The following is a 57,671-nucleotide window of genomic DNA, read 5'->3' as shown; positions in this document are numbered from 1 at the left end:
CCGATTTACCCCAATCGATAATTTCGGCTGCCATTTCAGGCGCTTCTAAGTCGTATTCACCAAACTCATTAGGCAAGCCCGCATTAGGGTGTACCGACGTAAAGGTTTCGCACACGCGCGAAAGCTCTTCTACATATTGGCGCAGTAAATCAGGGCCAAGCGCGCAGTTTAAACCAATCGAAATAGGCTTAATATGGCGAATAGAGTTATAAAATGCTTCGGTTGTTTGCCCAGAAAGCGTACGCCCTGAAGCGTCGGTAATAGTGCCCGAGATCATAACTGGTAATGTGCGCCCTGCTTGCTCAAAGGCTTCTTCTACACCAAACGAGGCGGCTTTTGCATTAAGCGTGTCGAATATAGTTTCGATTAGTATTAAATCGGCGCCGCCTTCCATTAATGCAAGGGTAGACTCTACATACGCAGTAACTAGCTTATCAAAGGTGACATTTCGGTAACCCGGATCGTTTACGTCTGGCGAAATTGAACACGTTTTAGATGTCGGCCCTAAAACACCGGCTACATAGCGTGGTTTTTCTGGCGTTTTAGCCGTAAATTCATCGCAAATTGCGCGTGCTAATTTAGCCGACTCTAGGTTTATTTCACGGCTTAGGTTTGCCATGTCGTAATCTTCCATCGAAATAGTGGTCGAGTTAAACGTGTTGGTTTCGATAATATCGGCGCCCGCTGATAAAAAGCCACGATGAATATCAGTGATTAAGTCGGGCTTGGTTAGGCTTAATAAATCGTTATTGCCTTTAATTAATACATGCCAGTCTTTAAAACGCTCTCCGCGATAGTCTTCTTCTTCTAGCTTATGATCTTGGATCATGGTGCCCATAGCGCCATCTAAAATTAAAATGCGTTCTTTTAATGCGGCACTTATTTCGGCTTGCTTATTATTTGTAGGCGCGTTATTCGGCATAGTTGTTAGTCCTCACGTCTTGGCTAACTAAATTAATATCATACGGTGTGGTTTGGTACACGTAGTAATTTAACCAGTTCGAAAAAAGTAAAAAAGCATGGCTTTGCCACGTTTTTGAAGGTTGTTTGGTTGCATCGTCATCCGGAAAGTAATTTTCGGGTTTTGGTGCATTAGGGCTCTTTTTACAATCGCGCTCGTATTCTGCTTTTAGCGAGTCGGCGTCGTACTCTGGGTGGCCGGTTATAAACACTTGGCTACCTGATTTATTTTTAAGTAAGTAAGCCCCTACTCGCTCAGAACCAGCCAGTACAACGAGTTCTTCACAGGCGTTTATTTTATTTATATCAATATGGCCGTAGCGTGAGTGCGGTACTAAAAAGGTATCGTCGAATCCGCGAGTCAGTGCACCGTGATCAAAATAACACTGGTGAGTAAATACGCCACACAGTTTATCGTCTTTTAAATCGCGTTTTAAATTGTAACGGTGATATAACGCTGCATGCGCTGCCCAACACGAAAATAACGTAGAGGTAACGTGTTGCTCAGCCCAATCAATAATGACCTTTAGCTCATCCCAATACGCTACATCGTCGTATTCTAAATGGGCAAGTGGCGCACCAGTTACTATTAATGCATCGTAATTGTTGTCTTTAACCTCAGAAAAATAACGGTAAAAGGTATCAAGGTGCTCTTCTGAGTTGCTGCTACTGCGGTGAGTGTCGAGGCGCAGTAGTTCTACGTTTACTTGCAAAGGCGAATTGGCAAGTAAGCGAATAAACTGAACTTCGGTTTCTACTTTATTAGGCATTAAGTTTAAAATAGCCAAACGCATTGGGCGTATTTCTTGCGTTTTTGCACGACTTTTTGGCATTACAAATACGTTTTCTTGACGTAAACGTGCAATTGCCGGCAACTCGTCTTTTACTGTAATTGGCATACTTTACTCCTGCTCATAAAAACCGAGGCTTAATTATGAACTGAAAGTAAAAAATATCAACCTCTAGATGTATAGATGTCCAAATGAAATTTATTCATGATTTTATATTTTACTTACAAGCATGCTTTGGTGCTTTAAAACCCGCCATTCGTTGACTGTTTCACCCGTCAGCCACTACAATACAACATTGAAATTTTTATTATTATTTGAAGGCTTTCCTCCATGGTTTTACCTGATAAATTTATATTCTCGATGAGTCGAGTATCTAAGGTTGTGCCACCTAAGCGCACTATCTTAAAAGATATTTCGTTGCACTTTTTTCCTGGCGCTAAAATTGGTGTGCTTGGTTTAAACGGTTCTGGTAAATCTACGTTACTACGTATTATGGCCGGTGTTGACCAAGATTTTGAAGGTGATGCACATCCTCAGCCTGGTACTAAAATTGGTTATTTACCGCAAGAACCTATTTTAGACGAAAGTAAAACAGTACGTGAAACTGTTGAAGAAGCTGTTGGCGAAGTTAAACATGCACTTAAACGTCTTGACGAAGTGTATAACGAATACGCCATGGAAGACGCTGACTTTGACGCACTTGCAAAAGAGCAAGGCGAGCTTGAAGCTGTTATTCAAGCACACGATGGTCATAACATCGACAACGTTTTAGAACGCGCAGCTGATGCACTTCGCCTGCCAGAGTGGGATGCTAAAATTGAGCACCTTTCAGGTGGTGAGCGTCGCCGTGTTGCTATATGTCGATTATTACTTGAAAAACCAGACATGCTTATTCTTGATGAGCCTACTAACCACTTAGATGCTGAGTCGGTTGCATGGTTAGAGCGCTTCTTACACGATTACGAAGGCACTGTTGTGGCAGTAACGCATGACCGTTACTTCCTTGATAATGTAGCTGGCTGGATATTAGAGCTTGACCGTGGTGAAGGTATTCCATGGGAAGGTAACTACTCTTCTTGGCTTGAACAAAAAGATGCGCGCTTACAGCAAGAACAAAAATCTGAAAAAGCACGTCAAAAATCAATTGCGCAAGAACTTGAATGGGTTCGTTCAAACCCTAAAGGTCGTCAAGCTAAGTCAAAAGCACGTATGGCTCAGTTTACTGAAATGCAGCAGTCTGATTACCAAAAACGTAACGAAACTAACGAGATGTTTATTCCACCTGGCCCGCGTTTAGGTGACCAAGTACTTGAAGTAACTAATCTTCGTAAGAGTTTTGGCGATCGTGTTTTAATTGATGACTTAAGCTTTAGCATGCCAAAAGGTGCCATTGTGGGCATTATTGGTGCGAATGGCGCGGGTAAATCAACACTGTTTAAAATGATAAGCGGTGAGCAAACGCAAGACAGCGGTAGCATCAGCGTTGGCGAAACAGTACACCTTGCGACTGTTGATCAGTTCCGCGACGGTATGGACGAAAGCAAAACTGTTTTTCAAGAAATATCAGACGGACAAGACGTACTGAAAATTGGTAACTTTGAGTTCCCAAGCCGAGCATATGTAAGTCGCTTTAACTTTAAAGGTAACGATCAGCAAAAGTTTGTTAAAGACCTATCAGGTGGTGAGCGTAACCGCTTACACCTTGCTAAGTTATTAAAAGCTGGCGGCAATGTGTTACTACTCGATGAGCCAACCAATGACTTGGACGTTGAAACACTACGTGCACTGGAGAACGCTATTTTAGAGTTCCCAGGTTGTGTAATGTGTATCTCGCATGACCGTTGGTTCCTTGACCGTATTGCTACACATATTTTAGATTACCGCGATGAAGGTCAAATTAACTTCTTTGATGGTAACTACACTGAATATGAAGAGTGGCTTAAAAAGACCCTAGGCGCTGAGGCAACTCAACCTAAACGTATTAAATACAAAAAAATTGGCTAAAAATATTGGTTAATTTTATGTTTGTATAACTTAAGCCCTGCACTTTGCAGGGCTTTTTTATGCCACCAGCATTACAGGAGCATATCCTGCTAGCATGTAGAGAATTACCCGCTATGCTTAATTTATTATAAAAACAGTAAGGCTAAATTAGGTTATGCAAAATCGTCGACAGTTTTCTCGTGTGCTATTTTCAACTAACGCTCTGTTATGTTTTGATAGCCAACAGTATCCGTGTAAATTACTCGATCTATCGTTACATGGCGCGTTGGTTACTAATTGTGATGCATTTATTGGCAGCCACAATACGCAAGCAATACTGCGCTTTACATTGCCTCAAAGCGATATAGAAATAAAAATGGAAGTAGTGATTTGCCATATTGAAGCCGATCATATTGGTTTAAAATGCCATCACATTGATATAGACAGTATTACTTATTTAAAGCGTTTAATAGAGCTAAACTTAGCCGATGATGAGCTACTGCATCGCGAATTAGCGTCACTTATTAATGACTCGCAATAGACTCATTCTCTTAAGTTGATTACCATAGCGCAAACTTTATAAAGCTTGTAAATATGCGCTTAAATCCTCATTTGCCTTTGGTATACCATCCTAACTACTCGTTTAGCTTTGATCCTAAGCATCGCTTTGTAATGAGTAAATTTGCACATTTATATCAACATATTGCAGAGCTTGGTTTAATCGGCAGTAACCTAGTTGAGCCAATATTAGGCACGCCAGAGCCGCTTGAGCTTGTGCATTGCGATAATTATATCCAAGATTTATGGCACAACCGCTTAGATGAAAAAGCAATGCGTCGCATTGGTCTACCTTGGTCAAAAGAGCTTATGGCACGTACATTTACAGCCCCTCAAGGAACGCTACAGACAGCCCGCTTAGCACTTGAACACGGTATAGCGTGTCATCTTGCCGGTGGTACACATCACGCACATAATGACTTTGGTTCAGGTTTTTGTATGGTTAACGATTTGGCCTTTACCACGCAAACTTTAATTGAATCGGGTGAGGTAACTAACGTACTTATTTTTGATTTAGACGTGCACCAAGGTGATGGCACAGCCGCAATGTTACAGCATCAACCCTATGCGTATACCTGCTCTATCCATTGCGAAAAAAACTTCCCCTTTAGAAAGTCCGCTAGCGATTTAGACATTGGCCTGGCAAATAATATGAAGGACGACGAATACCTTGCCATAGTTGACGAAACACTAAGTTATTTACTTAAAGAGCTAAACCCAAGTTTAGTACTTTACGATGCTGGCGTTGATATTTGGCAAGGTGATGGCTTGGGTAAGTTAGATATTAGCTGGGATGGCATAGCTAAACGTGACCATTTAGTGCTAAAACGCTGCCTTGAACACAATACACCTGTAGCTACTGTGATAGGCGGAGGTTACGATAGAGATCACCTACGCCTCGCTAAACGCCACGCTATTGTTGTTGAACAAGCTGCTGGCTTTTAGTTTGAAAGAAAAATGTTAAATTATCGTTCTTGTTTAATATGTAAAATAAAAAAGAGCATATTATGAAACAGCTATTTATTACCATCACGCTAATTTTATTAAGCTTTACAGCTTACGCACAAGATACAAGCTCAGAAGCAACATATCCTAAATTGCCTACATTAAATTTACAAATGGCTGATGGGTCGCCGCTCAACACTCAAGATTTATTAGGTCAACCTTACGTTTTACACTTTTGGGCAACGTGGTGTCCGTACTGTAAAAAGCTACAGCCAGCACTTCAAAAAATTGATGATATGGGCTTAAAAGTTATTGCCGTGAGCTTTAAAGAAGATGACGATGCTACTCCCGCTAAAGCGCTTAGCGATAGAGGTTATACTTTTAAAACAGCCGTAAAAGCCGATGCAATAGCACAGCAATTAGGTATACGAGGCACTCCTACTACATTGTTTGTAAATAAAAAAGGCAATGTAATTTGGCTAACTAATACGTCAAACCCAGAAGATCCAAATCTTCATTTATATGCACGAACATTGTTGCACTCCATCGACATGGCAACTGAGTAACTTATTGCGCTTTTAACTGATTAGGTGTTAAGCCTGTCCAGCGCTTAAAGGCGCGCCGAAAGTTAGGTATATCGTAAAAAGCTAAATGCTCAGCGACTTGTTCGTTATGTTTAGCGCACAGAGTAAGTAGGTAAATAGCTTTGTGCTTATTTTGCTCATCTATTAACGCTGAAAAGCGTACCCCATTGAGTTTGAGTCTGCGCTTAAATGTAGCTGAGCTCATAGCAAAGTGCTTTGCGGTACACTCTAAATTAGCACTTGGATGAGAGTATAAGTATCTGCAGACGGCTTCAATAAAAGTCATGCTAACTACGCTTTTATTATGTAGCTGCGACTGCGCTTGCATAAATCGTAATTGACTCGCATGCGGGTTTTTAGCCCTTAACATGGTTTTATTTAATACCCAGCGAGTACATGGCTTATCAAAACTTACCTTTAGCCCTAAATTTTGCTCGTATTCTTGAATATGCCGAGGGCGTTTAAAAGCAAAGTCGAACTGACAATGCGGGTAACTTTCGCTCACTCGTTTAAGTAAACTATAAAATGCAGTGCTGTATATCTCTAGCACATAGTGGTAAAAGCTTTCATCAAGCCCATGTGCTGGCTGAATGTAAATATAAACATTATCGTTTTTAATATACGTTTGGCTAAACAGCAAAGGCGCTAATTGCATTCTTAAAAGTGATAATTGCTTTAATACTTGAGCTAAATTATCGCTATATATCAATGCCTGAGCTTCGGCTCGAGTGTCGTTAATAAGTTGGCTACCGAGTAAAAAACTACTGTCAGTACTTTTCATCAACAACTTAAATTGAGCTAATAAACGCACCTGCTGAGACACACTAAATGTATGCTGAAAATTAAGTAAGTCTTGTTCAAAAATACCGGTACCGCGTAGCAGCTTATGTAAATTTATGTTTCGGCTTTGAGCAAGCTCTACAGCTGACGTAATAAGCCCTTGAGCGCTTAAATATTTGTCGTCTTGGCTAACAAACGTGTGCACGGTGCGCTACTTTTTGTTGATGCTTTTTTTGTTGTAATTGACTATGCAGTTGGCTTGTTAGTTTATCTGTACTGCTATGCTTATTACCTTGTATTAAGGCGGTAGTGACATATTGAAACTTTGCTTTTTTAGATGCTTCAACTTTAAATGCACAATGCTTTAGAGCTCCTTTAATTTGTGCCATTAGCTCTTTAGCTTGCTGCTCTGTAGTAGCTGGCATTAGTACCATAAAGCAATCTCCTGCGTAGCGGCACACTACATCACTTAGTCGGCAATTCATTAACAATAGCTCGCTAATTTCACGCAGTAACCGGTCGCCCTCACTAAAGCCAAACTCACTATTAAAATGCGAAAAATCACGAATATCAATCGCGCCAAGCCAGAGTGGTTGTTTGCTCGTAAGTTGCTCTTTAATTGCAGAATCTAGGTACTGCGCCTTATAAAGACCTGTAACTGAGCACACCTTATCGTGCTCACGTAAATGCGCTTCACGGCGGCGTAGCTGACGATTTAATACGTACTGCTCTTGATGCCAATAATACAAACCCACACTCGTTAACAACATGCCTAAAGGGGCTGGCAGAGATTCAATCCAACTGAGCCATTGATGGGCGGGATGCATTAGCCATTCATCAAGTAAATCTAGGGTTGCCGAGAACATAAATAGCCCAACACCTATCACTAAGTAAGTGGTTACTTTACTCGGTGGTCTTGAAATTAATAACGCGGCAATCCATACAAGGGTCATAAATACAATACCGCCCTCCCCCATAATATCGAGCCACTGAATACTGGCGTAAGTTTTTAATACACCTAAATAACTACTTAAAAACACAGCACTAAAAAACATCGCAATAATAGCGTTTATTAATAATCGGTGGCTGATAAAGGGGTTAAATCGCATGTGCGGTATCTCGTTTATAAATGAGTTTTAAAGTTAGTTCATACAAGTTTGTGTTAGCAGGGTCATATTAGCTCAGCTATATGACAACGAGATGATACCTACTTTAAAAACAGCCCTGCACGGTACATAACACCTGACTTTACGAGGAGTGATAAAAGCTCAATACACTCTACATATTGCTCAAATACCTCTAAATACATGTATTAAACCTAAACCCTGTCACATTTACGTAATCAAATATCTTTAGCTTGCTCGCCATACCAAGAAGCAACCCAGCAATAACCAAGAGCAAATACAATGAAAGACTTTAAAATAAAAGCACTGGTAGCCGCATTAGCCTTATGTAATTTGACGGCTTATGCAGAAGATGATGCAAAAGAAACCACAAAAAAAGATATCGAAGTTTCTGACAAAATTGTTGTATATGGTGAAATTGGCTACAGAAACCGCTCAGACGAACTCGCACCAACCTTGGAGTATTCACAAGAGTACTTTCAACGTTTTGAACCTTTAACCGCAGGCGATGCATTAAAACGAGTACCCAGTGTTACATTTTTATCGGATGTACTTGAATCGGATGGTGCACGTATGCGGGGGTTAAGCCCTGCTTATACAAAGGTGCTTATAAACGGTGAAGAAGTACCTGGCGCTGGTGCCGACCGTTCATTTTTTGTTGACCGAATTCCGGCTGAGTTAATTGAACGCGTTGAAATTATTCGCTCATCAAGTGCTAACCGCTCAGCCGATGCTATTGCAGGCACATTAAATATTGTATTACGCGATGGTTACAGTTTAGATGGCGGTTACTTACGCGCTGGTGGCTTGCTTTATGACGATGGTGAATTTAAAGAAAGCTTAGCTGCTGTGTACGGTACTGAATTTGCGGGTGGACGTTTATTACTTGGTGCAAATTTACAAGGCAGATATAACCCAAAACAAAAAACTAGTTTGCGCTACGGCGATAGCCCTGAAAACAATATAAATTTTCAAACAGAAGAATTTGATAACCGCGAAGACCAATCTGACACTCGCGATGGTGACGATACGTCACTTAACTCCAGCTACGAAATTGTTTTTGACGACGATAGTCAGTTTAATATTAGCGCTATGTGGGTTGATACCGAGCGTACTGAGGATGAACGTTCATTTGAATACAACGACCCAACTGCAGCCAATAACGACATTATAAGTGGCGGTAACTTAGAAACAGATAATGCCAATGTTAAGTATATTGACCAAACTAATTACAACATCAATACCGCTTATGAATTTCCACTACTAAGTGGCACAAGTAAGTTTAAATTTGGTATGGCCAAGTTTGAAGAGTCGGTATATGAGCAAGAAGTCGAATTAGATACGTCTGAGCTACCAATGATATTTGAAGAAGAACAAGCTCGCAGCAACATAGACGATAAAGAATGGACTCTGCAATGGCAGCACAGTCAACCTTGGGGTGACAGTAAAGAAATTCAGTTTGGTGCATTTTTGCAAAATAAAAAACGCGATAGCAATATTTTTGAAGCCGAAGACGAGCTTGAATTAGCACTTACCAGTTGGGATCAATATGCTGCAACACCTTTAACGCTTGCTGCATTTAATAGCGAGTACGAAGCGGTTACTGGTGGTGTAAATACTTTAGAAGAAGATCGCTTTGACTTATTTGCCCTTGTTAAGCACAAAGATGATTTATTTGCTTGGGAGCTAGGCGTTCGCTGGGAGTCTACCGATTCTAAAATTAATGATAAAACAATTGGCGTGACCGAAAATAATAGTTACGACTTTATCCTCCCATCGGCACACTTTCGTTATAACGTTAGCGAAAATGGACGCGTTAGCGCCTCTGTTGCGCGTAGTTTACGACGCCCCGAGTTTGATTTTTTAACACCGGCACTTATCGAAAAAGAACTTGGCGATAACGACCAACTAGGTAACCCTGAATTAAAACCAGAATCTGCTTGGGGTATGGACTTAGGCTACGAGTATCGTTTAGGGAAAAGCGGTGTTGTCGGTATTAATTTATTTTATCGCAAAGTAAATGACCTAATAGAAATAGCAAATACAGGACAAGAAGGCTCTGAGGGCGAAGGTACATTTGTACTGCAACCACGCAACACCGGCGATGGTAATGTTAAAGGAGTTGAGCTTGATTTATCTACTCCACTTGGCGCATTTAGCATGCCTAATACGGGTGTATTTTTAAACTACTCATGGCTTGATAGTGAAGTAACCGATTTTTTTGGAACTCGCAAATTTAACGACCAATCAGACTACGTTTATAACGTTGGGTTTATTCAAGACCTACCCGAACTCAAAGCTGCATTTGGCGTAACTTACCGTAAGCAAGGTGATGCCTATGGACGCATTGTAGGTGAAGAAATAACTACATCTTACAGTGCCGACTTTGAAGTGTTTTTAGAAAAACGTTGGGAAGATGTAACGCTACGCTTGGTGGGTTCAAACCTACTTGATGCAAGTAAAGACGAAACCTTTAATAAATTTGATACCGTTGAAGATCAGTTTAGTAGAAGCTTTGATGAGTACGAAATTGAATCTGAAGAAGCGGGACCGGTTTATCAACTTATGCTGCGTTACGCGTTTTAAATAAGTTTATGAGGTAGTGCTAATCACTTTATTTAGCGCTGCCAAACATGAGAGAACTATAATGATAAAAAAAACATTACTGCTAATAACACTTGGCTTATGCAGTATACAAAGCGTATTGGCAAACGTAACGTACACCGACGCATTATACGAGCAACAAAAAATTGCCAACTTGACGGTGCTGCCTAAGAGCTTAAATTTTACGGTTATTGGTGATTGGGGTCATAACGGGCATTTTTATCAAAAAGGCGTAGCACACCAGTTAGAAATAGCGATGTTTCAAACGGATGGTGATTTTACTATTTCAACTGGCGATAACTTTTATCCCAATGGCGTGGCAAGTGTTAATGACCCGCTTTGGCAAAGTGCCTATGAAGATATTTACCATGGTCCACATACATTCGAGCCTTGGTATGTAGTACTGGGTAATCATGATTATTTAGGTAATGCGCAAGCACAACTTGATTACAGTAAAAAAAGTCAGCGCTGGAATTTACCTGCACGCTATTACAGCAAAACCTTTACTTTAAAAGGTGGCGAGCAGATATTAATGGTGTTTTTAGACACTAATACTTTAAACCCTGAATACAAAACACGCGAAAAATACAAAGCAACTCAAGGGCAAAACAGCCAAGCGCAATTAACATGGTTAAATAGCCAACTCTCAAATAGCCAAGCTCGATGGAAGATAGTGGTTGGTCATCACCCACTTTATAGCAGTGGAAAACGTTATGGACTTACTGAAGGTTTACGTAATTTACTCGAGCCCATATTTGAGCAAAATGGTGTGCAAGCATACATAGCAGGACACGAACATGACCTGCAACATAACCAAATAGATGGCAGTAAACTCGACCACTTTGTATCTGGTGGTGGTAGCGAAGCGCGTTACGTAAAACAACGTGAATTTACGCGTTTTGCAGAAGCTACTCCAGGATTTTTGAGCTTTTCGATTAACAATGAAGCACTAAAAGCAACGGCTATTAACTATAAAGGCGAAGTGCGTTACAGCACTCAAAAGCGCTTTGACCAATAAAAGGTTACAACATGAAATTTAAATTAAAAACATCTCTTAGCTTAATTGTAAGTAGCTTAGTGCTTAGCACATTAAGTGCATGTAGCAATAGTAACGTGGCTACAAATACGGCAGTAAAAAACACACCTGATAAAGTAGTCATTAATAGTACTAAATTTGGTCCAACAGATAACATGCAAGGCTCACAAGCGGCATGGTTAAATAATAACAATTGGTTGCTAGCAAGCGAAAGCAAAGGCTTAGTGTTAGTTGAAAGTGAAACGCAACAAAGCCGCATTATAAAAAAAGGTAACTTTGAAGCGCTTGCTGTCACTAAGCTAACAGCACACTCATTTTTGGTTGCAACTATTGATAACAATCAAGATAACGTTGTTATATTTAAGCTTGAGCACACTCAAAGTGGCTGGAATACAATTGAACTAACCCGCATTAACCCACCACAAGCACAACCCGATACGGTGTGTTTATTTGCTAATAAAGCGAGTGAATCAATATCGGTATTTGTACCTGATGTACGCGGGCTAATTACCGAAACTATTATTTTTGATACAGCGAATAATAAAGCGGTTAACGTAAATGTACGTGAATTTTCTGGCGTTAGTGAGGCGTCGGGTTGTGCTGTAAGTACAACAACAAATACCTTATATGTAAGTGAAAGCGAAGTAGGCATTTGGGCAATAAACGCGAATGCGGAATCGCAAGCAGATAAAAAACCGATTGCTTTAGTCGCCCCCTTTGGAAAGTTACACAGTGAACTAGGAGCTATTTCAGCTTCGCAAGATGGTATTATCTGGTTTACTAGTACCAAAAACAATACTGTGTATGCTTATGATCCAATTAGTAAAATGCTTAATAACTGGATGTTAAATGGTGACTTGAGCTTGGAATCGGTAGCGGTAAATTACACAAGTAACAACGCGGCAACGGCAGTGCTGTATAACGACGAAACAGGCGCTTATATTAAAAGTACATTACCTGTAACACCTATCAAAAAACCATTAAAAACCAACACTCAATCAATCACTCAAATAAAGGCAAGTGCACAAACGGCCCCCGTTCAAGCATTTGGTGATGCAGCAGACGATCCGGCAATTTGGGTTAACCCTAAAGATGCAGCAAACAGCTTAATTTTAGGCACCGATAAACGCCGTGGACTAATGGTATACAGCCTAAATGGCAAGCTTGAACAGTCACTTGAAGTTGGTCGTTTAAATAACGTAGACCTGCGACAAAATAGCACGATTAAAAACAGTACCAATACATTAATAACTGCTAGTAACCGAACGCTTAACGGTATTAGTCTATTTACAGTACAAGCTAATAATAGTGTGAAGTACATTGCTGATATTCCTACCAATCTTGATGAAATTTATGGCTTATGTATGTACTCGTCAAATACGGGGAACTATGTATTTGTAAATGATAAATCGGGGCTGTATCAGCAATATAAAATCAGTGAGGATAACGAAAAAATAACAGGCAAACTTGTTCGCGAGTTTAACCTACCAAGCCAACCAGAAGGCTGTAGTGCAGATGATGAACTGGGACAATTATTTGTAGGCGAAGAAGATGCCGGTATTTGGTTTATAGGTGCAGAGCCAACGGCAGGCAGTACACCGGTTATGCTGCAAGGTATAAATGAGCAACTTGTTGATGATGTTGAAGGTATGGAAATTTACCACAGCGACAAAACACGTTATTTAGTTGTTTCCAGCCAAGGTGATAACAGCTACGTACTGTATAAAATAAATAATGATACTGCGGGCATTAAAACACCTAGCTTAGAGTTTACGGGTAAGTTTAATGTAATAAGTGATTTGGTTAATGGTATTGATGGCTCATCAGAAACCGACGGGTTAACAGTAACATCTAAGTCCCTACCGGGTTATCCTGAAGGTATTTTAGTTGTACAAGATGGTTATAATCGTATGCCACAGCAACCTCAAAACTTTAAAATAATAGATTGGCGAGAAGTAAAAAAAGCAATTAAATAGTGCTTATTTTAATGTCGCTTTAAGATTACCTGAAATTGTATAAAAGGCTCATTTGAGCCTTTTATACAATGCTTGGCATTTAAGTATTAAGTGTAATTAACTCAATGTAATATATATTTTATACTACAATTTAAGCTCATAAATTAATTGAGATTATAATGCGCCTACTACTTACTTTATTACTAGTTACTTTAAGTGGCTTTGCCGCAGCTGAAGAAGAAAAAGTAGAACTTCCACCGGTAGACCCCGCTTACAATGCTGAGCATCCTATGGCTTTGGTTAATCAAGGCTCATCTATAATTGCGATTAACTTACCTAGTTATAATTCTCCAGATGATGTGCAAGTTGTTTATAAAATAGGAAACCCCGATGTCGCACTCTTAAACTTTGTTAGAAATGCTGAACTAATCACGGTTAAGCCACAAGCGTTTAATATTCAACATTTAATGCGTGGTGAAGAAATTACGATTATTGCCGACATTTACGAGGGTGATTATCAACAAGGTGGTAGTTTAATTTACTCAAAAAAAGAGCTTGAACTGAGTAAGCAACTGTATGCCAGAGATCTAAAAGATTTAAGTGAATCATCGCAATGGCAAGACTACGACATGATTAATCTGGGCGGGAGTGAGCGTATTTATATTCATAAAATTCAACAAGCGCCGAGCTATAACCATCTTATTTTTGTTGATTTAGTTAATGCATGTATGCAAAAGCTTCGTACCTCAAAACGTGTCCCAGCTGAAAATGAGCTTACCTATAAATTTATTAACTGCGGCACCCTTAAACCACTTTATTACAATGCTGATGATTTTAGAAAGTAAAAGGGCGAGAGTACTGATGTTCAATTATTTTAATATTTAGGCATAAAAAAAGGCCCTTTCGAGCCTTTGGATTAACTTTGGAATAGTTAAAAATTTTTAAATTAGGTAAGCGTTAATAGCTGTGGAGCAACACTATGATAATCAACAGCCATAGCAATACTTAACGCTGTAATATTAATAATTGAAAATGCGAACACTTTACGTGCCCAGCTACTCATATCAATATTACGACGATAACCACGTAGCGCCATTAGCAACCACCAAAAGCTGGTAATACAAGCAACAGCCATAAAAGCAGCACCTGTGTAGCCAGTAATTGGCAGTAACATCACAACTAGGGCATATACAGCAATGTAAAGTACGATATGGCGTTTTGCTTTGTCGATACCTTGCGCTACTGGTAATACAGGAATACCTGCAGCTTGATAATCTTTAAAGCGAAAAATAGCAATAGCGTAAGAGTGCGGCATTTGCCACAAGCTAAACATGACTAGCAGTATTAATGCGCCCATATCGAACTGCCCTGTTACGGCGCAGTAACCTACTACTGGCGGTACAGCGCCAGAAAGGCTGCCTACAAAAGTGCCATATACTGAGTTGCGTTTCATGTAGAGGCTATAAACCCCTACATAAATTACGTAGCCAAAGGCTGCAAAAAATACCGCGGCTTGAGTGGTGTAGGCGATAAGTAAACCAAAGCCCACAACACCCAATAAAATACCGTGACTAAGTGCAGCAAAGGCCGACATTTCGCCCGTTACTGTAACCCGCGTACGAGTACGCGCCATGGCCACATCTATGTCTCTATCTATAACATTATTGATAGCGCAACCTGATGCAACCACTAGCGACAAACCAATTAATGTGGCAATCATTAACCATGGGTCTATATCACCGCGCGAAGCAAGTAAAAACCCGCCCGCTACGCTGATCAAATTGCCCATAATAATACCCGGCTTTGTCACTGATAAATAACGACGAAACATCTTCAACTCCTAGTACATCATCATTGCGTTAGATTCATAAATGATCCAAACAGATAACCCAACAACCATTACGATGATCAGAGCACTGAATAGGAATGTGAAAGTACTTGCACGGCCATCTTCGGTGGTAAAATTAAGGTGTAAAAAGTATTTTAAATGCACCCAAATTTGTACGATTGCTAAAGTAACAATGCTCCAAAGCGTTGTTGCTTTTGAAAAGTCACCTTCCATTACCATGTAAAACGGTATAGCAGTTAAAATTACCGATAGCACAAAGCCAATTAAGTAAGTTTTAACACTGCCATGAGATTCATCATGATGATCACTTTGCGTTTGCTTTAACGCATGCGTTTCGCTGTGGCTCATTACATTGCTCCCATTAAATAAACAACGGTAAATACACAAATCCAAACAATGTCTAAGAAGTGCCAAAATAGGCTTAAGCAGCTTAAACGCGTTACGGTTGCTTTACCTAAGCCGCGTTTAGCAACTTCAATCATCATTATGGTCATCCAAATTAGACCCGCTGTTACATGTAAACCATGTAAGCCAACTAATGAGAAAAACGATGTTAAAAAGGCACTTTGTTGTGGACCATTGCCATGCTCAATTAGGTGATGAAATTCGTATACTTCCATACTAATAAACACAGCACCTAAACAAAACGTAACAAATAACCAAGTCAGTGTTAGTGCCTTTTTTTGCCCTTGAGCGGCAATCATGGCAAAACCAAAAGTAATACTACTAATCAGTAGTGCTGCAGTTTCTACTGCTACAAAGTCGAGTTCAAAAATATCTTTACCCGATACACCACCGGCTGTGTTCATAAATAACACAGCGTAAGTGGCAAAAAACGAGGCAAACAGTAGGCAATCGGTCATTAGGTATAACCAAAAACCAAATATCGTGTCACCCGAAGTATCGTGGTGATCATGCGCGTGGGCATGATCATCGTGTGATACAGAGTCTAAATTTGCTGATTCTAAATTTGCAGAAAGTGTACTCACGCTTTTAGCTCCTTAATGCCACTTGAATTATATGCAGCTTCAGTGCGTGCAATTTCATCAGGTTGTATATAGTAATCTACATCGCTGGTGTAACAACGTTTGATAAATATGGCAATTCCGCCTACTAGCCCAACAACAGCTAACCACCAAATATGCCAAATCATTGCAAAACAAAATACTGTTAAGCTTGCTGCCATTAACACGCCAGCTGATGTGTTTTTAGGCATATGAATAGGGCTGTAGTTTGCCTTATCTTGATATGCTTGACCTTTTTCTTTCATGTCGGTCCATGCATCAATATCATCAATATGTGGAATTGTTGCAAAGTTATAAATTTGCGGAGGTGAACTTGTAGCCCACTCAAGTGTGTGGCCGTTCCACGGATCGCCTGTTGTATCGTCAAGCGCTTCACGGTCTCTAAAGCTCACATATAATTGAATTACTTGGCTGATAATACCAAACATAATAATCACAGCACCGCCTGCGGCAATGTATAACCATATGTTCCAATCTGGGTTGTTAGTGTGGTTTAAGCGACGTGTCATACCTAAGAAACCAAGTACGTACAGCGGCATAAATGCTACGAAGAAACCAATAATCCAACACCAAAATGATGCTTTGCCCCATTTTTCATTAAGTTTAAAGCCCATTGCTTTAGGGAACCAAAATACAAAACCGGCCAGGTAACCAAACACAGCACCACCAATAATTGTGTTATGAAAATGTGCAATTAAGAATAAGCTGTTATGCAGTACATAATCGGCGCCAGGAATAGCAAGTAATACACCGGTCATACCGCCTACGGTAAAGGTAACCATAAAGCCAAGTGTCCAAAGTACCGGTACGCTAATACGTAAACGACCTCGGTAAATGGTAAATAACCAGTTAAATAACTTAACCCCAGTTGGTACGGCAATAACCATGGTCATTACCCCAAAAAACGCATTAACGTTAGCACTCGAGCCCATCGTAAAGAAGTGATGTAGCCAAACAATAAAGCCTAAAATTGAGATTGCACCGCTGGCGTAAACCATCGACTTGTAACCAAATAAACGTTTACCGGCAAAGGTCGAAATAATTTCAGAAAAAATACCAAACGCTGGTAATACTAATATGTATACCTCAGGATGACCCCATGCCCAAAACAGGTTGATGTACATCATGGCGTTACCGCCCAATTCATTGGTAAAGAAGTGGAAGTCGAGATAACGGTCAAGCGTTAGCATTGCAAGTACAGCAGTTAAAATTGGGAATGATGCTGCAATTAATATGTTTGCCCATGTACATGCCCATGTGAAAATTGGCATTTTCATTAGGGTCATACCTGGTGCACGCATTTTAAACACGGTTGCTAAAAAGTTTACGGCTGTTAGAAGTGTACCGAGCCCGGATATTTGCAAGGCCCAAATATAATAATCAACCCCCACCCCAGGGCTAAAGGTCAGCTCCGAAAGCGGCGGATATGCCACCCAACCTGTTTTTGCAAACTCACCAAACACAAGTGATAAGTTAATTAAAATTGCACCACTGGCTGTAAACCAAAAACTTAAATTATTTAAAAATGGGAAAGCAACATCGCGAGCACCAATTTGAAGTGGTAATACAATGTTCATTAGACCAATCATAAATGGCATTGCCATAAATATGATCATGATTACGCCGTGGGCAGTAAATATTTGGTCGTAGTGTTCTGGTGGTAAATAACCTGGCGCACCACTGGTAGCAAGTGCCAACTGCGCACGCATCATTATTGCATCTGAAAAACCACGAAACAGCATTATTAGTGCTAAAAGAATATACATTACGCCTAAGCGTTTGTGATCAACAGACGTGATCCAGTCGCGCCAAAGCACGCCCCATTTTTTATACTTTGTAATAAGCCCGGCAATAATAAGCCCAGCTATCGCAATAACCGACATCGTGAACACAAGAATTGGCTCATGAAACGGAATTGCGTCGAGTGAAAGATTACCTAATAACGACATTATTATTCCTCGCCTTGGCTGTGAGATGAAGGCATTGAGTGCTCACTCATTTCATGATGCTTTTTACTCATTTGCCCATGTTCGCCCATTGCATGGTGTTTTTTGTTCATATCGCCATGCGCCTGCATATACTTCATAACAATGGTATGAAATAAGCCGTCATCAACTTTTCCGTAATAGGCTACAGGGTTATTTTCACTTGCTTTTGCAAGCTCAACATAATTTGCATGAGTCAGGTTGTTAGCGCTTGAATTCGCTTTCACATCACTCACCCACTTATCAAAACCAGCTTGGGTAGGTGTAGCAATGGCATTAAATTTCATGCCAGTAAAACCTGCGCCGCTGTAATTTGCAGAAAAGCCTTTAAACGTACCTGGCTCATTTGCAATTAAGTGAAGCTTGGTTTCCATCCCAGCCATTGAGTATATTTGACTACCCAATTGCGGAATAAAAAAGGAGTTCATTGTGCTCTCTGAAGTGATTTTATATTCAACAGGTACATTTGCTGGGAACACTAATTCATTAACCGTAGCAATACCTTGCTCAGGATATATAAACAGCCACTTCCAGTTTAATGAAACCACTTCAACAGTAAGATGCTTACCTTTACCTTCAATGGGTTTATAGGGGTCTAAGTCTTGGGTAGACTGCCAGGTAATAACACCTAAAATGATTACAATAACAATAGGAACAGCCCAAACAACGGCTTCAATTTTATTTGAATGAGCCCATTTTGGAGCATAAATTTCTTGGTTTTGAGTGTCTCTATATTTCCAAGCGAAATACAAAGTCATCACAATAACGGGAACGACTACAAGCAACATAAGCACGGTTGCGATGATGATTAAATTTTTCTCATCAATGCCTATCTGCCCTTTTGGATCGAGTATCCCGCCTTTACAGCCTGACAACGCCAGCACTGTACTAGCTAAAGCAATATTACAAAGGTTACGAATTAACAAGGGAGTATCCTACAAACCTAGAGTTTCAATTTGCTGCTTAAAATAAAAACCAAAGCAACGATTTTTCAATAAAAACCCAAGTTAACTAGAATTAAATTATAAAAATAAGGGGGCTATTCAAAACCTAAAGCTCATGCCATTAATGACCTAGCAACAAACCCAGCTTTCTAAACGCATTTATATAACGTAATAAAAGTTAACTTGGGTGAGTGGTGGTTGACTGAAATGTGTTTAAAAAACACGGAGCTACTTTGTTGTAGCTAACCTTAATTATTTACAGCAAGAACAAATAATTAAAACCAGCAACAAGATGCAGCGTTACAGGCAACCTGTAAAGCTAGGTGGAGCACGACAACCGTGTGAAGAGATCACAGGCTGAAGAACTTTAGCCTCGCTAAAAGCAAAGGCTGCTTTACGGAGGATTATGCCAGCACGACGCGCTGGACAAATATGGAACAATAACCAACAAAGGCCAATAAGTAACTGACTTGATATGATCGGATGAGCTAAAAATTGCGCAAGATTAAGTAACAGTGGCTCTACAATAAACCCATCACTTAATAGCGCTTCAAGCTTGAAGGCATCCTCTAATGCACCGCTTAGCAACATTACAGTATTAAACACTAATAAAGTTATAGCTACACACACGCCCTTGCCTGCTTTATTCAAGCGCTCACACGTCTGCGGCTCGCCAGAGGCAAGTTCCGTAGCTGTATGATGCAAAGAAAGTGTGTTCAAAGACATTAACCTACTAAAATGACTATAACAAAATTAGAGTAATACAGTTCGCAATGGAAAAATTTAAAAAACATTGCTGTTGTAAGCCCTAAAACCAGGTGCTAAATACAATCAAATCCAGCTAGCACATATTTATCTAGCGAAAATTGATCCGTATCAACCAAACTTTCAAAACTTACTGAAAGTTCGAACTTGAGTATAACAAAGAGAATTTTCTGTTCAACTAAAAATCAATTAATTTGAGTTAAGCTTTCGAAGCTATTTTGTTAATAAAAAATAACACGATAAAAAACATTCGGTTAGTTCAAATAAAAAACGATTTAAAGAGAAATATTTAATAGGATTATAGGTTTTTAGGAGGGAGTAATAATTGTATGGCACAAATAAAAACAGCCCAAATTCAGTCACCACCGAACTTGAGCCGCCTTTCACACTGACAACATCTTCACACACAATATAAAGATTTTTGGTTTACACTGCATGGCAATTGTAGGGAATAAAAACAACTCAAACTCGTTCTTTATGGAAGTGAATCCACCGAATTTGAGTTGCCTTTCACACTGACAACATCTTCACACACAATATAAAGATTCTTGGTTTACACTACGTGGCAATTGTAGGGAATAAAAACAACTCAAACTCGTTCTTTATGGAAGTGAATCCACCGAACTTGAGTTGCCTTTCACACTGACAACATCTTCACACACAATATAAAGATTCTTGGTTTACACTACGTGGCAATTGTAGGGAATAAAAACAACTCAAGCTCGTTCTTTATGGAAATGAATCCACCGAACTTGAGTTGCCTTTCACACTGACAACATCTTCACACACAATATAAAGATTTTTGGTTTACACTACGTGGCAATTGTAGGGAATAAAAACAACTCAAACTCGTTCTTTATGGAAGTGAATCCACCGAACTTGAGTTGCCTTTCACACTGACAACATCTTCACACACAATATAAAGATTTTTGGTTTACACTACGTGGCAATTGTAGGGAATAAAAACAACTCAAACTCGTTCTTTATGGAAGTGAATCCACCGAACTTGAGTTGCCTTTCACACTGACAACATCTTCACACACAATATAAAGATTATTGGCTTACACTGCGTGGCAATTGTAGGGAATAAAAACAACTCAAACTCAGTCACCACTGAACTTGAGTTGCCTTTCACACTGACAACATCTTCACACACAATATAAAGATTTTTGGTTTACACTGCGTGGCAATTGTAGGGAATAAAAACAACTCAAACTCGTTCTTTATGGAAGTGAATCCACCGAACTTGAGTTGCCTTTCACACTGACAACATCTTCACACACAATATAAAGATTCTTTTAAGCGAGGCTAACTTATGCCTCAAGCTTATGACGAGAGCCTTGCTCTTTGTCTATGGTTAAACTTTAGAGTGTTAGCTCCAATTTGACAAACGAGAAAAATAAACCTAATAGGTGAAAAAAACTAAACTATATACCTTTGTCTAATACATTTAGATTGGATTGCTTTGGAAGCTATGATGCGAAGGCGTTTTACAGGCACAAAAAAAGCGCTATAAAGCGCTTTTTAATATTTAAGACAGGCTTAAATAATTTGGTTTTCTTTCCAGGCTTGCTCTTTTGCTAAACGGTTTTTGCGTTTATCACATGGATCATCGCAATCACAGGCTTTATCAATACCAACCGAACCTAAACCACCACAGCTGCTTGCCATAGATTTTTTTTGCACGATCATACCAACGGCCATAGCCGAAACTATCAAAATTAGTAAGCCAAAAGTAAGAAGAAAAAGTGACATTGCTTAGCCCCTATTGATCAGCAATAAATTAAACTCAAATATTTTTGAGCGACTGCTATTATATACCCAAATAACACGGAAATAAACAAGTCAGCACCATACTATAAATAAGACTTAAATGCTGGGCTTGAGTAGGTAATTAAACCCTCTTTTGATTTACCTATTAAATAAACCGGTAAATCATGTTGCTCAGCATAAGCTTGCGCTTTTTGCATCCCCATTACAGTAAGTGCCGTCGCTAAACCATCTGCCGTCATAGCGCTTGGATGAAGCACAGTTACCGACACTAAGTCGTGCTTAATAGGCATACCTGTTGCTGGATCAATTAAGTGGGTATAGATCTCGCCATCCATTTTATAAAAAATACGGTAATCACCCGATGTCGCTATACCACTTGTACCTGGCGATAAAACACGGTGTACCTTACGCTCTCCAGGTTGCGCATCTGGTTGCTCAATCGCGATTTTCCAATCCTGATTATTTGGCTTTTCACCTGCTATACGCAGCTCACCACCAATCTCAACCATGTAATTAGTAATGTCGTGGCTTTCTAATAACTGGGCAACTTTATCAATACCATAGCCCTTAGCTGTTGCCGAAAAAGAAAGCTCCAGTCCATTAACTATTTTAGCCAGTCCTTGCTCATTTAAGATAAGTTTATCAATGCCTATTTTTTCAACCATACTTGCAAGCTCTTCATCACTTGGGCGATTAGTTGGTTTTTTATCAGGCCCAAAGCCCCATAAATCAATTAAAGGCCCCATTGTTACGTCGAGTGTTTTAGTTGATTCACCCAAGCGAATAGACTCGCTTATAACAGCCCTAAAATCTTCGCTAATTGGCATGACTTGATTTGCAGGTAATCTGTTAAATGTATTTATTTCAGAGTCTTCTATGTAAGTAGACATAGATTGGTTCACATCTTTTAAAACAGCGTCTATTTGCAGCTGTAGTTGTGAAGCCGATAGCTGGGCTTGCTCATCATAATATTTAATATGATAAGTGGTACCCATAGTCTTACCTTCTAAAAAGGTTTCTTTTAACTCTGGCTTTTCACCACACCCAGACAATAATAAAGTCAGTGTAATTAGTAAAAAGGCCATTATGCCCTGTGAAGTACTTACTCGATTCATAACAGCTCTACTTAATAGATTGATAAAATTAAAGAATAAAAAAAGCCTCGTAACACAAGTGTTACAAGGCTGGTATTTTAACCAAAACTAAACTGTTTTGGTATTAGTGTTAGCCACCGAAGTCATCTAGTAAGATATTTTCGTCTTCAACACCTAAATCTTTAAGCATAGTAATAACTGCCGCATTCATCATTGGAGGACCACACATGTAGTACTCACAATCTTCAGGCGCTTCGTGATCTTTAAGATAGTTCTCAAATAACACGTTATGGATAAAGCCAGTATAGCCTTCCCAGTTATCTTCAGGCTGTGGATCTGAAAGTGCTGTATGCCATACGAAGTTAGGATTTTCAGCGGCTAGGCCGTCAAAATCTTCTACGTAGAACATTTCACGCTCAGAACGTGCACCATACCAAAAGCTCATCTTACGTTTAGAGTTCAAACGTTTAAGTTGGTCAAAGATATGAGAACGCATTGGCGCCATACCAGCACCACCACCAACAAATACCATTTCTGCGTCAGTGTCTTTAGCAAAGAACTCACCAAATGGACCCGAAATAGTTACCTTGTCGCCTTCTTTAAGTGACCAAATGTACGAAGACATTTTACCACATGGCAAGCTAAGGTTTCTTGGAGGTGGAGCAGCAATACGCACGTTAAGCATAATGATGCCTTCTTCTTCTGGGTAGTTAGCCATTGAGTAAGCACGAATTGTTTCTTCGTCTACTTTTGACTCCAGATCGAAGAAACCAAAATGGTTCCAGTCGCCACGATACTCTTCAGGAACATCGAAATCTGCATATTTAACATGGTGAGGTGGAGCTTCGATTTGGATGTAACCACCCGCACGAAACGGCACTGACTCGCCATCTGGAATTTGCAGCTTAAGTTCTTTGATGAACGTTGCTTTGTTATCATTAGAGATAACTTCACAATCCCACTTCTTAACACCGAAAATTGACTCTTCAAGTTCAATTTCCATGTCATTTTTAACATTTACCTGACACGCTAAACGACAGCCTTCACGGGCTTCACCTTTAGATATGTGATCAAGCTCAGTTGGCAGAATATCACCACCACCTTCTTTAATGTGTACACGACACTGACCACAAGAGCCACCGCCACCACAAGCAGATGATACAAATATACCTGACTCAGATAGTGCGCCTAAAAGCTTACTACCTGCTGATGTTTTAATGGCTTTATCTGGGTCGCCATTAATGCCGATGATAATATCGCCACTTGCAACTAACTGAGATTTAGCACCAATGATGACTAAAACCAGTAGTACAACGATAGCGATAAAAACACCAACGCCTAAGAAAATCTGATAATCCATGATTTATCCTCGCTACCTTTACAGTGAAATACCAGAGAATGACATAAAGCCAAGTCCCATTAAACCAACAGTGATGAAGGTAATACCTAAACCACGTAAGCCGTCAGGTACGTCTGAGTATTTCAGTTTCTCACGGATACCTGCAAGTAATGTAATTGCAAGTGCCCAACCAACACCAGCGCCAATACCATAAACAACAGACTCGCCGAAGTTATAGTTACGCTCAACCATGAATGATACCGCACCAAATATTGCACAGTTAACTGTGATAAGTGGTAAGAAGATACCTAACGCGTTGTATAGTGCAGGGAAAAACTTATCTAATGCCATTTCAAGAATTTGCACAAGTGCTGCAATAACACCAATGAAAGTTAAGAAACGTAAAAAGCTAAGATCTGCATCTGGGTAACCTAACCAAGTTAGTGAACCAGGTGCAAGTACCGCATGATAAACCAAGTTGTTTACAGGTACAGAAATACCCAATACAACTATAACCGCTATGCCTAGGCCAATTGATGTAGTTACTTTTTTAGATACCGCTAAAAAAGTACACATGCCTAAGAAGAATGACAACGCTAGGTTCTCAATAAAAACGGCTTTTACAAATAAACTAATATAATGTTCCACTATTTGCCCCTTACGCTTTAGCTTCTACTTGGTCTTTCTTATAAGTACGCAGTACCCATATGAACAAACCAATGATGAAGAATGCACTCGGTGGTAAGATCAATAGACCCATAGGCTGATACCAACCGCCATCTTGTACTAATGGGATAATATCAACACCGAATAGTGAACCCTTACCAAATAGCTCACGAATGAAACCAACAGTAAGTAGCACTACAGAGTAACCTAAGCCGTTACCAATACCGTCAAGGAATGACATAAGTGGTGGCGACTTCATCGCGTATGCTTCAGCACGACCCATTACGATACAGTTAGTAATGATTAGACCAACGAATACAGAAAGCTCTTTTGCAGTAGCATAAGAAAATGCCTGTAATACTTGGTCAACAACGATTACCAATGATGCGATAATGGTCATTTGTACGATGATACGTACAGATGATGGGATCTGGTTACGAATAAGCGAGATAAAGAAGCTCGAAAACGCAGTTACAAGTGTCAATGCAATTGACATAATTAACGCATTTTTTAAGCTAGACGTTACCGCTAGCGCAGAACAAATACCAAGTACTTGTAGTGCGATTGGGTTGTTAGCTAAAACCGGACCAAATAGGACCGCCTTCATTTCTTTAGTATCAGCCATTATTTCAATGCTCCTTTACGTACTTTCGCAAGGAAAGGGCCAAAGCCATTTTCGCCAGTCCAAAAGTCAACTGCATGATCAACACCGTTAGACGTTAATGTAGCACCTGAAAGACCATCGATCTTATGCTCATCATTGCCCGCAGTACCTTTAACAATTTGAATTGGAAGTTCTTTACCTTCCCATGTAGCAGTCCACTGTGGATTTTGGATTTCGCCACCAAGACCTGGGGTTTCATTATGCTTGTAAAAGATAATGCCCTTAACTGTTTCACCATCGCTTTCAAGCGAGATAAAACCGTACATTAAGCCCCATAAGCCGTAGCCTTGGATAGGAAGAATGATTGCATCAACTGAGCCATCTTCTTTTTTAGAGATATACACCGGTGACTCTTTAGTCACACGTTGAATACCAGCAATATCTTTAACGCCTTTCTCTTGAAGAGAAACACTTAGCGCTGCATCATATTTGCTTTTTTCAAAGTCAAAGATTGTTGGGTCTGTATCTACAAACTCACCTGTAGTCATGTTTACAACGCGCGCTTCGATTTTTGCATCAAATGTTTCAAGAACATTTTCAACTTTGTCGATGCCCGCAGCAGCTAAGATATTGCTTTGAATATCTTTGTTTTTATTAGCTTGCTGTAAAGGACGAAGCTGTACAGAAGCAAACGATACAATGATTGCACACACTAAACATAGTGCTACAACGACTGATAACGTTTTGCCGATTGATTCGTTATTACTAGACATTACGTGCCAACCTCCGCTTAATATTAGCCTGCACTACAAAGTGATCGAACAGTGGAGCGAACAAGTTAGCAAATAAGATTGCTAGCATCATGCCTTCTGGGAAAGCAGGATTCACAACACGTATCATAACCACCATAAAGCCAATTAATAGACCATATGCTAATTTACCTTTGTCAGTAAATGCAGCTGATACAGGGTCAGTAGCCATAAAGAACATACCAAACGCAAAGCCACCAAGTACAAAATGCCAATACCAAGGCATTGCAAATACAGGGTTAGTTTCTGAGCCAACAGCATTTAATAAAAATGCAGTTGCGACCATACCTAGGAATACACCTAGTACGATGCGCCAAGAAGCGATACGAACGTAAATTAAGAACAAACCACCTACTAATAATGCAAGTGTAGATGTTTCACCTACAGAACCTTGAATGAAACCATAAAACGCATTCCACCATAATTCCATGTTTGCAAAGTCAAGTGTGCCAGCAAATGCTTGGCCTAGCATAGTTGCACCAGAGAAAGAATCTACTGCTGTCCATACTGTGTCACCTGAGATTTGAGCTGGGTATGCAAAGAATAAAAATGCACGACCGGCTAAAGCAGGGTTTAAGAAGTTACGGCCAGTACCACCAAAGATTTCTTTAGCGATTACTACACCAAACGTAATACCTAACGCAACTTGCCATAAAGGAATAGTTGCTGGCAAAATAAGTGCAAATAATACAGAAGTAACGAAGAAACCTTCGTTAATTTCATGCTTACGCACTGAAGCAAATATAACTTCCCAGAAACCACCTACTGCAAATGTTACAGCGTAGATAGGTAAGAAGAAACATGCTCCATAGAACATCTTAGCGCCCCAACCTGCGTCAGCGGTTAACTCGCCACCGAATAACTGGAACAAACCAACTTGCCACGTGTTTGCTAGTTCAAAACCTTGTGCTAAAGCACCAGCGGCCTGATGACCGATATTGAACATACCAAAAAACATAGCTGGGAACGTCGCCATCCACACTAAAATCATCATACGTTTTAGGTCGATGTTATCGCGTACGTGTGTCGCGCCTTTATTTACGTAGCCTGGTGTATAAAAAATAGTTGCAGCTGCTTCATACAGTGCATAAAACTTTTCATATTTACCACCGGCTTCAAAATTCGGCTCGATATCTTCTAGATATTTTTTTAAACCCATCTCTCTAGCCTTCCTTCTCGATCGTAGTTAAGCAATCGCGTAGGATAGAACCATACTCGTATTTGCCTGGACAAACGAAGGTACATAACGCTAAATCTTCTTCATCAAGTTCAAGCGCGCCCAATGAAATTGCACTGTCTAAATCACGTGCAATTAAGTCACGTAATAATAGAGTAGGCAAAATATCTAACGGCATTACGCGCTCGTAGCTACCAATTGGTACCATGGCACGTTTTGAACCACCTGTTGACGTTGTCATTTTAAATAAACGACTTGGTGCAAGGTGAGAAAGGAATGTACGCGTTACAGAGAATTTATCACTACCTGGTGCAATCCAGCCAAACAATTCTTTTTCGCGACCTTCAAGTAAAACAGATACTTGAACGTGGTAACGACCTAAGAATGCATGAACACCGTTTGAAATAGAACCCGATAGAACAGAACCAGAAATAACGCGGTTATCTCCGTCTTCTAACTCACCAGACACTAAATCATCCAATGAAGCACCTAATTGTGTTTTCACTAAACGTGGGTTTTTAACGCGAGGACCTGCAAGCGAAATAACACGATTTGTGTAAATTTCACCAGTAAGGAATAAGTGACCATACGCAATAACGTCTTGGTAACCAATATGCCAAACTTGTTTGCTAACAGAAACTGCATCAAGATGGTGGATATGAGTGCCAACGAGGCCAGCCGGATGCACACCACCAAACTCATGTACTTCTACTTGAGCTATAGATGAGCTAGGAACTTGGCTGCCTGCTTTTTTACACACAAATACTTTGCCATCGGTCAAACGCGAAACAACTGCAAGACCCGCTTCAAATGCTTGCGCATTTTCTGCAATAATTACTGCAGGATCTGCAGCTAATGGGTTTGTGTCGATTGCGGTCACAAAAATAGAACTAGGATTTGCATCCACAGCCGCTACTTTGCTGAATGGGCGAACACGAAGTGCTGTCCATTGACCAGACTGGATAAGTACTTCTTTGGCTTTTTCGCGCTCTAAGCTCGGAAGCTCGTCTGCTTTGAAAGAGTCAAAGGTGATTTGCTCACTGCCTGCTACTTCAATAACAACAGATTGCAGCACACGTTTAGCACCACGATTTATTTCTTTTACTGTACCAGAAGCTGGAGCAGTAAATAGGACGCCTGGGTTCTTTTTATCTTCAAAAAGTACCTGGCCTTTTTTGACTTGGTCATCCACACGAACATGCATGGTTGGACGCATACCGATAAACTCTTCACCAAGCACAGCTACACGTTTGACAGCAGAACCGTCATGTATAACTTGCTGTGGCGCGCCCTCTAAGGGTAAATCCAGACCTTTTTTTATGTTGATCATACGCACTTGCATTACATTAAAGGAAAGAAACTGAAAAATCGTATCAACCACGTCGCCATTTGAGTTATTCCAAATTATATCAAGGTACAAAAGAGCAGCTTGCTAGAGATATCAAACAAGCAACGTAGTAAAACTCATCACATATTGTCGAGATTTTAACATCATTTTAGATGACTATGCGAGTGTATTTATGAAAATTATACGACAGAAACACTTATTTAGTTTTGTTAAGTGAATTAAATAAAAATCAAGCTAGACCAAAGTGGTAGCCTAAGCAATTATCATTCCTGATTTCATCGTAAATTCAACAAATCGCATAATACAAAAAAAGCCGCGATAGCGGCTTTTTATAACTAGGGCCTGTTGACCTTTCAGGATTAAAATTTGTTCAATCTAGGGGCTATTTAATCGCGGCGTGAAGTTTGTAACCTAGTGGGCTAAGTAAAAACCGAGCAACAAAGAGTAAATAGCCCCTAGGCAGAACCCTTTGGGCAGCGCATGTTTGGCATTTATTCCACGTTATCGCCCATTTATGGGGAATAACCACACTACATAGGCTCTGCCTTGCCTAAATACCAAACAGACTGCTGCAAATTTAACCTCGAAAGATAAACAGGCCCTAAGTTCTGTTAGTCAATCATATTGGCAATTGGCTTAACTGAATCTACATCTTGATCGTAGTCAACACTATCTATACCAAAACCAAATAAGCGTAAAAACTCATTATGGTAACCAACATAATCTGTTAGTTCATCAATGCTGCTCGTATCTACTTTATCCCAAACAGCTTGCACGCGAGCTTGTACATCGTCTTCTAGCTCTTTGTAGTTTTGGAATAAATGTCCACCGTCGTCAAAGCGAGGAGATTCACCATACAAGTTTTCACTAAATAAAGCGTGAATTTGCTCAATAGTGCCTTCGTATGTGCCATCTGCTTTCATAACTTTAAATAAAGCAGAGATATATAACGGCATAATAGGAATAGCAGAACTTGCTTGCGTTACCACAGCATTAAGTGATGAAACATATGCCTCACCATTTAAATCTTTTGTTGATTCTTTAATAGCAGCGGTTGCACGGTCTAGATCTTCTTTAGCCTTACCAATAGTAGCGTGTCCGTATATTGGCCATGTTAGCTCTTTACCAATATAAGTGTACGCAGTCGTTTTAAAGTTATCGGCTAATACATCCGCTTCTTTTAATGCGTCAATCCACATTTCCCAATCTTCACCGCCCATTACTTTAATGGTGTTGTCGATATCGTCTTGGTTTGCAGCTTCAACAGTAATTTCATCAATTTCACGCTTTGATGTATTTAAGTTTTTAGTAGTAACGGCATTTCCAATTGGCTTAAGCGTAGATGAGTAAACTTCGCCCGTATTTGGGTCTGTACGACGAGGAGACGCTAAGCTGTAAATAATACAATCTACTTTGCCCAAATCTGCTTTAATAGTGTCGATTGCTTTTTGTTTAATTTCGTTAGAAAACGCATCGCCATTAATATTTTTAGACCAAAGGCCTGCTTCGTCTGCTGCATCTTGAAAAGCAGCGGTATTGTACCAACCAGCAGAACCTGTTTTGCGATCTGTACCTTCTTTTTCAAAGAAAATACCTAATGTTTTAGCACCACCACCAAACGCAGCTGTAATGCGCGAAGCCAAGCCGTAGCCTGTTGATGCGCCAATAACTAATACATTTTTTGGTGCATTTTTTAATGCGCCTTGTTGTTTTACATAGTTAATTTGTTCTTGAACATGCTCTGCACAACCAGCTGGGTGTGCGTTTGTGCAGATAAATCCACGAATTTTAGGCTTAATGACCATTGATCATCCTATATCTTTTACAATAAAAATTAGCGCTAGTTTAAAGGCTAATACTAAAAACACTGATCTGATCAGTTAACCACAAGTGTAACAATCAAATCGCTATTAATTATTTAAGCTAATTTAGAGCCGCCCATACAATTAGGTGAATCAGGTGCCTCGCCGCCCTGCTCTGTATACTCATCGGGTGTATATGTATGAATTGCGAGTGCATGAATATGATTTGCTAATTCATCTTTTAGAATTTCATTAATTTCACGATGGCGCTGCAATAAACGTTTACCTGTAAAACCTTCGCTAACCACTATTACTTTAAAGTGTGATTCAGTGCCCGCACTGTGCATATGGCTTTCGTTAATTACGTTTAAATGTTTACACGCAATAGCGTTGCTTATTTTTTCTTGGATCTGTTGCTGCATTGACATAAAAGACCGTTTTAATTAGCTAATTTATACACTTACTATAACAATTTAACGCAGCGCTTGGCTAACTAAATTGCTTTTGTTTAATGTCCTTAATAAATCGGTAAGTTAAACTTATTCGAGGATGTGCAAGCGTTGTTTGTTTAGGTATTGCATGTTGATAATCTCGCTGGCTATGTCCATCCATTATTAAACAGCTGCCACTTTGTAATTTTAAGTCGGTTACTTTATTGCTCGCCTTGTGCTTTAACTTTAGAACCCGATCAGCTCCTAGAGAGACACACACAATTGTTGGTTTATCACCAAGCTCTATTTCATCATCACTGTGCCAGCCCATCGTATCATTACCATCTCGGTAATAATTAACGAGTAATGAGTTTAGAGGCTGATTTAAGTGCGCCTCTAAACGCCTTCTCATATTAAGTAACAATTCATCCCATGGCTCTACTATTTGCTTACTACTTGAATAGCCGTATTCAATATTTAAATCGCTCATGAAGCATTGTAGCCGTGGAATAGGCCCCGTTTTACCATAAACAGTTACATCGGGTTGCTGCCAACGTAGGTTTTTTTGCAAATAATAAAATAGATCGAGGCTTTTTTGTGCACTAAGTGCCCTACTTTGATAAGAAAAGCCATTTGGTAACTGTTGGGGGTTGGCGTTTTGCCGTTGCATGTTAGAATTTACCTACATTAGATTACTGATCAACGAACCATTATGACGACGCAAGCCCAGCTAGGCGATAAAACCTTTACTCTTGAACGCTTTCCTTTGGATCAAAAAAACCGCAGCTTACAAGCGTGGGATTCGGCAGATGAGTACCTTATCAATTATGTTAACGAACATCACCCTGATTGTCGCTCATTGCTTATTTTAAACGATAGCTTTGGTGCACTTGCTTGTTATTTTAATAAGTTAACGGTTTGTTCAGTTAACGATTCTTATATTAGCCACCAAGCTGCGGCTTATAACTTACAAGAAAACAAACTGCCTACAGCAGATTTTACACAATTAGATAGTTTGTCTGCATTACCACAGGATGTTGATTTAGTACTTATTAAAATCCCTCGTAATGTGGGGTTTTTACAGTTTCAGTTAAGTGAGCTCAGTGAAGTCCTTGCACCTGGTACGCCAGTAATTGCCGCAGGTAAAACAAAAGAAATTCATAACTCAACAATAAAATCATTTGAGCAATTTATTGGTGAAACAAAAACTAGCCTAGCAGTTAAAAAATCCCGTCTTATATTAAGTACAGCTAAAGGCGGATATAAAGCAGCAGATTTCCCTGTAACGTGGGAGCTTGAAGGTACTGAGTTTAATATAACAAACCATGCAAATGTGTTTTCGCGTGATTCGTTAGATATTGGTGCACGCTTCTTTTTTAACTACTTACCAGAAACACCAAAAGCTAAAAGCATTATTGATTTAGGCTGTGGTAACGGAGTTGTTGGATTAATGACGCTTGCTCGTTGCCCTAATGCATCAGTTACTTTTGTTGATGAGTCTTACATGGCAGTAGAGTCGGCTCGGTTAAATGTAGAAATTAACCTAGGCGATAAGTTTGATAACTGCGAGTTCATCGAAAACGACTGTTTAACAGGCTTTGAAAGAGACAGTGTAGATATGGTGCTTTGTAACCCTCCATTTCACCAAGCTCAGGCCGTTACCGACCATATTGCTTGGCAAATGTTTAAACAAGCAAAAGATACTTTAAAAGAAGGCGGCGAGCTGCGTATTATTGGTAATCGTCATTTAGATTATCATGATAAATTAAACCGTATGTTCGGCAACTGTAAGTTGTTAGGTTCAAACAAAAAGTTTGTCGTTTTAAGTGCAACAAAAAATAGTGGAATGCTATAAATGAAATTAACAAACATTATAATTGGGTGTTGTGTATTACTGATACTTGGTGGCTGCGCGAATCAGCCTAGCCAAGTAATACTTAACCCTGTTTATAAAAATGGTCAAATTAGCACTATAAATAGTAGCTTAAGTACTAGTGTAATTGATTTACGTGGCGATACATCAACACTTAAACTTATTGAGTCAGACAAAACTAAAACCTTTGCAAGCCAAGGCATTACCAGCTCTATTAAAAGTGTGTTAGACAGCGCCCTTAGCCGCAATGGAGCCAGTATTTCTAACTTAGCAACTGTTCGCTTTGAAGTAGATATTCATGCATTGCAAGCTGTTGTAACCGAAAAGCTAGTGAGCCATACCAGCGAAGCCCACATAGAACTTGGCGTGCGTGTTATTCGCGCCTCAAGTAACTTTAGTAAAGTGTATAGAGGTAGTGCTAATTTAGAAGGCCCATTTAGTCATGAGCAAGCAAAAATAGAAGGTCAGCTCAATAAGTTGACTGAGCAAGTTATTACCCGCATTGTATCTGACCCTGAATTAATAGAATTTTTAGAAGGTTAACTATGAAACGACTTTTTTTAATCTGCTTAGGCCTATTCTTTAGTGTAAGTAGCTTAGCAGCCCAAGAAGGCCGCTTTGTGCAAAAGGACAACATTTTTCCACGCGTAGAAATTGTAACGTCAATGGGTAGCATCGTGGTTGAGCTGGATCGCTCTAAAGCGCCCATCACAGTCAATAATTTTTTAACTTACGTGTCAGATAAAAGTTATCAAGGTAGCGTTTTTCACCGTATTGAGCGCGATGTAGAAAATGATCGCGACTTTGTTATTCAAGGTGGCGGTTACGATAAAGACTATGATGGTCTACATGAAAATGACCCTATTTTTAATGAAAGCGGTAACGGTTTAAAAAACGATATGTATAGCATTGCTATGGCCTATCAAGATAGACAACCGCACTCAGGAACTCGCCAATTCTTTTTTAATATGGATAATAACGATCACTTAAATCCAGGGAAAGATTGGGGCTTTGCAGTATTTGGTAGCGTAATGGATGGTTACGACACGCTTGATAAAATTATGACTGTTGAAACCGGTTTTAATGAAAAAATTGGCTACGATTTCGTACCTAAAAAACCTGTTGTCATCTTAAATATTAAAGTGCTTGAACAAGTCCCACTATAATTTTTTAAGAGCAGCTTAGCTGCTCTGCATCAAAGCCAATGAAGGCCCTATGAGCAAATCTCTCTCTATTAGCGAATATTTTTCTTACTTTAAAGACAAACGCTTAATCCACATTTTCATATTTGGTATGAGTAGCGGTTTTCCGTGGGTTTTAATTGGCTCTGTTATGTCTGCTTGGCTAAAAGATGAAGGGCTAAGTCGCAGTATGATAGGCCTATTTGGCATTGTATTTGGCGCTTACAGCATAAACTTTTTGTGGTCGCCACTCATTGACCGTACAAAACTTCCTATTTTATATAAATGGCTAGGCCAACGTCGCAGTTGGATACTATTTTGCCAAAGTTTTATTTTTATTGGCACCTTGCTATTAGCAGGGCTTGATTTAAAAGCTAATTTGGCAATTGTTGCTGCGATTTGTTTATTAATCGCCATTGCTTCGGCTACTCAAGACATTGCTATTGATGCCTTTAGAATAGACACCCTAAACGAAAGCGAATCACACAAAGCAACCGCTGCAGCCGCCATGGCAACTTCTGGTTGGTGGACAGGTTATGCACTTTTAGGCGCCATTCCATTTTACATGGCCGATATCCCCTCGCTCGACTGGCCACAAATTTATTACTTTTTAGCTGCCGTAATGCTGCTGTTAATGAGTGGAGCACTGTTTGCAAAAGAGCCCGAAACTAACCGCGAAGCAGTACATGCTGAACTTGAGCGTGTGTACCTTGAAAAACTGTCCTCTACAAAACAAACTCCTTTAACAAAAACTGTTGCGTGGCTTGCGGTAACCGTTATTGATCCCTTTAGAGCTTTTTTTACTAAAAATGGCGTTAAAACAGCACTAGCATTACTTGCGTTTATTTTCTTATTTAAAATAGGCGAAGCGTTTTTAGGGCGCATGTCGATTGTGTTTTATAAAGAAATTGGTTTTAGTAATAGCGATATAGCTACATTTTCGAAGGTAGGTACAGCGGTACTTACAATCATATTTACCTTTGTTGGCAGTTTATTTAATCAAAAATATGGCATTGTTAAGGGTTTATTTGTAAGTGGTATTGCAATGGCTGCTTCAAACTTAGCCTTCTCGTGGATTGCTTTAGTTGGCCCTGACCTAAGGCTGTATGCCTTTGCTATTGTTATTGATGGCTTTACGCAAGCGTGGTCGTTGGTCGCTATGGTGGCCTTTATATCGATGTTATGCGATAGAGCATTTAGTGCAACGCACTATGCATTACTGGCGTCATTAGGGAATTTAGGACGAACATTGCTTTCAAGCTACAGTGGTGTAGTAATTGATGATTGGTTAATGGGAAATTGGTCGCTGTTCTTTATTTTAACAGCCTTAATGGTTTTACCTTCGTTGATATTTTTATATCTGATTAGGCATAAGTTGTATGAGCTTGAGAAGAATTACCACAAAAATATTTAATGCATCCCTGCATTAACATATTGCTTAGCACTATCAAGTGCCCCTTAGAGTGTACTAAGCAATTATTGAGTTAATCTACTTTTAGCAAGCTAAGTGCTTCATGTGGATCAACTTCTAGAGCTGTACAATAGCGAACAAACTCAATTACATCTAAACGGCGTTCTTGATTTTCAATCTTGCCGATAAACGAATGAGGCGTTCCAAGCACTTGTGCTAGGCTTCGCATTGTATGACCCTTTTCATGGCGCTTAGTTTTAAGCCACTTTGTTAGCTTTGCATTTTCTTCAGAAGAAACTGTTTTGCCCATCATTTTACATCTCCTACTAGATGATTTGACGTACCCATTAAAGCAGTAGTTTCCATCAATAGCCGTAGGCAGGTAAGCAGTCATACTTTCAATAGCAAGCTATTGCTTAATAAAGCATGTGTTGCTACTCACTCCACCAACACAGCTAAAAACTACGCTAATAATATGGTAAAGATTTGTTTTTATTGAGAATGAAATTTTGCCCGTCTCATTCTTGGATACATTATATACTATTAACACTTTGGTTAAATAATTAATTACATACTCGGTACAAAATCAACCTGAACGAACATTTATAAACACTGAATATTTGACCTAAGTTATCAGAAAATATTAAAAAATAATATTACCTTCATAAAACAGCTTAAAAATATTTATAACATATTTGTTCCTTTTTAATGTTACACGTTTATTATTAAGCAATAATTTGCACTAAAAAGGCCAAGTAATGTTCAGACTTCTTTTTTTATTACCTATCGTGTTGTGTTTAGGTTGGTACTTTTTTTTGCGCCACAACGGCGTACCAATTAAACAAGGTAAAAAAGGCTTTATGTATATTTTAGCGTTTTCAGCCTTTGTGCTCGGCTTTTTTGTATTGATAATGCAAATTACCGAATACGCACCAACCGATTTGTAGGCATTAAAAAAGCCGCAAAAGCGGCTTTATTCTATTTAGCGTTTAGCTGTTAAACGCTAAAGCTTGCACCACAACCACAAGTTGTTGTTGCATTTGGATTAGATACAAAAAAGCGTGCGCCTTCTAATCCTTCAGTGTAATCAACCTCACCATCAACCAAATATTGAATGCTCATTGGATCAATAACGAGTGTTACACCATTTTTTACAATTTCTAAATCGCCAGGATTAGCTTTTTCATCAAAAGTAAAACCATATTGAAAACCAGAACAACCACCGCCTGTTACATAAACACGCAGTTTTAAGTCTGGGTTTTCTTCTTCGTCGATTAACTGTTTAACACGAACAGCAGCTGCATCGCTGAACTTAATTGGTAATTCTTCAGACATTTTAAAACCCTCAATATCGCAATGGCGTGATTATCTAATACCCGAGTGTTTTAATCAAGTATAGTAAAACAACTCTTTCCTCTAAGTTATACCTATAAATTAGTAAAAAAGTGGCCAAACATTAACTAGCTAAAATAATACTTAAGCAAACTAAAAGCGACCTTTATACGCTATAAACTCATTAAATATTTTAGTTATAGGCAATAGGTCTTAATCTTCACTGCAAATTGTTAATATAAGTTACGAAAATTTCAAAATCACAAGGACTTAGCTAAACTCTTTTGCTAAAATGCTGCTGAAAAATACAGCGAGGAATTATGCATGTGGCTTGAGCAACTCAGGCGTCGGCTGGCAAAACCTAAAACATCTGTACAATTATGCTTATTAGGCGTAGTTGCCGGATTAATTGCTGCATTTTTTATTATTTTATTTCGCTTAACCATTCTGTTTTTCCAAAGCTTATTTTTAGAAACACCTGACGACTTTACTACCCTACCAACACTTGAACGTGTACTAATGCCTTTAGTTGCTGCATTACTAATAGCCACGTTTGCTGCCTTTACTGGGTTTAAACATTACCGCTTGGGTATCCCCTTCGTTATACACAGAATTAAACGTCACTACGGGCAAATGCCTTTATACAATACGGTTAATCAATTTGTTGGTGGCGCACTTGCTCTCATTAGCGGTTTTTCAGTTGGCCGAGAAGGGCCTTCCGTGCATATGGGCGCAACGGGGGCGAGTATTTTGGCAGATAAGCTACATTTACCGCATAATGCCATGCGTACTCTAAGTGGTTGTGGAGTAGCGGCAGGCATAGCCGCGTCGTTTAATACTCCACTTGCAGCCGTTATTTTTGTAATGGAAGTGGTACTTCGTGAATATAAAGTACATATATTTGTACCTATCATGCTTGCCGCTGTTACTGGCGCACTGGCAACACAGTTTGTTTTTGGTGAAGGTTCAGAGCTTGCACTCATTACCATAGCGCCATTGAGTGGTTGGCATTACCCTTATTTAATATTATGCGGTATGGCGCTGGGTGCTATTGCATTTAGCTTTAATCAAAACTTAATGCTAATTATTAAAACATTTAAACCTTTAAGTATGTTCCCTCGTTTATTAATTGCAGGATGCATTGCCAGCTTAATAGCTTACGCAGTGCCTCATGCTATGGGCTCTGGTATGAGCGCAATAACTATCGCGGTTGAATCTCCTGATGACGTGAAGCTACTCACAACTATTTTAATCGCTAAACTACTTGCTACATTGTTTGCTATCGGTTTGGGTATACCAGGTGGTTTAATTGGTCCGGTAATTGGGCTTGGCGTATTAATTGGTACTCTAATGGCTTTTTTTGCTCAGTTTATTAGTCCTGGCACTGATATAGCGGGTACTTATGGCGTGTTAGGTATGGCCGGATTAATGGCCGCCACATTGCATGCACCACTAGCTGCTTTAACAACGGTCATGGAGCTTACATCGTCACCTGAAATAATTGTTCCAGCTATGCTTGTGATCACCACGGCCTATGTAACAGCATTACAGTTTTTTGGAAATCGCTCCATATTTTTGCAGCAACTAGATTTTCAGGGATTACCGTACCATGTATCTCCCGCTACCGAAGCATTACAAAAAGTGGGGATAATGGATGATATGGATGAAGACTTTAAATTGCTTTATTCAGACGACAAAGTGCAAATAAAAAGCACATTAGATGCCATGGATAGCCAAACTCCGTTAATTGTTTTTGACGAAGAAAATGGCTATCGTCTCGCTGAATACGATTTAACGCTAATGTCTAATGAAACAATAAATATAAATTATATTAGCTTGCAAGGCATCAGTAGTCAGGCCACCCTAGCCGATGCTTTCGATATCCTAAAAGATAAAAGAAGTGGCGCGCTTTACGTTTATAACCTTTTAGATAATCAACAAATTATGGGGCTATTACGCTGGGATCAAATTCATCATATTTTAACCATTCGTAACAGCTTACTTTAAACAATAAGGACTATTATGAGCGCATTATTGATTTATAAAACACTCCACATATTTTTTATGATTGCGTGGTTTGCCGGTATTTTTTACTTGCCTCGATTATTTGTATATCACGCTATGAGCGAGGAAAGATCATGCAACTCTATGTTAAAAGTTATGGAGCGCAGACTACTTTATTTCGTTACCCCATTTGCTGTATTAACCGCTGTATTTGGTGTATTGACCATTGTTGAATATGGTCGTGATTGGTTTAGATACAGTATGTGGTTGCACTATAAGCTAGTGCTGGTGATCATATTATATATATACCACGGCTACTGTTTTAAGTTATTAAATGACTTTAAACATGACCGCAACACTAAGACAGATCGCTTTTACCGTATTTTTAACGAGCTCCCAGTTATTGCGTTGCTCATCATAGTGGCGCTTGCGGTAATAAAACCTAATTTATAATACCAATCGGCTTATATGGGGTCTATTTAACGTTTAGAAAATTACGCTAGAGCTTGGCAAAATTTTTTATCTAGTTGTTCTAGGTTAAAAATTTTTAACAACGTTATAGTGAAATTTAATGCGCTAAATTGCTCAAATATCTATGCCGGTTGGTACAAGCTTTGCGGCGCATGTTAAACTTCGCTGCAATTTACAATACTTGCTTTAACACGCGCGATTGCGTGCTCCATTTATGGATTATCGCGCCCATTTGATTGATTAGGAATAACCCCATGTTAAGTTTCCAAGGTGAGCATATACTGTCTGTAAATCAGCTAGACAGAGACTGCATTGAACGTATTTTTGCAGTAGCAAAAAAAATGGAGCCTTATGCTAAAAAGCAAAAGCAAACTACGGTGCTAGAAGGCGCTATTTTAGCTAATTTGTTTTTTGAACCAAGCACTCGTACACGAGTTAGCTTTGGCACCGCCTTTAATTTACTTGGCGGTGGCGTACGTGAAACTACAGGTATGCAAAGTTCAGCCCTTGCTAAGGGTGAGTCTCTTTACGATACCGCCCGCGTTATTTCAGCTTATGCTGACGCTGTTGCTATGCGCCATCCTGATGCAGGCTCAGTAAGTGAATTTGCTGATGGCTGTACTGTGCCGGTTATTAATGGCGGCGACGGCCCAAATGAGCACCCTACTCAAGCATTGCTTGACTTATTAACCATTGAGCGCGAATTACATCGTTTTGGTCAAAATATTGATGGTATGCATATAGCGCTTGTGGGCGATTTAAAGTATGGCCGCACAGTGCATTCTTTATCTAAACTATTGTGCCATTATAAAAACGTAAAGTTTTCGATGGTCGCGCCTGATGGCTTACAAATGCCAACAAGCATTTTAGATGCAGTAGAAAATGCTGGCCATAAAATTGAGCTAGTAAATAAGATGGAAGGCAATTTAGCAGCCGATATTGTTTACCAAACACGTATTCAAGAAGAGCGTTTTCCATCGCAAGAAGAAGCAAATAAATACCGTGGCGGCTTTAGGATTAGCCAATCTATTTACAGCGCTCACTGTAAGCCTAACTCTGTATTAATGCATCCTCTTCCACGTGACAGTCGCTTAGAAGCCAACGAGCTTGATAACGACTTAAACAGTAACGACAATTTAGCAATATTTCGCCAGGTACAAAACGGCGTATTAATTCGTATGGCACTGTTTGCTTTAACACTCGGCGTAGAAAACAAAGTCGATAAGTATGAAGTAGACGTACCTTGGTTTAGCCGCAAACGCGACAGCTAACCCCCTTTTAAGTGACAATTTATAGGATTTTTCATGACAATTAGCCAAGACTTATTTGAACGCGCCCAAGCTTCTATTCCTGGTGGCGTAAACTCACCAGTTCGTGCTTTTAATGGTGTAGGCGGTACGCCACTATTCATTACAAAAGCAGAAGGCGCGTTTACATTTGATGCCGACGGTAATCGTTACATTGATTATGTTGGCTCTTGGGGGCCTATGATCATGGGCCATAATCACCCTGCAATTAAACAAGCTGTACACGAAGCTGTAGAAAATGGCCTTAGCTATGGCGCACCAACTGAAGCCGAAATATTAATGGCTGAAAAAGTAAAAGAGCTAGTTCCATCAATCGAAAAAGTACGCATGGTTAGCTCAGGCACTGAAGCAACAATGAGTGCAATTCGTTTAGCACGTGGCTTTACCGGTCGCGATAAAATATTAAAATTTGAAGGTTGTTACCACGGTCACGCTGACTCGTTATTAGTTAAGGCAGGCTCTGGTGCGCTAACAATGGGTGTGCCTAATTCTCCAGGTATTCCTGAAGACTTTGCTAAGCATACACTTACAGTTTCGTTTAATAACCTAGATGAAGTAAAAGCTATTTTTGCAAAATACGCAGACGAAATTGCCTGTATTATTGTAGAGCCAGTAGCCGGTAACATGAACTGTATTCCACCAGTGCCTGGCTTTTTAGAAGGTTTGCGTGATGTGTGTGACGAATATAAATCAGTACTTATTTTTGATGAAGTAATGACAGGCTTTCGTGTTGCACTTGGCGGTGCACAAGCTTATTACAACATTAAACCAGATCTTACGTGTTTAGGTAAAGTAATTGGCGGCGGCATGCCAGTTGGCGCGTTTGGTGGTAAAACTGAAATAATGGATTACATTGCGCCTGTAGGACCAGTTTACCAAGCAGGTACTCTTTCTGGTAACCCTATTGCAATGGCTGCAGGTTTAAAATCACTTGAGCTATTAAGTGAGCCTGGCCTTCACGATAAGTTAGAAGCTATTTCAAAAGCAATTTGTGAAGGCTTTGAAGCTGGTGCTAAAAAAGCCGGTGTTGCGCTAACAACTAACTATGCGGGCGGCATGTATGGATTCTTTTTTACTGATGCTGAAAAAGTAACAACCTACAAGCAAGCAACTGAGTGTGACCTAGAGCGCTTCAAACGTTTTTTCCACCTTATGCTTGAAGAAGGCGTTTACCTTGCCCCATCAGCATTTGAGGCTGGTTTTGTATGTGCTGCGCATACTGAGCAAGAAGTAAAAAACACAATAGCGGCAGCGGAACGCTCGTTTGCTAAACTTTAAGCTAAAAATTACTATTTATACATTTGTAATCACTTGTTTTTAAGTATGTAATTAAGACTAAAGATTGAAAAAAGCCCGAAAGGGCTTTTTTTATTTGTAATGTACTATAAATGAATGATAATTAAGCATAACAAGGTCTATTCACCTTTACTCTATTACAAAAAATACAAGAGAGCCTTATGTCAGGATTACGCCAATTTTCTTTTCCCGCTATCCAGCTAATGGCAAACTTAAAATACAAAACTAAAATCAGCTTAATGTTTGGAATTTTACTCGTTCCTCTAGCACTTAGTTTGTTTTTTTTATTCTCGTTATTAAGTGAAAGTATTACTGTTTCAAAAATGCAGCAGCAAGGCTTAAAAGTCTACAGAGCTATACTTTCAAATCAAATGCAGGGAGATACGAATCAAAATATAAAAATAGCTCGCTCACTCGGCTTTGATATAAAAGACACACAAGCAAATGAAGTACTTGAACTTGTTTCTATTCAATCAAATCTAGCCTTAGACAGTCAATTAGCAAGCGCTTATGTAAACCGCTCTTTAGTCACGCCAATTCCTGCACTTATAATGCAAATAAACTCAACAGCGCAAAGCGCTAATACTGTTTTAGCTAGTAACCGTTTTACGCCTGATACGTTTATAGCACTTTCAAATTTTAGTAAGTCACTTCCTTTATACGAAAAACAACTCGATAAAATACTCAACGTAGCCACCAATGCAGATAAAGCAGTAAACAAAGCGCTCATGCCTCCTTTAACTAATTTACACAGTGTGCTGTGGGAGCATTTAAAAAAGCGATAGATGAAAAACTACTTGAACCAGACGATATTCTATTAACTCAAGCAGAGTTCACTAAGCTAACAAACAACGTTCACAGTAGTATTAATCAATTTGTTAGTAAGAGCATTCCAACACTTGAGAGCCTTATAGAGGCAAAACTACAAACTCAACAGTGGACACGAAATCTTGTTTTAGCTGCTTCATTGATCAGTTTGCTATTTGCATTTTATTTGATAATTGGTTTTTATTTTGCAGTTGTTGATACCATTAATCGCTTTGCTGATGCCGCGAATAGAGCCGCGAATGGCGACTTAAATGCAACTATCGATTCGAGTACTAATGATGAAATGGGAATTATTGCATCGCGCTACAACGCATTACTTAATGCATTTTCACATTTATTATTTGATGTTAAAGCAAGTACAGAAGAGCTATGCGGCGCAACTAAATCGCTATCACATGCGAGTAGCGAAACAAGCAATGATGTTTCAAAACAGCAAATTCGAGTCAATGCCATTTATAATGCACTAAGCGATATGGCTCAAAACGCACTTGCAGTTGAAGAGTCAGCGCATCAAGCTACGCTTACCGCGCAAGATGCTGCAGCTCATGTGAAACAAGGTTCAGATAATACAATGGAGCTTGCTAAATATATGCAAGACCTTCAAATTGAATTTGCAGAGAGCCAACAAGCGCTCGATAAACTAGCACAAGATAGCCAAGAAATTAGCAAAGTAAGTAAAGGGATCAGTGAAATAGCCGATCAAACAAACTTGCTTGCACTTAATGCCGCTATTGAAGCCGCGCGAGCCGGCGAGCATGGCCGTGGATTTGCCGTTGTAGCTGATGAGGTAAGAACACTTGCTCAGCGTACACAAACACAAACCCAAGAAATACATCAAATTATTAGCTCTTTACAACAAGCATCTGACGACACCCAGCAAAAAATGCACTCAAGTGTTGAAAAAATGGAGCAATCAGTAAAAGCAGCCAATCAAACCAATGAAGTATTGCAAAGTGCAGAGCAAAGTATGGGCGATATTAAACATCAAGGTGAAGTAATTGCAGAGCGTGTTAAACAGCAATCAAATGCAACAACACAAGCATTAAATGATTCGCAAGAAGTGAGTAATTTAGCAGATCAAACGCTAACATCGGCTCAATCAACGCTACAAGATGCACAGCAATTAAGTCGCTTATCTAATGATTTAACCAAATCAATGCAGTTTTTTAAATCTTAAGCGTTAACTACAACTTACAACAAAGCCGCTAAATAAGCGGCTTTGTTGTTTAAAGTAATCTTAAATTAACGTATGCATTGCGGCCTAGGCTCGAACTCACTCGCCCTAAGCGGTAGCTGAATCACCTTGCCACATCCTGGTGGTGCCTGCTTACCCGTTTGCTCATTTACAAATGCCCAGCGTATTGATGGCGGACGCGTATCAGCTATTGCTTGTGGGTTAAGTGGCTTTAAGTAACGTATATAGGCTTCAAGCGCTCCCACACTGCCTGTTAACCCCGTACTTTTGTTGTCATCTCGACCAAGCCACGCAACAGTCACTGTATTTTGATCAAAGCCTGCAAACCAACTATCACGTAAATCGTTACTGGTCCCTGTTTTACCAGCGAGCTGGATTGACGGAAAGTGTAAATTTAAGCGTTTAGCAGTGCCATCTTTCGTTACGCGTTTCATCGCGTATTTGGTCATATACATTGCAGATTTATCAAAACGAGGCTCTGCATTTACTTTATGCTTATAAAGTACTTTACCAACCGAGTCAGTTAATGCCGAAATTGCAGTGAGCTTTTTATATTCGCCATCTGCAGCAATTGTTGTATAAAGCTGAGCCACTTCAAAACTCGACATTTCAACAGCCCCTAAAAGCAGCGATGGGTATCCGTCTATCGCCCCTGTTGCGCCTAAACCTTTCAATGTATTTACTACTTTATCAACACCTACATCGAGGCCTAAATTAACCGCTGGGATATTTATACTGTTACTAAATGCTTTATAAAGCGCAATTGCACCACGGTATTGGTGGTCAAAATTTTCTGGTTGCCACACTTTACCTTGCTCATTTGTGACCTGTACTGGCGAGTCATCAAGCAAAGTAGCTAAATTATAATGTGGCAATTGCAGTGCGGTTAAATACACGGCAGGTTTTACAAGCGAGCCTATATTACGTTTTGTGTCTAAAACACGGTTAAATCCTGAATATCGAACATCGCGACCAGCAATAAGTGCAGAAACACCGCCTTTTTCTACATTAACAGAGATCATGGCTGCTTCTAGTTTTTCAGTTCTAGGGCGATTTTCCAAGTACGGTAAACTCTTTTCAATCGACTCTTCCATTGCTGTTTGCTTTTGCAAGTCAAAATAAGTAAATACTCTTACGCCTGCATCAAGTGTTTGCTGATCAGGTAATAATTCATTTAACTCTCTGTTTACTAGCTCTAAATAGCCTGGGTATGATTTTTGTAAACTGGCTTTCATTGGCGCAATATCAATTGGGCGATTAAGCGATGCACGGTACTCTTTTGTGCTAAGTAACTTATTTTCGACCATTAGACGTAGCACTAAGTCCCTGCGCTCCATTGTGCGCTCTTTATAACGACGTGGGTTGTAATAAGATGGGCCTTTAACCATTGCCACCAGCAGAGCAATTTGATCGTACTCAAGCTCGTCTACAGGCTTTGAAAAGTAAAAATCAGAGGCAAGCCCCATACCATGGATACCTTGGTTGTATGATTGCCCTAGGTATACCTCATTTAAGTAAGCTTCTAATATCTGATCTTTTGAATAGCGATAATCTAAAATAAGGGCAATAAAGGCCTCATTTATTTTTCGTACTAAAGAACGCTCACGCGTGAGGTAAATATTTTTAGCTAATTGCTGAGTAAGCGTACTGCCACCTTGAACGGTGCGTCCCGCTTTAATATTTGAATAAAGCGCACGTAAAATAGAAAACACCGACACACCATGGTGATCATAAAAATCACGGTCTTCAACCACCAGTAGCGTATCTTTAAGCATGGCTGGGAACTTATCTAGCGGTACAAATTCTCTATCTTGTTTAGAGTCGTTGCCAATTCGCGCTATTTGCACAGGTTCTAGGCGAGCAGAGTTTAAACGCCTGCCGAACTTATCTTTAATAGTCGCAACTTTTTGCCCTGCAAAACGAAGTTCAATAATATGTGATTCTTCAAGGCCATCATAAAATTCAAAATCACGGCGATAAATCTTGATGCTATCTGCTGTTTTAACAAACTGCCCTGTTCTGCTTAATCTATTAACAGATGAATAATTTAAACGCTCTAGCTCAAACACTACTTCCTGGCTTGATAAAAATTGCCCCGGATAAAACTCCATAGAACGAGCATACACTTGCGCTGGAAGTTGCCATTTATTACCTTCAAATATACGCGTTGTTTTTGAATCTAAATAAATGAAGTACATTGCCATTGCAATAAAAACAGCCAAGCTTAGTTTCCAAAACACTGACCATGTTTTTCTCATAAAAGAGCGTTTAACAGTGGTTTTCACTGTTTTTTTACTGCTCTTTGAGGTGCTTTTTTTTGTTGTGCTTGACGATTTACTTGCACGTTTAGCTGCAGGTTTACTGGTAGGTGTTTTTTTATTGTCGGCCATTTAAGTGTAATTTATTCCAAGGGTTATTCACGAGTGTGAGCTTAGCATATTGGATATATCCTAACATCCGAAAAGTTAACCCCCCCTGAAACAAAAAAAGCCCTACCGAAGTAGGGCTTTGTGTAAACACACTATTATTTAAATAAACTATTAGCTATTTCGAACAGAAACAAACTCTGGGTAGGCTTCAATACCACAATCGTGTTGATCCATACCGTTTAGTTCTTCTTCTTCGGTTACTCGTATACCCATTGTTTTGTTAAGCACAGTCCAAACAATAAATGATGCTACAAATACAAAGGCAAGAATACATACTAGACCCGTTAACTGATTAACAAAGCTTGCGTCACCATTGGTTAGCGGTACTAACATAATACCTAATGCGCCACACGTACCATGAACAGAGATAGCACCCACTGGATCGTCAATCTTAACTTTATCAAGTGCTATGATACTAAATATAACAAGTGCACCACCAAGTAGACCAAGTAGACATGCCATTAATGGTGATGGTGATAGAGGGTCTGCAGTTATAACAACTAAGCCAGCTAATGCACCATTTAAGACCATTGTTAAATCTGATTTACCCCAAAGTACTTTACATACAAACAGTGCTGCAATAGCACCCATTGCAGCTGCTGCATTGGTGTTAAGTAATATTTGGCCTACTGCAGTTGCGTTTTCTTTATCCGAAAGTAGTAATTGAGAACCACCGTTAAAGCCAAACCAACCCATCCATAAAATAAATGTACCTAGTGTAGCAAGTGGTAAGTTTGAACCTGGAATTGGGTATATTTCACCGTTCTTACCATATTTACCTTTACGAGCACCTAAGATTAATACACCAGCTAGTGCAGCGGCTGCACCTGCGCCATGTACAATTGCAGAACCTGCAAAATCTACAAAGCCCATTTCAGATAAGAAACCACCACCCCACGTCCAGTAACCTTCAATAGGGTAAATAAAACCAGTTAGTACTACAGCAAAGCCAAGGAAAGCCCATAGCTTCATACGCTCAGCAACTGCACCCGATACAATCGACATAGCCGTTGCAACAAATACTACTTGGAAGAAAAAGTCAGATTCTAAAGAATGATCAGCATCAGCAGCTTGTGTGCCAATTAAAGCGCCTATTGAAGGAATAAAACCACCTTCGGCATTGTCTACATACATAATGTTGTAGCCAACTAATAAAAACATCGTACATGCAATTGAATACAGCGCGACATTTTTAGTTAAAATTTCAGCTGTGTTTTTAGAGCGAACTAAGCCCGCTTCTAACATGGCAAAACCTGCTGCCATCCACATTACTAATATACCTGATATTAAAAAATAGAAGGTATCGAGTGAAAACTTTAGTTCTATTATTGTATTTTCCATGAGACCCCCTTAAATTGCTTCTTCGTCAAGTTCGCCAGTACGGATACGAACAATTTGATCTAAGTCGTACACGAAAATTTTCCCGTCACCGATTTTACCTGTTGATGCAATTTTAGTAATTGCTTCAACAACGCGTTGACAATTTTCAGTACGAGTTGCAATTTCAAGTTTGATCTTAGGAATAAAATCTACTTGGTATTCTGCACCACGATATAACTCAGTATGACCTCGTTGACGTCCAAAACCTTTAACATCAACTACTGTCATCCCCTCAATTCCTAAATCAGCGAGTGCTTCACGCACGTCGTCTAATTTAAATGGTTTTATGATTGCACTAATCATTTTCATAGCGGCCCCCTCGGACTCTTTATTGTTATCCTGTTGGGTTAAACAATCCAACCTTTGTGCCACTATTTTTATATCTTTTAAAACAATAAGTTAGTGTAAAACAGAAACTAAATAACAAAAAAAACGCACCAATTAAGTGCGTTAATTTAACAAGTTATCTACATTGGTGCGTGCAATATATTAATTGCATGCTTAGCTTTATATTACAGGGCTATACCACGCAGTTTCTACCTTGGTTTTTAGCTTCGTATAATGCTTTATCAGCAACACGCATTGCCTGCGTTAAGCTAGTGTCTTGAAAGTCTGCCAAGCCTATACTTGTAGTAATTTTAATTGATTTATCGCTGATAGAAAAATCGTAACTAGCCAGCTTTTTCCTAAATGCTTCAAAGTATTCACGACCACGTTCAAGCTCTATCTCAGGTAATATTATGGCAAACTCTTCTCCACCAACCCGTGCAACTGTAAACTTTGAAAACGTAGTACGGATTAATGAACCAACCTGCTTTAAAGCCTGATCGCCACCCTCATGGCCTAATGTATCGTTAATATTTTTGAAAAAATCGATATCTAACAATGCGAGAGTATTTTTCTGGTTTTTACTTTTAAGGAGCTTTTCTGCATATTGATAAAAATAGCGTCGATTATGAAGCCCTGTTAAATGATCCCTATGCGCGCTTTCTTTAATATCTGAAATTAACGATAGTTGCTCCATTGTTTGAAGTACTCGACAATGAAACTCCTCATTCATAAATGGCTTTGTTAAAAAATCATTGGCGCCATATTTAATAAATCGCGCTGATAGCCCATGTTTCCCCGCGCCCGACAAGCCAATAATTGCTAAGTCGTCTCGGCCTCTAAAGTTACGTACCGCTTTAACAAGTTCAAAGCCATCCATAGAAGGCATAGCGTAGTCGGTCATAAGTAGCTTTATATCAGGATTAGCTTTTAATATTTCGAGTGCTTGTTGTCCATCGTGGGCATCTGTCACATCAAACAATTGCTTTTCAAGCATTTGCTTCATTAACGAGCGGCTCAGTAATGAATCATCTGCTACTAATGCTTTACAACCTTGGTTTCTGAGTAATTGCGCAACGAGTTTAACGGCGTAATGGTAAGAGTCGCGATTATCTTTAATAACATAATCAACGACACCTAATTCAAGCATTTGTTGGCGCTTGTACTCATCTATTTTTGAGGTTAAAACAACCGTAGGAATCTTTTTAGATAAAGTATATTTTGCGACTTCACCGTGAGGAGCATCTGGCAAGGTTAAATCAACTAACGCAAGCGTGTAGTCGTATTTTTCTACGTAAGTGGCACATTCAGCTAAAGACCAAGCAAAATCGATTGCCACATCAAGGTATTGTGCAGTTAAGTGGCGAAGTACCTGTTGCACTACTTTACTGTCTTCAACCACTAATACTCTTTGCATAAAGCTTCTCTTTACCTTTAATTAGTTTTACCACAAAACGACAAATACCACGCAATTACTGCAATAACATTAGTCATAAACATCCGGTGTAGAGTGCACTTATTGTGCTTGAAAGCGTAATCCGTTAGATTTTTTTTTGGTGATAGCCTGTATAAAAAATCAATACAAGTAGGCCGCAATATACCTGAATTTTGCAATTAACTAAATAAAGAAAGTAAATCCAAAATAACTATAAAAGCGATTAATACGCGTCTTTCAATGTATTAATACCTTACTTAACCAGTATTATCGGCCACTAGTCTCAATACTTTTGTTATTTAACTCATTTTTATCTTTAATGATGTATCAACAATAATAAGGACACCTAATGAAGCTTAGTCGTATTATCAGTTTACCGATAACAGTTATTGCATTAATAATTAGTACAAGCACGCTTGCCGATAACCAACGTCGTATTGATGTAGACAGCAAAGTAGTTACCCAACATAAGGCTAAAATTAATGGCCAGCGTTTTAGTTATACCGTAGCTACAGGCACACAACCTGTATGGGATGATAAAGGCGACGCGGTTGCTACACTACAATACACCTACTACACACGTGACAAAGTTGACGACAGGACAGCTCGCCCATTACTTATTTCATTTAATGGCGGGCCGGGTTCGGCTTCTGTATGGATGCATCTTGCTTATACTGGCCCTCGCGTATTAAAAATTGATGACGAAGGCTATCCAATTCAACCTTATGGCGTAAAAGACAATCCATATTCTGTACTTGATATTGCCGATATTGTTTACGTAAACCCGGTAAATACTGGCTACTCACGCGTACTTGAAAACGAAAAAGGCGAACTGCCTTCTAAAGCAAAACAAAAAGAGCTATTTTTTGGTGTTAATGCCGATATTAAATACCTTGCTGAGTGGTTAAATACTTTTGTAAATAGAGCCCAGCGCTGGCGCTCGCCTAAATTTTTAATTGGTGAAAGCTACGGTACAACACGTGTATCGGGTCTTGCTCATGAGCTTCAAAACAGTCAGTGGATGTACATAAACGGTGTTGTTCTCGTATCACCTACCGATATTGGTATTAAGCGCGACGGTCCGATTAAAGCCGCTAACCGCCTACCTTACTTTGCAGCGACTGCTTGGTATCACAAAGCACTTAACGCCGATTTACAAGCTAAAGATCTTGATGAGTTATTACCTGAAGTTGAAGAGTTTACTGTAAATGAGTTAATCCCTGCGCTTGCTAAAGGTGGCTTTATTAATGCTGATGAAAAGCGACGCATAATTACAAAAATGGCGCACTACGCTGGCTTATCAGAAAAATTTGTTGAGCAAAATAACTTAGATATTCCAACTCAGTTTTTCTGGAAAGAGCTACTACGTGAACGTGGTCAAACTGTGGGTCGCTTAGATTCTCGTTATTTAGGAATAGATAAACGAGGCACAGGTGAATCCCCAGACTACTGGGCTGAACTTACCTCTTGGTTACACTCTTTCACTCCTGCAATTAATCACTACTTACGTGAAGAGTTAAACTATAAAACTGATGTAAAATATAACTTATTTGGTAATGTCCATCCATGGGATAGAACCGGTAATAATACAGGCGAAAATCTACGTTTAGCAATGGCGCAAAACCCTTACTTAAACGTGATGATCCAATCAGGATACTTTGATGGCGCAACCAATTACTTTGACGCTAAATATACGTTATGGCAATTAGACCCAAGCGGTAAAATGAAAGACCGTTTGAGCTTTAAAGGCTACAGAAGCGGACACATGATGTACCTTCGCCACGCTGATTTAGAAAGCTCTAATAACGATTTACGTGACTTTATACAGCACGCTTTACCCAAAAAAGGGCAAGCGGCTAAATACTAATATACCTAAAACAAAAAATGGCTCTTTAAGAGCCATTTTTTATGTGCGTTTTTCATATCGTAAACAATAGCTTTTAAGTTGTGTGACTACATCGTTAAAGCGCTCTTCCAGCTGCTGTATATATTCATTTTTGACTGTTTCGTTTTCTGCCTGTGTTTCTATCTGCTGGCATATATTTGCCAACTCAATAGCCCCCACAGACTTTGAAGACGACTTTAATGCATGAGCCTGAAAAGCTAAACCAACATAGTTTTTACTCTTAGCATACGCGTTAGCTAATTTAATTTGCTCCCCTGCTGTTTGTAAAAACGCATTAAATACCATGCAATGTACGCTAGGATCATCACCAAGCATTGCTTTTAGTAGCGTAATATCTAATTGATCAAAACTATCTGAAGCTATATTTTCACCATCTGATTTTTCTGAACGTGTATTGACCATAGTTTGAGAATGCTCCATCAATAACGACTTTAATTTAACAAGCTCAATGGGCTTTGTTAAAAAGCCATTCATTCCACAAGCATAACAATTATCTATGTTGTTTTTGGTAATATTGGCCGTAATTGCAATTATAATCAGTTCATCAAAATGAGTTTTTTCTCGTATTTTTTTGGCTAACCCTAACCCATCGAGTAAGGGCATTTGAATGTCGGTTAGTAAAATATCAAAGCGTTTATTTTGTATGGCCTCCCAAGCTTGCTCACCGTTACTTACAAAAGTAGACCACATTCCAAGCATAGTTAATTGCTGTTTTAACACTTGCTGATTTGTAACTTGATCTTCTGCCACTAAAACCTCAAGCGTAGGAAGCGTTACCGCATTTAAGCTTTGCTGTGTTATTTGAGGGGCTTGCACTTGTGCTGGCAAGTCAGTTTGATTAAAACTGTTAAAGTTTAGCGTAAAACAAGAACCTTTGTGCTGCTCGCTCTGTGCGCTCAAAGACCCTTGCATACGCTCTACCAGCTGCTTAGTTATCACTAAACCAATACCGGTTCCATTTACTTTACTGGTTTCAGCGCCTAAGCGGTCAAAAGGTTTAAATAGGCGAGAAATGTCATCTGGAGAAAATCCGCATCCGGTATCTATTACATCTATTTCGCATTGTTTATTACTTAACACCCGACAATTAATATTAATGCTGCCATTTAGTTTGTTATATTTAATCGCATTTGAAAGCAAGTTAAGCATCACTTGTTTAAAGCAGCGCTGATCAATATAAATACTCAATCCTTCTAAGGACTCAAAACCGTGAGTTTGCAGTGTTATTGATTGCCCTTTAATTAGCTCAGTGACAAGCTCTACTGACTCTTCTAATATGCTTTTAATAGGCACATAAGAAAAACTAAACTGCATATTACCCGACTCAATAGCCGTTAAATCAAGCACATCGTCTATGAGTAATAGTAAATGCTCTCCAGCTTGATAAATGCTTTTCGCGTTTTCTTTTTGTACTTTATTAGCACTCTCATCATATCCATACAGCTGGGCTAAGCCTAAAATCGCATTTAATGGAGTTCTTAATTCGTGGCTCATACTGGCCATAAAATCTGACTTTGCTTTACTTGCAGACTCAGCTTGAATGCGTAATGCATTTAATTTTTGATGGTTATTCGCAACCTCATCAACCATATTATTAAATGCATTTATTACACTGCCCACTTCATTTTGTTGTTGTTTATCTATATGGCAATCAAAGTCGCCTTTGGCTAAACGTGAAAACCCAAGTTTTAGCGTCCTCAAAGGCGATGTAACCCTGTAATCCACCAGCCAAGCCAAACCTATAAAAACGATAACTAAAATAATAAATTGTATATATATTAAGGTGTAATGAAGTTTTGAAGATTCGTTAATTTCATTAGTAAAATTAACAACCAAGCTAATATTAGCCAGCGGTTTGTCTAAAAACACCACCTGTTGAGATAACAGCATGTCGCCGTTTTCATTTGCTCTAACCCAATTCTCAAGCGGATACAATTGGTTTTTTGAATCAACATCAACAATTTTAATACTTTTCCAATTAGGGCGAGTTTGAAGTTGACTGTCTATTTCTTCATATAGCTCTGCATATTGCCTAGTTAACAACGGAGTCGTTATAGAAGTCGATAACTGCGCTAAAGAACGCTGAGCAGCCTTTGAAAGGCCATCGTTTACCCAACGCGCTTGTTCCGGTAAGGCGTAAAACATAAAAAGACAGGCCATAAGCAAGCCACAAAGCAATACCACAATAAAGCTTTGTGCTCTTAGGCTACGAAACCCACTAATTTTCAACATAAAAAGAGCGTAAGCCCCACTGAGTTAACTGCTGATACTCAGCTAAAGTTGCAATACTAGGTTTAATAATTGGGATACCTGCAAGCAAATGTTTATGCTCTGGGCTTTCCCCTATATCTAAAATAGCTTGTTGCACTTTTAACTGTATTGCAGCATCAACCCTTGGCTGGGCGACAATTGGGTGGCGACTAATTTCATGCATTTTATAAAGAATTTTGAGTTTATTTTGTAAGCTTTCTGGTTGTTGTTTAAATGTGCCCATTACACCACCGCCGCCATTGTTGAGTGCAGTGCTACATTTAAATATACCGATGGATGAGTTTGGACATATACAGGCTTTATTGTTAGCCCGTATAACAATGCTAAATCAGCTCTCATTAATAATGACGCACCTAATGCGTTAGGTGCAGGGAATGCTATTTCAGCGCCCTCTAGTTGGCTTAAATTATCAATATCACTGTCTTTGTTTACGAGCAAAATACCTTGCAGCTTTCGCCCTGCATCTTTTATTAGTGGTAAATATCCCTGTTTTTCGTATGCTACAACACTATGCCATGGGTTCATATATGCAAAGTCGTACTCACCATTAGCAAAGGCTTTTTCAAATACAGGAATAGACTCAACTGTAATTAGCTTTATTGTTACTCCCGTTTGCTTACTTACTTGCTTTAACAAAGGTTGCCAAATAGTATTTAGCTTTTGCGGCTCGTATTGCGGCACTACCAAAGGTATATTCTTGAGCTAATAAGAATGAGCTGTGTATCAAACATAATATAGCCACTAAATACTTCATCAATTCTCCAAATAATAGCGTGTCATTATTGCTTAAGCGTAGTTAAAGACTACTCAACACACCATTAAATTATTATATATTCGATATTTAGCATTGACCTGCTTTGATTTCAGGTAGTTTTGGAGTGTATTTTTTATCTGTGAGCATATGATGCAAGTTCATAAATGTGGTGTAAGTACTTTTCAATCCGACCTTATTGCTTAGCCAAGTAGGTATTGCCCCATCAGGCAAAGCATATACTTGGTACTCAATATCAAGGCGGCCTTTGTCCTCACTCAGTAGCCAGCGTGCATTTAAAGTAGTAATTCTTATAACGCCATTGTTTTTGGGCTGCTTATTAGGGCGAGCACTAATAAGCAATTGGCTTTTATTTGCAGTTAACTGTGAATAACAAGAATAAGTAATGCTATCTCTAACAGGCCAAGGGGAATTAAAATAACTGTACACTAAATTTTCTGATGGGCTTATGTGCTTAATAGCCTTTACCTGAGATATATTTTCGAGCCATTGGGGTGCGGCACCGGTATCACTAAGTAATTCTAAAAACTCATTGGTGGATACGCCTTTCACGCTCATCTGCGCTTTTACTTCAAAGGTATTATCACTGTGGCTTTGATAATACACACTTACGCCATTTTTGTTTTTATACAAATGCCATATGGGCTCAGCGTAAGTGTTAAAACTAACTAATAAAAAAATAACGAATAAACACTTTTGCAACTGAATTTTATTACAAAAGCGCATCATTTATTTTTGCCAGTAAGGTTCTATGTCAAGTGAAGCAAGGCGACTTTGCTCCATGGCACTGACCAAATATTCAGACTTTTGTTCAAGCCATGACTGGATTTTAGCAAGCTGTTCGTCTTCTTGCCCTGCACATAATTGCTTTAAATACTCAAGCGTACTTAATTCATAAATACCATGAGAAATATCAAGCCAAGGCAATCTAAACTCTAGGCGTTCTTCTTTATCAAATAACGATCCTAAACAGTTACCGCTTAGTAGGCTATTTTCAAGCTGAGTTCGCAGGTTTAAATACGAAGCGACATCGAGGGTTTGCTCTTTAGGGAGCAACTCGTGCAGGTTTTTCCAGTCTTTATTAAAAAGCCTATTGGCAATAGACGACACATTTTGCTCAGCCGCTTGAAGCTCTGCTTGCCCCCAGTCTTTACGCCATTGCTTATCGATTAACCAGGTAGTTAACGACAGTAATAAACGATTATAACGTGCGCTGTGAAACAGTGCATTTATATCGTCAATGCTTGGCTGTAACTCTTTTAAGTCTCCAATGACTTGAGCAAGTGCTGGCGCCGCATTAATTTTTTTATAAAAAGCATGGCGTTTAGACGTGTACGTCTTTAATTGAATCGCGTTTTCTACCCACGCTAATTCACTTAATAACCATTTAAGTTCGGTACGTAAATGCTCTGTACTTTCTTTAGATACTATATCGTCGTATAACCAAAAAGTATGGCGGATTAAACTGATACCGTCAGTTACGCGTTTAAGTGTTTTTAAACTTGGCTTATCGAAATAGCATTGCTCGTGCTTTTGTACAAAGCGAATGCCAAAGTTCATGGCTTCAACTAAAGCACGTTCTTGAGTAGTCGACTTTGGTAATTGTACAAAACCAATAGATTTACTTGGCATTAAAGGTTTTTCATCAGCAAGTCGATAACCACGTGCGGCCTTAGAATACAAACCCAAGCGTATGCAGTTTTGGCTAACTAGTATATCTGCAAATGCAAACAGCTCATTACGACTGCCCTCAACAAGCTCAATTTCTAGCTCGCTAATAATTTCAATTTTACCCGAAGCCGCAATTTCACCTTTATCGAGCACAACTTCAATTTTAGCGCCACTTTCGGTTTCAATTAACCAAGTACGACGAATAAAGTTAGTACTAAATATTGGATACAGGTTTTTTGAGATGGCGCTTATTTGCATGCCATGAGGCCAAATATCAGCATCAAACGCCATTAAATTAGGGCGGCTTGATTCAATTGGTAAATTGTACTCTGGACGTTGGTGTAAACCACCTACCACTTCACCTGCAAGCTTTATAGTTTGCTCGCATTCGCTGTCAGAACAACGCGTTCTAAAGCCTATATCAAGCGCTCTAAGCTCTCTGCTTGGCGTATCGTAGTATGCATTTTGTAAGCTGCGAGACGGTTTATTCTTCACCGTTTTTGCAAATTGAGTAATTAACGAGGGGATCAGTGGAATAACGGCATCTGATACCAAAAATTTCAGTTCTATCTCAGTATCCATTCGGTTTGCGGATTACCTTTAAAATAAATAAGTGCTCAAAATAAACAAAGCGCCTTAACAATGCAAATTTTTTAACCTTATTTTAGGGCCTGATGACCTTTGTGGATTAAATTTCGTTCTATCTAGGAGCAATTTAATCATAGCGTGAGGCTTGTAACCTAGTGGACTCGATAACTACTCCTGCGTTACCGTACTGGGTTACAATATCAGTCTTGCTATTGATCTATTTAATCCATACTATCTAACTACTTATGTGAAATAAAAATCACGTTCATAACGGACGCAGTTAGATCAACAAGGTAGATAAATGCTAAAACATTGTTTATTAGGGCTACTTTTAACAGCCACCACATTCATGAGTTATGCACAAGAAGCACAACCTGCAAATTCAACGAATGCAAACACCGCTTATATTATCGATAATCTATACACTTTTATGCGCTCTGGGGCGAGTAAAAATTATCGACTACTCGGCTCTGTAGATGCTGGAACAAAGTTAACCTTGTTATCAAATGAAGAAAACGGCTTTATAAAAATTAAAGATGATAAAGACCGCGAAGGCTGGATAGAAACTAAGTTTATTACTAAAACAGCTGGTTTACACCAACAGTACAAAACACTAAGTAGCGAAATGAGCACTATGCAAGAAAAGCTACGTCAAGCTCAAATAGAACTTCCACAGCTACAAGAACAAAATCAAACTTTAACAGATCAAAATCTGCAGTTATCTGCTCAAATTACTAAGCTTAAAACAACGCTAGAGCAAGAGCGCACTCAAAAAGAAGCTGCTAGCTCAAAAGAGAAACGCCAGCTACTGACTTACGGTGGTGCTATTGCGTTTTTAGGCCTGTTTTTAGGTATTATATTAACGATAGTGCTGTCACGTCGTAAGCGCTACGAAGGTTGGGCGTAAAGCTCCATCCAACTAAATACAAAAAAGCCGCTTTATAGCTGTCTCTTATACACAAATCCCTGCTAAGAAATTAGCGGGGATTTTTTTGAACTAAATCTCAATGTCATGATCAGATCTTCAAATCTTGTTTGAGGGCACATTATGATTAACGAACAT

General features: G+C 39.3%; 49 protein-coding genes and 2 pseudogenes (1 of these 51 running past the window's edge). 20 read left to right on the top strand and 31 right to left on the bottom strand.

Annotation, left to right across the window (positions count from 1 at the left end):
- Together I6F10_RS13170 and metA are read right to left on the bottom strand one after the other, a co-directional pair.
- A protein-coding gene (locus tag I6F10_RS13170; protein ID WP_024605362.1) for a homocysteine S-methyltransferase family protein crosses the window boundary here: on the bottom strand, positions 1-922 show its 5' portion. 152 nt of this gene lie to the left of the window's left edge; the window shows 922 of its 1,074 coding nt (coding positions 1-922); it begins with the start codon at positions 920-922; its stop codon lies off the left edge, out of view.
- Positions 912-1,859, bottom strand: a complete 948-nt coding sequence (gene metA / locus I6F10_RS13165; RefSeq protein WP_002958117.1) for a homoserine O-acetyltransferase MetA — start codon at positions 1,857-1,859, stop codon at positions 912-914. Before metA ends, I6F10_RS13170 begins: the two co-directional genes overlap by 11 nt.
- 222 nt (positions 1,860-2,081) lie before the next feature.
- Here metA and ettA point away from each other — a divergent pair, with 222 nt between their 5' ends.
- From ettA to I6F10_RS13145, 4 genes are all read left to right on the top strand, one after another.
- Complete coding sequence (ettA, locus tag I6F10_RS13160) at positions 2,082-3,755, top strand: energy-dependent translational throttle protein EttA (RefSeq protein ID WP_039486820.1); 1,674 nt, start codon at positions 2,082-2,084, stop codon at positions 3,753-3,755.
- A gap of 154 nt (positions 3,756-3,909) precedes the next feature.
- Positions 3,910-4,275 (top strand): PilZ domain-containing protein, encoded by a 366-nt coding sequence (locus tag I6F10_RS13155; protein WP_002958114.1) that lies wholly within the window; start codon positions 3,910-3,912, stop codon positions 4,273-4,275.
- Between the two features lie 53 nt (positions 4,276-4,328).
- Positions 4,329-5,237 (top strand): histone deacetylase family protein, encoded by a 909-nt coding sequence (locus I6F10_RS13150; protein ID WP_197098957.1) that lies wholly within the window; start codon positions 4,329-4,331, stop codon positions 5,235-5,237.
- A gap of 62 nt (positions 5,238-5,299) precedes the next feature.
- Entirely contained in the window at positions 5,300-5,803 is a 504-nt protein-coding gene (locus I6F10_RS13145) for a TlpA family protein disulfide reductase (protein WP_197098956.1), read from the top strand.
- 1 nt (position 5,804) lies between these two features.
- Here the strand turns inward: I6F10_RS13145 and I6F10_RS13140 are convergent, their stop codons facing one another.
- Positions 5,805-6,806 (bottom strand): AraC family transcriptional regulator, encoded by a 1,002-nt coding sequence (locus I6F10_RS13140; RefSeq protein WP_197098955.1) that lies wholly within the window; start codon positions 6,804-6,806, stop codon positions 5,805-5,807.
- Positions 6,790-7,710 carry a GGDEF domain-containing protein gene (locus I6F10_RS13135; RefSeq protein ID WP_197098954.1) on the bottom strand — a complete coding sequence of 307 codons (921 nt, stop codon included), beginning with the start codon at positions 7,708-7,710 and terminating at the stop codon, positions 6,790-6,792. Before I6F10_RS13135 ends, I6F10_RS13140 begins: the two co-directional genes overlap by 17 nt.
- A gap of 297 nt (positions 7,711-8,007) precedes the next feature.
- Here I6F10_RS13135 and I6F10_RS13130 point away from each other — a divergent pair, with 297 nt between their 5' ends.
- From I6F10_RS13130 to I6F10_RS13115, 4 genes are all read left to right on the top strand, one after another.
- Positions 8,008-10,311: a TonB-dependent receptor plug domain-containing protein gene (locus I6F10_RS13130; RefSeq protein WP_197098953.1), complete on the top strand. Its 2,304-nt coding sequence runs from the start codon at positions 8,008-8,010 to the stop codon at positions 10,309-10,311.
- 61 nt (positions 10,312-10,372) lie between these two features.
- Positions 10,373-11,347, top strand: coding sequence for a metallophosphoesterase (locus I6F10_RS13125; RefSeq protein ID WP_197098952.1), 975 nt, complete (start codon positions 10,373-10,375; stop codon positions 11,345-11,347).
- Between the two features lie 11 nt (positions 11,348-11,358).
- Positions 11,359-13,341 (top strand): phytase, encoded by a 1,983-nt coding sequence (locus tag I6F10_RS13120; RefSeq protein WP_197098951.1) that lies wholly within the window; start codon positions 11,359-11,361, stop codon positions 13,339-13,341.
- A 158-nt stretch (positions 13,342-13,499) separates the two neighbouring features.
- The gene (locus I6F10_RS13115) at positions 13,500-14,165 is read left to right on the top strand and encodes a hypothetical protein (RefSeq protein WP_197098950.1); all 666 of its coding nucleotides are present in this window, start codon (positions 13,500-13,502) and stop codon (positions 14,163-14,165) included.
- Positions 14,166-14,266: 101 nt separating this feature from the next.
- Here the strand turns inward: I6F10_RS13115 and cyoE are convergent, their stop codons facing one another.
- The 17 genes from cyoE to I6F10_RS13030 all read right to left on the bottom strand — a co-directional run bounded on the left by cyoE (position 14,267) and on the right by I6F10_RS13030 (position 31,601).
- Positions 14,267-15,151, bottom strand: a complete 885-nt coding sequence (gene cyoE / locus I6F10_RS13110) for a heme o synthase (RefSeq protein WP_002958102.1) — start codon at positions 15,149-15,151, stop codon at positions 14,267-14,269.
- 9 nt (positions 15,152-15,160) lie between these two features.
- Positions 15,161-15,517, bottom strand: coding sequence for a cytochrome o ubiquinol oxidase subunit IV (gene cyoD, locus I6F10_RS13105; RefSeq protein ID WP_024603769.1), 357 nt, complete (start codon positions 15,515-15,517; stop codon positions 15,161-15,163).
- Positions 15,517-16,158 (bottom strand): cytochrome o ubiquinol oxidase subunit III, encoded by a 642-nt coding sequence (cyoC, locus tag I6F10_RS13100; RefSeq protein ID WP_197098949.1) that lies wholly within the window; start codon positions 16,156-16,158, stop codon positions 15,517-15,519. The genes cyoD and cyoC overlap by 1 nt, the downstream gene beginning before the upstream one ends.
- Positions 16,155-18,143 carry a cytochrome o ubiquinol oxidase subunit I gene (gene cyoB / locus I6F10_RS13095; protein WP_149594194.1) on the bottom strand — a complete coding sequence of 663 codons (1,989 nt, stop codon included), beginning with the start codon at positions 18,141-18,143 and terminating at the stop codon, positions 16,155-16,157. The genes cyoC and cyoB overlap by 4 nt, the downstream gene beginning before the upstream one ends.
- Before the next feature lie 2 nt (positions 18,144-18,145).
- Positions 18,146-19,105, bottom strand: a complete 960-nt coding sequence (cyoA, locus tag I6F10_RS13090) for a ubiquinol oxidase subunit II (protein ID WP_197098948.1) — start codon at positions 19,103-19,105, stop codon at positions 18,146-18,148.
- A 318-nt stretch (positions 19,106-19,423) separates the two neighbouring features.
- Complete coding sequence (locus I6F10_RS13085) at positions 19,424-19,843, bottom strand: hypothetical protein (protein ID WP_002958097.1); 420 nt, start codon at positions 19,841-19,843, stop codon at positions 19,424-19,426.
- 1,587 nt (positions 19,844-21,430) lie between these two features.
- On the bottom strand, positions 21,431-21,643 hold the full coding sequence (gene nqrM, locus I6F10_RS13080) for a (Na+)-NQR maturation NqrM (RefSeq protein ID WP_007376137.1): 213 nt from the start codon (positions 21,641-21,643) through the stop codon (positions 21,431-21,433).
- A 101-nt stretch (positions 21,644-21,744) separates the two neighbouring features.
- Positions 21,745-22,776 (bottom strand): FAD:protein FMN transferase, encoded by a 1,032-nt coding sequence (locus I6F10_RS13075; RefSeq protein WP_197098947.1) that lies wholly within the window; start codon positions 22,774-22,776, stop codon positions 21,745-21,747.
- Between the two features lie 109 nt (positions 22,777-22,885).
- On the bottom strand, positions 22,886-24,115 hold the full coding sequence (nqrF, locus tag I6F10_RS13070; RefSeq protein ID WP_002958895.1) for an NADH:ubiquinone reductase (Na(+)-transporting) subunit F: 1,230 nt from the start codon (positions 24,113-24,115) through the stop codon (positions 22,886-22,888).
- Positions 24,116-24,133: 18 nt separating this feature from the next.
- On the bottom strand, positions 24,134-24,742 hold the full coding sequence (gene nqrE / locus I6F10_RS13065) for an NADH:ubiquinone reductase (Na(+)-transporting) subunit E (protein ID WP_002958896.1): 609 nt from the start codon (positions 24,740-24,742) through the stop codon (positions 24,134-24,136).
- 10 nt (positions 24,743-24,752) lie between these two features.
- Complete coding sequence (locus tag I6F10_RS13060) at positions 24,753-25,385, bottom strand: NADH:ubiquinone reductase (Na(+)-transporting) subunit D (RefSeq protein WP_002958897.1); 633 nt, start codon at positions 25,383-25,385, stop codon at positions 24,753-24,755.
- Complete coding sequence (locus tag I6F10_RS13055) at positions 25,385-26,137, bottom strand: Na(+)-translocating NADH-quinone reductase subunit C (RefSeq protein ID WP_002958898.1); 753 nt, start codon at positions 26,135-26,137, stop codon at positions 25,385-25,387. Before I6F10_RS13055 ends, I6F10_RS13060 begins: the two co-directional genes overlap by 1 nt.
- Positions 26,130-27,332 carry an NADH:ubiquinone reductase (Na(+)-transporting) subunit B gene (locus tag I6F10_RS13050; RefSeq protein ID WP_002958899.1) on the bottom strand — a complete coding sequence of 401 codons (1,203 nt, stop codon included), beginning with the start codon at positions 27,330-27,332 and terminating at the stop codon, positions 26,130-26,132. The genes I6F10_RS13055 and I6F10_RS13050 overlap by 8 nt, the downstream gene beginning before the upstream one ends.
- Positions 27,333-27,336: 4 nt before the next feature.
- Complete coding sequence (locus tag I6F10_RS13045) at positions 27,337-28,680, bottom strand: Na(+)-translocating NADH-quinone reductase subunit A (protein WP_197098946.1); 1,344 nt, start codon at positions 28,678-28,680, stop codon at positions 27,337-27,339.
- Between the two features lie 629 nt (positions 28,681-29,309).
- A complete protein-coding gene (fabV, locus tag I6F10_RS13040) occupies positions 29,310-30,503 on the bottom strand; it encodes an enoyl-ACP reductase FabV (RefSeq protein WP_138489515.1) in 1,194 nt (397 codons plus the stop codon).
- Between the two features lie 113 nt (positions 30,504-30,616).
- Positions 30,617-30,928, bottom strand: coding sequence for a BolA family protein (locus I6F10_RS13035; protein WP_024596564.1), 312 nt, complete (start codon positions 30,926-30,928; stop codon positions 30,617-30,619).
- A 61-nt stretch (positions 30,929-30,989) separates the two neighbouring features.
- Positions 30,990-31,601 (bottom strand): alpha-ketoglutarate-dependent dioxygenase AlkB family protein, encoded by a 612-nt coding sequence (locus tag I6F10_RS13030; protein WP_197098945.1) that lies wholly within the window; start codon positions 31,599-31,601, stop codon positions 30,990-30,992.
- Between the two features lie 42 nt (positions 31,602-31,643).
- Here I6F10_RS13030 and I6F10_RS13025 point away from each other — a divergent pair, with 42 nt between their 5' ends.
- Genes I6F10_RS13025 through I6F10_RS13010 form a run of 4 tightly spaced genes read left to right on the top strand, consistent with a single transcriptional unit; the run spans position 31,644 to position 35,399 of the window.
- Complete coding sequence (locus I6F10_RS13025) at positions 31,644-32,786, top strand: methyltransferase (RefSeq protein WP_024604970.1); 1,143 nt, start codon at positions 31,644-31,646, stop codon at positions 32,784-32,786.
- Positions 32,787-33,347 (top strand): YajG family lipoprotein, encoded by a 561-nt coding sequence (locus tag I6F10_RS13020; RefSeq protein ID WP_165744317.1) that lies wholly within the window; start codon positions 32,787-32,789, stop codon positions 33,345-33,347.
- Between the two features lie 2 nt (positions 33,348-33,349).
- Positions 33,350-33,970, top strand: a complete 621-nt coding sequence (locus I6F10_RS13015) for a peptidylprolyl isomerase (RefSeq protein WP_002958906.1) — start codon at positions 33,350-33,352, stop codon at positions 33,968-33,970.
- 49 nt (positions 33,971-34,019) lie between these two features.
- Positions 34,020-35,399, top strand: coding sequence for an AmpG family muropeptide MFS transporter (locus I6F10_RS13010; protein ID WP_197098944.1), 1,380 nt, complete (start codon positions 34,020-34,022; stop codon positions 35,397-35,399).
- Positions 35,400-35,469: 70 nt separating this feature from the next.
- Here I6F10_RS13010 and I6F10_RS13005 read toward each other — a convergent pair whose 3' ends face one another.
- Positions 35,470-35,709 carry a helix-turn-helix domain-containing protein gene (locus I6F10_RS13005; RefSeq protein WP_002958908.1) on the bottom strand — a complete coding sequence of 80 codons (240 nt, stop codon included), beginning with the start codon at positions 35,707-35,709 and terminating at the stop codon, positions 35,470-35,472.
- Between the two features lie 445 nt (positions 35,710-36,154).
- On the opposite strand from I6F10_RS13005, the gene I6F10_RS13000 reads away from it, so the two are divergent.
- Positions 36,155-36,343 (top strand): hypothetical protein, encoded by a 189-nt coding sequence (locus tag I6F10_RS13000; protein WP_024596569.1) that lies wholly within the window; start codon positions 36,155-36,157, stop codon positions 36,341-36,343.
- A 49-nt stretch (positions 36,344-36,392) separates the two neighbouring features.
- On the opposite strand, the gene erpA is transcribed toward I6F10_RS13000, so the two are convergent.
- Entirely contained in the window at positions 36,393-36,731 is a 339-nt protein-coding gene (gene erpA / locus I6F10_RS12995) for an iron-sulfur cluster insertion protein ErpA (protein ID WP_002958911.1), read from the bottom strand.
- Between the two features lie 321 nt (positions 36,732-37,052).
- Here erpA and I6F10_RS12990 point away from each other — a divergent pair, with 321 nt between their 5' ends.
- From I6F10_RS12990 to I6F10_RS12970, 5 genes and pseudogenes are all read left to right on the top strand, one after another.
- On the top strand, positions 37,053-38,735 hold the full coding sequence (locus tag I6F10_RS12990) for a chloride channel protein (protein WP_002958912.1): 1,683 nt from the start codon (positions 37,053-37,055) through the stop codon (positions 38,733-38,735).
- 15 nt (positions 38,736-38,750) lie between these two features.
- The gene (locus I6F10_RS12985; RefSeq protein WP_002958913.1) at positions 38,751-39,185 is read left to right on the top strand and encodes a CopD family protein; all 435 of its coding nucleotides are present in this window, start codon (positions 38,751-38,753) and stop codon (positions 39,183-39,185) included.
- A gap of 272 nt (positions 39,186-39,457) precedes the next feature.
- Positions 39,458-40,474 carry an aspartate carbamoyltransferase gene (locus I6F10_RS12980; RefSeq protein ID WP_002958914.1) on the top strand — a complete coding sequence of 339 codons (1,017 nt, stop codon included), beginning with the start codon at positions 39,458-39,460 and terminating at the stop codon, positions 40,472-40,474.
- Positions 40,475-40,507: 33 nt separating this feature from the next.
- The gene (gene hemL / locus I6F10_RS12975; protein ID WP_024604975.1) at positions 40,508-41,788 is read left to right on the top strand and encodes a glutamate-1-semialdehyde 2,1-aminomutase; all 1,281 of its coding nucleotides are present in this window, start codon (positions 40,508-40,510) and stop codon (positions 41,786-41,788) included.
- 179 nt (positions 41,789-41,967) lie between these two features.
- Positions 41,968-43,811, top strand: a pseudogene (locus I6F10_RS12970) (methyl-accepting chemotaxis protein).
- Between the two features lie 65 nt (positions 43,812-43,876).
- Here I6F10_RS12970 and mrcB read toward each other — a convergent pair.
- From mrcB to I6F10_RS12950, 4 genes are all read right to left on the bottom strand, one after another.
- Positions 43,877-46,219, bottom strand: a complete 2,343-nt coding sequence (gene mrcB / locus I6F10_RS12965; RefSeq protein WP_197098943.1) for a penicillin-binding protein 1B — start codon at positions 46,217-46,219, stop codon at positions 43,877-43,879.
- 150 nt (positions 46,220-46,369) lie between these two features.
- Entirely contained in the window at positions 46,370-47,599 is a 1,230-nt protein-coding gene (locus I6F10_RS12960; protein ID WP_010555509.1) for an ammonium transporter, read from the bottom strand.
- 9 nt (positions 47,600-47,608) lie between these two features.
- Positions 47,609-47,947: a P-II family nitrogen regulator gene (locus I6F10_RS12955; protein WP_004587162.1), complete on the bottom strand. Its 339-nt coding sequence runs from the start codon at positions 47,945-47,947 to the stop codon at positions 47,609-47,611.
- Positions 47,948-48,158: 211 nt separating this feature from the next.
- Positions 48,159-49,382 carry a diguanylate cyclase domain-containing protein gene (locus I6F10_RS12950; protein ID WP_002958922.1) on the bottom strand — a complete coding sequence of 408 codons (1,224 nt, stop codon included), beginning with the start codon at positions 49,380-49,382 and terminating at the stop codon, positions 48,159-48,161.
- 367 nt (positions 49,383-49,749) lie between these two features.
- Between I6F10_RS12950 and I6F10_RS12945 the strand changes: the two genes are divergently transcribed.
- Complete coding sequence (locus I6F10_RS12945; RefSeq protein WP_197098942.1) at positions 49,750-51,267, top strand: S10 family peptidase; 1,518 nt, start codon at positions 49,750-49,752, stop codon at positions 51,265-51,267.
- A 39-nt stretch (positions 51,268-51,306) separates the two neighbouring features.
- Here the strand turns inward: I6F10_RS12945 and I6F10_RS12940 are convergent, their stop codons facing one another.
- The 4 genes and pseudogenes from I6F10_RS12940 to I6F10_RS12925 all read right to left on the bottom strand — a co-directional run bounded on the left by I6F10_RS12940 (position 51,307) and on the right by I6F10_RS12925 (position 56,602).
- Positions 51,307-53,538: an ATP-binding protein gene (locus I6F10_RS12940; protein WP_197098941.1), complete on the bottom strand. Its 2,232-nt coding sequence runs from the start codon at positions 53,536-53,538 to the stop codon at positions 51,307-51,309.
- Positions 53,525-54,258 (bottom strand): annotated as a pseudogene (locus I6F10_RS20480) (phosphate/phosphite/phosphonate ABC transporter substrate-binding protein). The gene I6F10_RS12940 and the pseudogene I6F10_RS20480 overlap by 14 nt, the downstream one beginning before the upstream one ends.
- 160 nt (positions 54,259-54,418) lie before the next feature.
- On the bottom strand, positions 54,419-55,078 hold the full coding sequence (locus I6F10_RS12930) for an START domain-containing protein (protein ID WP_197098940.1): 660 nt from the start codon (positions 55,076-55,078) through the stop codon (positions 54,419-54,421).
- Positions 55,079-56,602: a CYTH and CHAD domain-containing protein gene (locus I6F10_RS12925; RefSeq protein ID WP_024596277.1), complete on the bottom strand. Its 1,524-nt coding sequence runs from the start codon at positions 56,600-56,602 to the stop codon at positions 55,079-55,081.
- Positions 56,603-56,909: 307 nt separating this feature from the next.
- Here I6F10_RS12925 and I6F10_RS12920 point away from each other — a divergent pair, with 307 nt between their 5' ends.
- Positions 56,910-57,515, top strand: a complete 606-nt coding sequence (locus I6F10_RS12920; protein WP_002958928.1) for a TIGR04211 family SH3 domain-containing protein — start codon at positions 56,910-56,912, stop codon at positions 57,513-57,515.
- The last annotated feature ends 156 nt before the right edge of the window (positions 57,516-57,671 follow it).

Source organism: Pseudoalteromonas sp. SWYJZ98, assembly GCF_015864495.1.
Taxonomy (GTDB): Bacteria; Pseudomonadota; Gammaproteobacteria; order Enterobacterales; family Alteromonadaceae; genus Pseudoalteromonas; species Pseudoalteromonas distincta.
The sequence above is the reverse complement of the archived record's forward strand: the minus strand, read 5'-3'. Positions and strand labels throughout refer to the sequence as shown.

What these genes read in the sequence shown, in the direction of transcription:
- metA (WP_002958117.1), bottom strand. Translation starts at nt 1,859, where the DNA reads ATGCCAATTACAGTAAAAGACGAGTTGCCGGCAATTGCACGTTTACGT.
- ettA (WP_039486820.1), top strand. Translation starts at nt 2,082, where the DNA reads ATGGTTTTACCTGATAAATTTATATTCTCGATGAGTCGAGTATCTAAG.
- I6F10_RS13155 (WP_002958114.1), top strand. Translation starts at nt 3,910, where the DNA reads ATGCAAAATCGTCGACAGTTTTCTCGTGTGCTATTTTCAACTAACGCT.
- I6F10_RS13150 (WP_197098957.1), top strand. Translation starts at nt 4,329, where the DNA reads ATGCGCTTAAATCCTCATTTGCCTTTGGTATACCATCCTAACTACTCG.
- I6F10_RS13145 (WP_197098956.1), top strand. Translation starts at nt 5,300, where the DNA reads ATGAAACAGCTATTTATTACCATCACGCTAATTTTATTAAGCTTTACA.
- I6F10_RS13135 (WP_197098954.1), bottom strand. Translation starts at nt 7,710, where the DNA reads ATGCGATTTAACCCCTTTATCAGCCACCGATTATTAATAAACGCTATT.
- I6F10_RS13130 (WP_197098953.1), top strand. Translation starts at nt 8,008, where the DNA reads ATGAAAGACTTTAAAATAAAAGCACTGGTAGCCGCATTAGCCTTATGT.
- I6F10_RS13125 (WP_197098952.1), top strand. Translation starts at nt 10,373, where the DNA reads ATGATAAAAAAAACATTACTGCTAATAACACTTGGCTTATGCAGTATA.
- I6F10_RS13120 (WP_197098951.1), top strand. Translation starts at nt 11,359, where the DNA reads ATGAAATTTAAATTAAAAACATCTCTTAGCTTAATTGTAAGTAGCTTA.
- I6F10_RS13115 (WP_197098950.1), top strand. Translation starts at nt 13,500, where the DNA reads ATGCGCCTACTACTTACTTTATTACTAGTTACTTTAAGTGGCTTTGCC.
- cyoE (WP_002958102.1), bottom strand. Translation starts at nt 15,151, where the DNA reads ATGTTTCGTCGTTATTTATCAGTGACAAAGCCGGGTATTATTATGGGC.
- cyoD (WP_024603769.1), bottom strand. Translation starts at nt 15,517, where the DNA reads ATGAGCCACAGCGAAACGCATGCGTTAAAGCAAACGCAAAGTGATCAT.
- cyoB (WP_149594194.1), bottom strand. Translation starts at nt 18,143, where the DNA reads ATGTCGTTATTAGGTAATCTTTCACTCGACGCAATTCCGTTTCATGAG.
- nqrM (WP_007376137.1), bottom strand. Translation starts at nt 21,643, where the DNA reads ATGTCACTTTTTCTTCTTACTTTTGGCTTACTAATTTTGATAGTTTCG.
- I6F10_RS13075 (WP_197098947.1), bottom strand. Translation starts at nt 22,776, where the DNA reads ATGAATCGAGTAAGTACTTCACAGGGCATAATGGCCTTTTTACTAATT.
- nqrF (WP_002958895.1), bottom strand. Translation starts at nt 24,115, where the DNA reads ATGGATTATCAGATTTTCTTAGGCGTTGGTGTTTTTATCGCTATCGTT.
- I6F10_RS13060 (WP_002958897.1), bottom strand. Translation starts at nt 25,385, where the DNA reads ATGGCTGATACTAAAGAAATGAAGGCGGTCCTATTTGGTCCGGTTTTA.
- I6F10_RS13055 (WP_002958898.1), bottom strand. Translation starts at nt 26,137, where the DNA reads ATGTCTAGTAATAACGAATCAATCGGCAAAACGTTATCAGTCGTTGTA.
- I6F10_RS13050 (WP_002958899.1), bottom strand. Translation starts at nt 27,332, where the DNA reads ATGGGTTTAAAAAAATATCTAGAAGATATCGAGCCGAATTTTGAAGCC.
- I6F10_RS13045 (WP_197098946.1), bottom strand. Translation starts at nt 28,680, where the DNA reads ATGATCAACATAAAAAAAGGTCTGGATTTACCCTTAGAGGGCGCGCCA.
- fabV (WP_138489515.1), bottom strand. Translation starts at nt 30,503, where the DNA reads ATGGTCATTAAGCCTAAAATTCGTGGATTTATCTGCACAAACGCACAC.
- I6F10_RS13035 (WP_024596564.1), bottom strand. Translation starts at nt 30,928, where the DNA reads ATGTCAATGCAGCAACAGATCCAAGAAAAAATAAGCAACGCTATTGCG.
- I6F10_RS13030 (WP_197098945.1), bottom strand. Translation starts at nt 31,601, where the DNA reads ATGCAACGGCAAAACGCCAACCCCCAACAGTTACCAAATGGCTTTTCT.
- I6F10_RS13025 (WP_024604970.1), top strand. Translation starts at nt 31,644, where the DNA reads ATGACGACGCAAGCCCAGCTAGGCGATAAAACCTTTACTCTTGAACGC.
- I6F10_RS13020 (WP_165744317.1), top strand. Translation starts at nt 32,787, where the DNA reads ATGAAATTAACAAACATTATAATTGGGTGTTGTGTATTACTGATACTT.
- I6F10_RS13015 (WP_002958906.1), top strand. Translation starts at nt 33,350, where the DNA reads ATGAAACGACTTTTTTTAATCTGCTTAGGCCTATTCTTTAGTGTAAGT.
- I6F10_RS13010 (WP_197098944.1), top strand. Translation starts at nt 34,020, where the DNA reads ATGAGCAAATCTCTCTCTATTAGCGAATATTTTTCTTACTTTAAAGAC.
- I6F10_RS13005 (WP_002958908.1), bottom strand. Translation starts at nt 35,709, where the DNA reads ATGATGGGCAAAACAGTTTCTTCTGAAGAAAATGCAAAGCTAACAAAG.
- I6F10_RS13000 (WP_024596569.1), top strand. Translation starts at nt 36,155, where the DNA reads ATGTTCAGACTTCTTTTTTTATTACCTATCGTGTTGTGTTTAGGTTGG.
- erpA (WP_002958911.1), bottom strand. Translation starts at nt 36,731, where the DNA reads ATGTCTGAAGAATTACCAATTAAGTTCAGCGATGCAGCTGCTGTTCGT.
- I6F10_RS12990 (WP_002958912.1), top strand. Translation starts at nt 37,053, where the DNA reads ATGTGGCTTGAGCAACTCAGGCGTCGGCTGGCAAAACCTAAAACATCT.
- I6F10_RS12985 (WP_002958913.1), top strand. Translation starts at nt 38,751, where the DNA reads ATGAGCGCATTATTGATTTATAAAACACTCCACATATTTTTTATGATT.
- I6F10_RS12980 (WP_002958914.1), top strand. Translation starts at nt 39,458, where the DNA reads ATGTTAAGTTTCCAAGGTGAGCATATACTGTCTGTAAATCAGCTAGAC.
- hemL (WP_024604975.1), top strand. Translation starts at nt 40,508, where the DNA reads ATGACAATTAGCCAAGACTTATTTGAACGCGCCCAAGCTTCTATTCCT.
- mrcB (WP_197098943.1), bottom strand. Translation starts at nt 46,219, where the DNA reads ATGGCCGACAATAAAAAAACACCTACCAGTAAACCTGCAGCTAAACGT.
- I6F10_RS12960 (WP_010555509.1), bottom strand. Translation starts at nt 47,599, where the DNA reads ATGGAAAATACAATAATAGAACTAAAGTTTTCACTCGATACCTTCTAT.
- I6F10_RS12955 (WP_004587162.1), bottom strand. Translation starts at nt 47,947, where the DNA reads ATGAAAATGATTAGTGCAATCATAAAACCATTTAAATTAGACGACGTG.
- I6F10_RS12950 (WP_002958922.1), bottom strand. Translation starts at nt 49,382, where the DNA reads ATGCAAAGAGTATTAGTGGTTGAAGACAGTAAAGTAGTGCAACAGGTA.
- I6F10_RS12945 (WP_197098942.1), top strand. Translation starts at nt 49,750, where the DNA reads ATGAAGCTTAGTCGTATTATCAGTTTACCGATAACAGTTATTGCATTA.
- I6F10_RS12940 (WP_197098941.1), bottom strand. Translation starts at nt 53,538, where the DNA reads ATGTTGAAAATTAGTGGGTTTCGTAGCCTAAGAGCACAAAGCTTTATT.
- I6F10_RS12930 (WP_197098940.1), bottom strand. Translation starts at nt 55,078, where the DNA reads ATGATGCGCTTTTGTAATAAAATTCAGTTGCAAAAGTGTTTATTCGTT.
- I6F10_RS12925 (WP_024596277.1), bottom strand. Translation starts at nt 56,602, where the DNA reads ATGGATACTGAGATAGAACTGAAATTTTTGGTATCAGATGCCGTTATT.
- I6F10_RS12920 (WP_002958928.1), top strand. Translation starts at nt 56,910, where the DNA reads ATGCTAAAACATTGTTTATTAGGGCTACTTTTAACAGCCACCACATTC.